At 59.7% G+C, this 51,862-nt stretch carries 43 protein-coding genes and 1 pseudogene; 26 read left to right on the top strand and 18 right to left on the bottom strand.

The annotated features are described in order from the left end of the window. From KBY02_RS26305 to KBY02_RS24990, 4 genes and pseudogenes are all read left to right on the top strand, one after another. Positions 1-582: RHS repeat-associated core domain-containing protein (locus KBY02_RS26305; RefSeq protein WP_318654162.1), on the top strand; the 582-nt coding region annotated here is incomplete at its 5' end. Beyond that, positions 579-983 carry a hypothetical protein gene (locus KBY02_RS24980; protein ID WP_032659119.1) on the top strand — a complete coding sequence of 135 codons (405 nt, stop codon included), beginning with the start codon at positions 579-581 and terminating at the stop codon, positions 981-983. The genes KBY02_RS26305 and KBY02_RS24980, both read left to right, overlap by 4 nt. A gap of 330 nt (positions 984-1,313) precedes the next feature. Beyond that, the gene (locus KBY02_RS24985) at positions 1,314-1,637 is read left to right on the top strand and encodes an Imm8 family immunity protein (protein WP_080435849.1); all 324 of its coding nucleotides are present in this window, start codon (positions 1,314-1,316) and stop codon (positions 1,635-1,637) included. 41 nt (positions 1,638-1,678) lie between these two features. Then, a pseudogene (locus KBY02_RS24990) lies at positions 1,679-2,011 on the top strand (type IV secretion protein Rhs); the annotation flags it as partial. Between the two features lie 80 nt (positions 2,012-2,091). On the opposite strand, the gene KBY02_RS24995 reads toward KBY02_RS24990, so the two are convergent. Then, positions 2,092-3,417, bottom strand: coding sequence for an OprD family porin (locus KBY02_RS24995; protein ID WP_225650838.1), 1,326 nt, complete (start codon positions 3,415-3,417; stop codon positions 2,092-2,094). Positions 3,418-3,888: 471 nt separating this feature from the next. Beyond that, positions 3,889-4,110: a hypothetical protein gene (locus tag KBY02_RS25000; protein ID WP_003343801.1), complete on the bottom strand. Its 222-nt coding sequence runs from the start codon at positions 4,108-4,110 to the stop codon at positions 3,889-3,891. A 218-nt stretch (positions 4,111-4,328) separates the two neighbouring features. Between KBY02_RS25000 and KBY02_RS25005 the strand changes: the two genes are divergently transcribed. Together KBY02_RS25005 and KBY02_RS25010 are read left to right on the top strand one after the other, a co-directional pair. After that, complete coding sequence (locus KBY02_RS25005) at positions 4,329-4,658, top strand: DUF2790 domain-containing protein (protein WP_003343803.1); 330 nt, start codon at positions 4,329-4,331, stop codon at positions 4,656-4,658. Between the two features lie 278 nt (positions 4,659-4,936). After that, positions 4,937-6,196, top strand: coding sequence for a cation:proton antiporter (locus KBY02_RS25010; protein ID WP_003405216.1), 1,260 nt, complete (start codon positions 4,937-4,939; stop codon positions 6,194-6,196). On the opposite strand, the gene KBY02_RS25015 is transcribed toward KBY02_RS25010, so the two are convergent. Beyond that, positions 6,197-7,096: an AraC family transcriptional regulator gene (locus KBY02_RS25015; protein ID WP_024652175.1), complete on the bottom strand. Its 900-nt coding sequence runs from the start codon at positions 7,094-7,096 to the stop codon at positions 6,197-6,199. 282 nt (positions 7,097-7,378) lie between these two features. Between KBY02_RS25015 and KBY02_RS25020 the strand changes: the two genes are divergently transcribed. The 3 genes from KBY02_RS25020 to KBY02_RS25030 all read left to right on the top strand — a co-directional run bounded on the left by KBY02_RS25020 (position 7,379) and on the right by KBY02_RS25030 (position 10,463). Continuing rightward, a complete protein-coding gene (locus KBY02_RS25020) occupies positions 7,379-8,695 on the top strand; it encodes an ABC transporter substrate-binding protein (RefSeq protein ID WP_060409229.1) in 1,317 nt (438 codons plus the stop codon). A gap of 39 nt (positions 8,696-8,734) precedes the next feature. After that, positions 8,735-9,508: an L-iditol 2-dehydrogenase gene (locus KBY02_RS25025; RefSeq protein WP_024641627.1), complete on the top strand. Its 774-nt coding sequence runs from the start codon at positions 8,735-8,737 to the stop codon at positions 9,506-9,508. 130 nt (positions 9,509-9,638) lie between these two features. Beyond that, positions 9,639-10,463, top strand: coding sequence for a DeoR/GlpR family DNA-binding transcription regulator (locus tag KBY02_RS25030; RefSeq protein ID WP_003316379.1), 825 nt, complete (start codon positions 9,639-9,641; stop codon positions 10,461-10,463). Between the two features lie 100 nt (positions 10,464-10,563). On the opposite strand, the gene typA is transcribed toward KBY02_RS25030, so the two are convergent. Together typA and thiI are read right to left on the bottom strand one after the other, a co-directional pair. Then, positions 10,564-12,384, bottom strand: coding sequence for a translational GTPase TypA (gene typA, locus KBY02_RS25035; protein WP_003405222.1), 1,821 nt, complete (start codon positions 12,382-12,384; stop codon positions 10,564-10,566). Positions 12,385-12,526: 142 nt separating this feature from the next. Beyond that, positions 12,527-13,981, bottom strand: a complete 1,455-nt coding sequence (gene thiI, locus KBY02_RS25040) for a tRNA uracil 4-sulfurtransferase ThiI (protein ID WP_003426934.1) — start codon at positions 13,979-13,981, stop codon at positions 12,527-12,529. A 336-nt stretch (positions 13,982-14,317) separates the two neighbouring features. On the opposite strand from thiI, the gene glnA reads away from it, so the two are divergent. From glnA to ntrC, 6 genes are all read left to right on the top strand, one after another. Then, on the top strand, positions 14,318-15,724 hold the full coding sequence (glnA, locus tag KBY02_RS25045; RefSeq protein WP_003343817.1) for a glutamate--ammonia ligase: 1,407 nt from the start codon (positions 14,318-14,320) through the stop codon (positions 15,722-15,724). 165 nt (positions 15,725-15,889) lie between these two features. Further along, positions 15,890-16,447 (top strand): chorismate mutase, encoded by a 558-nt coding sequence (locus KBY02_RS25050; RefSeq protein WP_225650839.1) that lies wholly within the window; start codon positions 15,890-15,892, stop codon positions 16,445-16,447. A 77-nt stretch (positions 16,448-16,524) separates the two neighbouring features. Further along, entirely contained in the window at positions 16,525-17,061 is a 537-nt protein-coding gene (locus tag KBY02_RS25055; protein ID WP_225650840.1) for a DUF4124 domain-containing protein, read from the top strand. Positions 17,062-17,072: 11 nt separating this feature from the next. Beyond that, positions 17,073-17,690, top strand: coding sequence for a DUF4124 domain-containing protein (locus KBY02_RS25060; RefSeq protein ID WP_003405232.1), 618 nt, complete (start codon positions 17,073-17,075; stop codon positions 17,688-17,690). Between the two features lie 282 nt (positions 17,691-17,972). Next, positions 17,973-19,058, top strand: a complete 1,086-nt coding sequence (gene glnL / locus KBY02_RS25065) for a nitrogen regulation protein NR(II) (protein WP_002555720.1) — start codon at positions 17,973-17,975, stop codon at positions 19,056-19,058. Further along, entirely contained in the window at positions 19,055-20,491 is a 1,437-nt protein-coding gene (ntrC, locus tag KBY02_RS25070; RefSeq protein WP_003405235.1) for a nitrogen regulation protein NR(I), read from the top strand. The genes glnL and ntrC overlap by 4 nt, the downstream gene beginning before the upstream one ends. A gap of 288 nt (positions 20,492-20,779) precedes the next feature. On the opposite strand, the gene mgrA is transcribed toward ntrC, so the two are convergent. The 5 genes from mgrA to betT form a co-directional block, all read right to left on the bottom strand. Then, positions 20,780-21,817, bottom strand: coding sequence for an L-glyceraldehyde 3-phosphate reductase (mgrA, locus tag KBY02_RS25075; RefSeq protein WP_003426913.1), 1,038 nt, complete (start codon positions 21,815-21,817; stop codon positions 20,780-20,782). A gap of 81 nt (positions 21,818-21,898) precedes the next feature. Further along, positions 21,899-22,834: a sulfonate ABC transporter substrate-binding protein gene (locus KBY02_RS25080; RefSeq protein WP_011269246.1), complete on the bottom strand. Its 936-nt coding sequence runs from the start codon at positions 22,832-22,834 to the stop codon at positions 21,899-21,901. A gap of 112 nt (positions 22,835-22,946) precedes the next feature. After that, positions 22,947-24,272, bottom strand: coding sequence for an LLM class flavin-dependent oxidoreductase (locus tag KBY02_RS25085; RefSeq protein WP_024660327.1), 1,326 nt, complete (start codon positions 24,270-24,272; stop codon positions 22,947-22,949). 34 nt (positions 24,273-24,306) lie between these two features. Further along, the gene (locus KBY02_RS25090) at positions 24,307-26,622 is read right to left on the bottom strand and encodes a TonB-dependent receptor (RefSeq protein WP_024660328.1); all 2,316 of its coding nucleotides are present in this window, start codon (positions 26,620-26,622) and stop codon (positions 24,307-24,309) included. Positions 26,623-27,373: 751 nt separating this feature from the next. Then, the gene (betT, locus tag KBY02_RS25095) at positions 27,374-29,329 is read right to left on the bottom strand and encodes a choline BCCT transporter BetT (protein ID WP_205902143.1); all 1,956 of its coding nucleotides are present in this window, start codon (positions 29,327-29,329) and stop codon (positions 27,374-27,376) included. 649 nt (positions 29,330-29,978) lie between these two features. Here betT and hutU point away from each other — a divergent pair. The 9 genes from hutU to hutG all read left to right on the top strand — a co-directional run bounded on the left by hutU (position 29,979) and on the right by hutG (position 41,178). Then, positions 29,979-31,676 (top strand): urocanate hydratase, encoded by a 1,698-nt coding sequence (hutU, locus tag KBY02_RS25100; RefSeq protein ID WP_011269249.1) that lies wholly within the window; start codon positions 29,979-29,981, stop codon positions 31,674-31,676. A 113-nt stretch (positions 31,677-31,789) separates the two neighbouring features. Then, the gene (locus tag KBY02_RS25105) at positions 31,790-32,758 is read left to right on the top strand and encodes an ABC transporter substrate-binding protein (RefSeq protein ID WP_003405245.1); all 969 of its coding nucleotides are present in this window, start codon (positions 31,790-31,792) and stop codon (positions 32,756-32,758) included. 73 nt (positions 32,759-32,831) lie between these two features. Continuing rightward, positions 32,832-33,683 carry an ABC transporter permease gene (locus tag KBY02_RS25110; protein WP_003343849.1) on the top strand — a complete coding sequence of 284 codons (852 nt, stop codon included), beginning with the start codon at positions 32,832-32,834 and terminating at the stop codon, positions 33,681-33,683. Beyond that, positions 33,680-34,510 carry a quaternary amine ABC transporter ATP-binding protein gene (locus KBY02_RS25115; RefSeq protein WP_003405246.1) on the top strand — a complete coding sequence of 277 codons (831 nt, stop codon included), beginning with the start codon at positions 33,680-33,682 and terminating at the stop codon, positions 34,508-34,510. The genes KBY02_RS25110 and KBY02_RS25115 overlap by 4 nt, the downstream gene beginning before the upstream one ends. A 12-nt stretch (positions 34,511-34,522) precedes the next feature. Then, the gene (locus KBY02_RS25120) at positions 34,523-36,064 is read left to right on the top strand and encodes an HAL/PAL/TAL family ammonia-lyase (protein ID WP_003405248.1); all 1,542 of its coding nucleotides are present in this window, start codon (positions 34,523-34,525) and stop codon (positions 36,062-36,064) included. 54 nt (positions 36,065-36,118) lie between these two features. Then, positions 36,119-37,666, top strand: a complete 1,548-nt coding sequence (gene hutH, locus KBY02_RS25125) for a histidine ammonia-lyase (RefSeq protein WP_225650841.1) — start codon at positions 36,119-36,121, stop codon at positions 37,664-37,666. Between the two features lie 102 nt (positions 37,667-37,768). Then, positions 37,769-39,145, top strand: a complete 1,377-nt coding sequence (locus KBY02_RS25130; protein WP_104684636.1) for an amino acid permease — start codon at positions 37,769-37,771, stop codon at positions 39,143-39,145. A 15-nt stretch (positions 39,146-39,160) separates the two neighbouring features. Next, the gene (gene hutI / locus KBY02_RS25135; RefSeq protein ID WP_024659402.1) at positions 39,161-40,366 is read left to right on the top strand and encodes an imidazolonepropionase; all 1,206 of its coding nucleotides are present in this window, start codon (positions 39,161-39,163) and stop codon (positions 40,364-40,366) included. 11 nt (positions 40,367-40,377) lie between these two features. After that, positions 40,378-41,178, top strand: a complete 801-nt coding sequence (gene hutG / locus KBY02_RS25140; RefSeq protein WP_003426898.1) for an N-formylglutamate deformylase — start codon at positions 40,378-40,380, stop codon at positions 41,176-41,178. 120 nt (positions 41,179-41,298) lie between these two features. On the opposite strand, the gene KBY02_RS25145 is transcribed toward hutG, so the two are convergent. Then, a complete protein-coding gene (locus tag KBY02_RS25145) occupies positions 41,299-43,557 on the bottom strand; it encodes a heavy metal translocating P-type ATPase (protein ID WP_104684637.1) in 2,259 nt (752 codons plus the stop codon). A gap of 86 nt (positions 43,558-43,643) precedes the next feature. On the opposite strand from KBY02_RS25145, the gene cadR reads away from it, so the two are divergent. Further along, entirely contained in the window at positions 43,644-44,090 is a 447-nt protein-coding gene (cadR, locus tag KBY02_RS25150) for a Cd(II)/Pb(II)-responsive transcriptional regulator (protein WP_003405262.1), read from the top strand. On the opposite strand, the gene KBY02_RS25155 is transcribed toward cadR, so the two are convergent. From KBY02_RS25155 to KBY02_RS25180, 6 genes are all read right to left on the bottom strand, one after another. After that, positions 44,078-45,007 carry a hypothetical protein gene (locus tag KBY02_RS25155; RefSeq protein ID WP_104684638.1) on the bottom strand — a complete coding sequence of 310 codons (930 nt, stop codon included), beginning with the start codon at positions 45,005-45,007 and terminating at the stop codon, positions 44,078-44,080. The two genes, cadR and KBY02_RS25155, sit on opposite strands and share 13 nt — an antisense overlap. Before the next feature lie 3 nt (positions 45,008-45,010). Continuing rightward, positions 45,011-45,208, bottom strand: a complete 198-nt coding sequence (locus KBY02_RS25160) for a hypothetical protein (RefSeq protein ID WP_010434507.1) — start codon at positions 45,206-45,208, stop codon at positions 45,011-45,013. Between the two features lie 74 nt (positions 45,209-45,282). Continuing rightward, entirely contained in the window at positions 45,283-46,254 is a 972-nt protein-coding gene (locus KBY02_RS25165; RefSeq protein WP_003405274.1) for a thymidylate synthase, read from the bottom strand. Between the two features lie 54 nt (positions 46,255-46,308). After that, positions 46,309-47,121, bottom strand: coding sequence for a prolipoprotein diacylglyceryl transferase (gene lgt / locus KBY02_RS25170; protein WP_003405275.1), 813 nt, complete (start codon positions 47,119-47,121; stop codon positions 46,309-46,311). Between the two features lie 525 nt (positions 47,122-47,646). Then, on the bottom strand, positions 47,647-49,926 hold the full coding sequence (ptsP, locus tag KBY02_RS25175) for a phosphoenolpyruvate--protein phosphotransferase (RefSeq protein WP_003420161.1): 2,280 nt from the start codon (positions 49,924-49,926) through the stop codon (positions 47,647-47,649). A gap of 21 nt (positions 49,927-49,947) precedes the next feature. Then, the gene (locus KBY02_RS25180; RefSeq protein ID WP_002555745.1) at positions 49,948-50,427 is read right to left on the bottom strand and encodes an RNA pyrophosphohydrolase; all 480 of its coding nucleotides are present in this window, start codon (positions 50,425-50,427) and stop codon (positions 49,948-49,950) included. A 142-nt stretch (positions 50,428-50,569) separates the two neighbouring features. Between KBY02_RS25180 and KBY02_RS25185 the strand changes: the two genes are divergently transcribed. Next, positions 50,570-51,226: an HAD family hydrolase gene (locus KBY02_RS25185; protein WP_011269258.1), complete on the top strand. Its 657-nt coding sequence runs from the start codon at positions 50,570-50,572 to the stop codon at positions 51,224-51,226. Positions 51,227-51,239: 13 nt separating this feature from the next. Here the strand turns inward: KBY02_RS25185 and KBY02_RS25190 are convergent, their stop codons facing one another. After that, positions 51,240-51,668, bottom strand: a complete 429-nt coding sequence (locus KBY02_RS25190; RefSeq protein WP_011269259.1) for a DUF2269 family protein — start codon at positions 51,666-51,668, stop codon at positions 51,240-51,242. Positions 51,669-51,862: the final 194 nt, after the last annotated feature.

Here is a 51,862-nt window from a genome sequence, read left to right on the forward strand (position 1 = left end):
CTTCACTACAACACGTTTCGGTATTACGATCCGGAGATTGGGCGGTTTATTACGCAGGATCCGATTGGGTTGAGTGGTGGGGATAATCTCTATCTGTATGCGCCTAATCCTTATGGGTGGGTTGATCCGTTCGGTTTATGCAAAAGCTCTTCGGGTGGTGCAAAAGCGACAGGCGAAGTCGGCCCGAATACTGCTAAAGGTGTAGATGTTGTTGCTAGCCAAGGACCTAAAGGACTTCAGTTATTACCTGATTTTTCAAATAGGCGAAAAGCATTTGAGCATTATGCCAAACATTCTCAAGGGGTCATATTGGGCGGAAAGGGTAAAGCAACAGCGAAGCCAGATGGTGCGGATGTACCAGAATTTACTTCGTTAGACTCTTACGTTAGTGCCGCACGATCTTTTTGGTCTCCCGCTGCTCGGGGAGGAGTACTGCAAGGAACTCGAGCAGATGGTTCCATGCTTAGACTTGAACCGTCGACTGGCTACTTTGGTGTTATGAGAGGAGGAAAAATAAATACCTTCTTTAGGCCAAGTGGTGACGCTGCCGCGCAGCTAAAATACTTTAAGGATCAGCTATGAAAAATGAAAGTATATTTGAACTGTGTGCGAGTGTTTTAAAGCGCCTTGGGTTCGGTGATGAAAGCCTGGTATCTTTAATTCAGAAGTGGAGGTTTTTTATTGAGGAGTGCAAGGATGGATATCGTTGGGATTATTCTGAATACCTTAATGATATTAGATTTAGGTCTTTGCTGCAGCGCTTGCTAGAAGAGCCACAAATTGCTAGCGCAGATGAGTTTAAAGAGCTTTTTGATGAGTTGGCTTGCCTTGATGATATGTTTAAAAGTCTGCTGCAGCCCGATATCTTTATAGGTACGAGTGAGAAATGGTGGGAGAGAGGTGTATTGATTAGTGCAGGAGAAGAATATTGCTTTTATATGAAAGCGGCTCACGGAATTGTGGTTGACAATATAGGTTGTTGAACACAAAGGAACGCGGATGCAAAAGGAGCAGACGATTGGGCAAAACTGAGTGGAGAACTCACAGAGGCCACGAAAGGGAAAGGTAATTTTGGCATTGGCTCTGGTGCAAGAGAACAAGCAGATGTTATGGGGAAAGCTTGGGTTGGTGATGGGTATAAAGTAGCTAGTTACGGCAAAACGTTAGTTAGTCAGAATGGCTTGAGGCAGTATAGGCCGCCTACTTACAAACCACATCAGAAGGGAACTCAGGCAAATTTTGAGCAAAGATTTCTAGGTCAAGAGACAAAGAAATGGCAGCCAAATGCTCATTTGGACATCACGGACTAAATCATGAACGCAGAATTAAAGCGAGTTCATAGCCCCGACATCTACAATCTTGAAAGTTACCATCCAGAATGCTCGGATGATTTCAGCCTCCTCCTGCAAGCGATGATTGGCCCTGCAGAGGAGGATGGTGAGGAATCATTTGATATTGAGGTTTGCACTCCAAAGTGGATTGAAAAAAACCTAGGGGCAGATGAGGTTCTTATAGGGATGCATTATCTTATTGTCCGCGAGTACAATTATCAGAAAATTGTTCGTGCTATTGAGAAATTCTTGTTGGATTGTTCAGGTGCGAACTGGAGTGAGGTTTCAAAAAAGTATCAAGACTAGGTTTTTGGGAATTTGAGGCCTACGAAGATGGAGGCCCGTGAGTCACCTACGAGTACGAAGCCAACGGCCGCCTGCTTGAGCACAACCCCGAAAAACGCTTCGACGGTGAAGAATTCCGCTACGACGCTGCCGGCAACCGCCTGAACTTCAACACCAGCCGCTTCGACCGCGTCAAAGACAACCGCCTCAAAAAGTGGAGCAACCACGAATACAAATACGACGCGTGGGGCAACCTGGTCGAGAAAATCGTCGGCATCGTCCGCTGGCAGACCTTCACCTACGACAGCGAAAACCGCCTGGTCAAAACCGAGACAATGGCCAACAGCCTGGGCAGGCGGGTCGCCAAACATTCGGATATCAAGGGACAGAGCGAATGCCCTTGCCATCGGTCGTCCCCTCGCCTGCCCTTCTAATTGTGAAGCGCCCCAAAGGACGCTTCACTCAATCATCCCCCTCAAAGCACACTCAACGGATACTCCACAATCACCCTCACCTCATCCAGATCCGATTCGAACGCCGTGGCCCGGGTCGTCGCCTGGCGCACGCGCAGTGACAGGTCTTTCAGTGATCCGGTCTGCACGATGTATTTGGCTTCGATATTGCGTTCCCAGCGTTTCTGATCGGTCAGCGGGTTGCCTTGTGCGTCGCGGCGCATGTAGGTGCTGTTGGCGTTGGAGTAGTCAGCGTCGGTGCCTTTGCCGTAGCGGGTCATGAACGACAGGCCGGGGACGCCGAAGGTGGACATGTCGAGGTTGTAAGTGAGCATCCATGAACGCTCTTTGGGCGAGTTGAAGTCGCTGTACTGGATGGAGTTGGCCAGGTAGATGGAGTCAGACTGCCTGAGGTAGTCGAAATCATCATCGCCTTCGTTGCGCTGGTGCGAAAGCGACAGGGTGTGTGCGCCGTATTGCAGGGCAACTTTTGCACTCCAGATATCGTTGTCGAATTCACCGAGCAGCTTTTTGCCTTCGTCGGTGGCGTTGTAATAGTTCAGGCTGCTGGTCAGCGACAGGTCATCGGAGAGCGGCAGGACGTAAGACGCCGAGGCGTATTTCTGATCCCAGGCATCTTTGAGGCGGCTGGTGTAGAGGCCAAGGCTCAGTGCGTCGGTGGCCTGGTAATCACCGCCGAAGTAGGCAACCCAGGGAGAGTCGACCGCGCCGCCGTAGAAGGTCACGAAACCGTCGCGCATATTGCTGGAAACCGGCTGGCTCATGGAGTGCAGACGACCGCCTTGCAGGGTCAGACCGCTGATACTGTTGTTGATCGCTGTGATGCCACGGAAGCTTTCCGGTAGCAGGCGCGAGTCACCGAATGCCACCACCGGCGTCGACGGGAAGACATCGCCCACGTTGACGACGGTGTCGAAGGCCCTGGCCTTCAGCGAGCCGCCGACTTTGCTGTACTCGTCGCGGGCATTGCCCTGCCCATCGACGGGCAGCACATCGAATGCGCTGCGCCCGCCGTTGCGTCCATCGCCTGTGTCGAGCTTGATGCCGATCATGGCAAAGGCATCGACCCCGACGCCGAATGTGCCTTGAGTGAAACCTGACTGGAATCGCCCGATGATGCCCTGCGCCCATGCTTCGGAGTAACCATTGCCGGTCGGGCTGGACTCGCCGTTGCGGTGGTCGCGGTTCATGTAGAAGTTACGGTTGAGTACCGTCAGCGTGCTGCCTTCGATGAAGCCTTCTTTCTGTTCTTCGGCGAGTGCGGTAATCGGCGTCACACCTGCCAGTGTCGAGCACAGGGCAAGGGACAATGTTCTGAGTTGGGTCATATGTGCTCCGATGGATCGGCAGATTGTTTTAAACGTGTCGACCTGGCTCTTTTTATAGGTGCGAGAGCTGCCAGCGGGGCACCATCTTGAAGTGGCGAAGATAACGTCGAGGTGACAGCGGGATTACAAATATGAAAGGAAGTGAAGTACCGCCTGCGTTAGTTCAATACGGTGAAACAGGCATTGAACGGATACGTCTGTTTTTATTCTCGCCGAAGGCCGTAGGAGCAGGCCGGGCGACGTTTCGCTGGTTAGCGAAGATGGTGCATTTGCAGCGAGCATACCGGCCTCTTCGCGAACAAGTTCGCTCCTACGCCCTTCGGGCAGATGCATGAAAAACGCTTATCGCCGACGTTTTGCCGGGAATAAAAAAAGCGTCCCGAAGGACGCTTAAAGATTCGCCCCGACCAAAGGAGCAGGGAGCTGCTACAAAGGGCGAATGGGGGTGCAGCGGGTCGGGCAGCAAAGGCATCAGCCTTCGGACTTGGTCGACCGCTCAGCCTCGGCTTTCTCGTCGGCATTGACGTACCGCTCGGCTTTGCTGCTGTTCTGTTCCTTGAAACGCATCTCCTGCGCCAGGCGCATCTTGTCGGCAGCGGGGCTTGCGTACTCGTTACCGTCGTCGGCAAAGGCTGCAGTGGCGGACAAGGCAGCTACGGCGAAGACCATCGATTTGACCAGTTTCATCATCATTACCTTTCTCGGTTGAATGTCGGACCTGCGCAGCGCTCGGCGCTCGTCAGGGATGAAACAAGCTTACGGAGGGGGAGCTAACAGGAAGGTGAGCGAACAATGACAATACTGTTAGGAAGCTGACATCTTCGAGATGACCGATTTGTAATGTTTCAGCAACCTTCCGGTTAGTGCGCATTGGTTAGGGTTAAGCCACATTCAAACGGAGACAAAAGAAAATGCGCACAGCCAAATCGTTGTTACTTGCCCTGGTCATCCTTTCGCCCATCAGTGCTTTCGCCTACACCTCTGATGAGGTCAAAGCCACCACGGTGATCAAGGAGCACCAGGCCAGCGTGCAGAAGTATGCCGCCCTCCATAACAAGCCGATGCCGGAGATCAAGGAGTACACCTACGGCATGAAGCTGGACGTTGCCAAGCTGGTCCGCAAGTCTCCGGATCTGCAAACCTGTAGCGTGATGCCGAAACTGATGACCTACGAAGACTCCAAAGGCAAGCTGAACACGGTTCAGTATCAGGTCCTCAGCGGGTGCAGAAACAGCCAATGATTCTGACCCTGCCAGGACGGCCACTCAGCGTTACATCCCCCGTCAGCCCGGACCGTCATTCGGGCTGACTTTTTTGCGTCTGCAATCCCCTCCTTTTCCCGTCTCAAATCCAGCTTCGTTTGGTAATTCCGGCCTTTTTTGCAACATCACCGCCTCTGCGTGGTCAACGCAAACCCCACTGTGGCGTGTCGAGATGTGTCTGGACGTAGTTCCGGTCCATCAAACACAGGCTCGGTTACGGTGATCGAGACACTGCAATTACGGATTTGGAATGACCGATGCTTGAACTCGCTGCTGGTTTTATCTGCCTCACTGCGCTGCTGACCTACGTGAACTACCGTTTCATCGGCCTGCCGCCCACCATCGGCGTGATGGTCACCGCGCTGATGTTCTCGTTGCTGCTGCAGGGTCTGAGCTTTCTGGGCTATCCCGGCCTGGAAGATCGCGTTCAACAATTGATCGGCCAGATCGACTTCGGCGACCTGCTGATGAACTGGATGCTGTCCTTTCTGCTGTTCGCCGGGGCGCTGCACGTCAACCTGGGCGACTTGAGAAGCTACCGTTGGCCCATTGGCCTGCTGGCAACTTTCGGGGTACTGATCGCCACCACCGTGATCGGCGCACTGGCCTACTGGATCTTTGCCCTGTTCGGCTGGCACGTCAGCCCGTTGTACTGCCTGCTGTTTGGTGCGCTGATCTCGCCTACCGATCCGATTGCGGTGCTTGGTGTGTTGCGTACCGCCAACGCCTCGAAACCGCTGAAGACCACGATCGTCGGCGAAAGCCTGTTCAACGACGGCACCGCGGTGGTGGTGTTCACGGTGCTGTTGGGTATCGCGCAGTTGGGCGAGACGCCGACGGTTGGCGAAACCGCTTTGCTGTTCGTTCACGAAGCGGTGGGCGGGGTGCTGTTCGGCGGCCTGATCGGTTACGCCGTGTACCTGATGATCAAGAGCATCGAGCAGTATCAGATCGAGGTCATGCTCACGCTGGCACTGGTGATCGGCGGCTCGGCGATGGCGTCTGAACTGCATGTGTCCGGTCCTATCGCGATGGTCGTGGCCGGCTTGATCATCGGCAACCTGGGACGCAATCTGGCGATGAACGACATGACCCGTCGCTACATGGACGGTTTCTGGGAGTTGCTGGATGACATGCTCAACGCGCTGCTGTTCGCGCTGATCGGTATGGAGCTGTTGCTGTTGCCGTTCTCATGGCAGCACCTGATTGCAGCCAGCCTGCTGGCGGCGGCGATTCTGCTGTCGCGCTTCGTCACCGTCGCTCCGGCCATCCTGCTCCTGCGTCGCTGGCGCAAGGTGCCGCACGGCACGATCCGCATCCTCACCTGGGGTGGCTTGCGCGGCGGTGTCTCGGTTGCCTTGGCCCTGGCGCTGCCGACCGGGCCGGAACGCGATCTGCTGCTGAGCATCACCTACATCGTGGTGCTGCTGTCGATCCTCTTGCAGGGCCTGACCATCGGCAAGCTGGTGAATGCCGTCACCCGCGCCCCGCAGGCGAAAGACCCGGCAGAGCATTGATCAGGCGGATGCAGCGGCGCGCCGGTATTCACTGGGCGTCTGCTGCATCTCCACGCGGAAGTGTCGGTTGAAGTTGGACAGGTTGGCATAGCCGACTTCAAAGCAGATGTCCGACACCGACATCTCGCTGTGCAGCAGCAACCGGCAGGCCCGCTGGACCCGCAGTTTGCGCATCAGGTCGATAAAACAATGGCCCGTGGTGCGCTTGAAGAAGCGTGAAAAACCCGGATCGCTCATGTCCAGTCGCTGCGCGATGACGGACAGGCGAATATCGCTGGTCAATTCGGTCAACAGATAGTCGAACGCCTTGTTGATCCGTTCGGAACTGCGCGCATCCAGAGTCGGTGCATACCAGGTGCTGGCCAGCAGGCGAACCTCCTGCGCAGGCGCTTTCATCAGCGTGTTGACCAGTTGCAGGAACAGAATCAGCCGCTCCAGCCCCTGAGCCGGGCCAATCTCTTCGAGCAGGCGCGCGGCCTGCACCGCTGTCGCACCGGTGAACTCCAGGCCGCGTCGCGCCTGCTCGAACAGACGCTGCAAGTCACCCATCTCCGGCAGCGTGCCACGCAAGGCGAGCAACGCTGCACCGTCGAACTGCAGCACCACGTCCCGCCCGGGCAGATGCTCACCGGGGGCCAGATCGCCGATCCAGTCATGCGGCAGATCCGGGCCGATCAGGGCCACATGCCCTGCCGCGAACTCACCGATGTAATCACCGGCCACCAGCTTGCCGCTGCCCTGGCGGATCAGATGGATTTCGAATTCCGGATGATGGTTCCAGCGCGCCAGCGCGTAGGGATAGTCATGCTCGTACCAGCGAAAGCAGTGGTCGGGCTGCGGGAGAATAACCTCAAGCTCGGCAGGGCGCTGCTCGAGCAAGGCGGCTCGGCTGTCAGGCACGGGATGCCCCTTTTTATCGTTATGAATGCGCTGTGGACGCTTGAACATACGCCCTCGCGCCTGGCCAACGCTAGCTCGCGATCAAACCGACACTGATACTTTTTTGCTTTCGGACCGCCGGAGCGCGCTCGGTTAAAAAAGTATCAGTCGCTCATCCGCCCTGCGTTTGTTCAGCACCCTGAGGGCTGCTGTAATCGAGCCGTCCACCAGGGTGACTCAACCGTGGCCAACAACAAAAACAATGACTCCCGCCAGACAAGGCGCGGGGTGGAGAGCACTACGATGAACATTCGGAAAACGCTTTTCCTGTCCGCAGGCGTGTCCGCCGCCCTTTTCAACCTGACCGTCCAGGCTGCCGAAACCGTGACCATCGCCACGGTGAACAACGGCGACATGATCCGCATGCAGCGCCTGTCGAAAACCTTTGAACAGCAGCATCCCGACATCAAACTCAACTGGGTGGTGCTCGAAGAAAACGTCCTGCGCCAACGCCTGACCACCGATATCGCCACACAGGGTGGCCAGTTCGACGTATTGACCATCGGCACCTACGAGACCCCGTTATGGGGCGCCAAACAGTGGCTGGAGCCGATCACCGGCCTTGCGCCGGACTACGATCTGGAGGATATCTTTCCCTCGGTGCGCCAAGGCTTGTCAGTCAAGGACACGCTCTATGCCCTGCCCTTTTACGGCGAAAGCACCATTACTTATTACCGCACCGATTTGTTCAAGCAGGCTGGCTTGAGCATGCCCGAACACCCGACCTGGACGCAGCTGGGCGAATTCGCCGCGAAGCTGCATCAGCCCGACAAGGGCGTTTACGGCATGTGCCTGCGCGGCAAGGCCGGTTGGGGTGAGAACATCGCCTTGCTCAGCACCATGGCCAATGCATTCGGCGCGCGCTGGTTCGATGAGCAGTGGAAACCTGAATTGACCAGCCCGGAATGGAGCAAGGCGGCGAATTTCTACGTCAACACTCTGAAAAACTATGGCCCGCCGGGCGTATCGAGCAACGGTTTCAACGAAACACTCGCGCTGTTCAACAGCGGCAAATGCGCGTTGTGGGTGGATGCCAGCGTGGCCGGCTCGTTCACCACCGACAAGGAGCAGAGCAATGTTGTCGACAGCGTCGGCTTTGCACCTGCGCCGGTCGAAGTGACGGACAAGGGCTCGTCATGGCTCTACGCCTGGTCGCTGGCAATACCGACTACCTCGAAGCACAAGGATACAGCCAAGGCGTTCATCACCTGGGCGACGTCCAAGGCGTATATCCAGCTGGTCGCCGAGACAGACGGCATCAGCAACGTGCCACCTGGCACCCGCGCCTCCACCTACAGCGAGGCTTATCTGAAAGCTGCGCCGTTCGCCAAGGTCACACTGCAGATGATGCAACACGCCGACCCGGCGCACCCGTCGGCCAAGCCCGTGCCCTATGTCGGTATCCAGTACGTGACCATTCCCGAGTTTCAGGCCATCGGCACCTCGGTCGGCAAGCTGTTTTCTGCCGCTGTAACCGGGCAAACCACCACTGAACAGGCGCTCACAGCCGCGCAGGCGGTGACCGAACGCGAGATGAAACGTGCCGGCTACCCGAAGTAGAGCGCCAGCCCTCAACTGTATTGAACGGATGATGAACCCATGAAACGACTTGAAGGTAAAAGCGCGCTGATCACCGGATCGGCGCGAGGCATCGGGCGTGCGTTTGCGCAGGCGTACATTCACGAAGGTGCGCGCGTGGCGATTGCCGATATCGATCTGCAGCGCGCACAGGCGACAGCGACCGAACTGGGACCCAACGCTTACGCGGTGCGGATGGACGTCACGGATCAGTCGTCCATCGATCAGGCCATTGCCGCAGCGGTCGCGCAGGCCGGCAAGCTGGATATCCTGATCAACAACGCCGCGCTGTTCGACCTGGCACCGATCGTCGACATCACCCGCGGCAGCTACGAGCGGCTGTTCTCGATCAATGTCGCTGGCACGCTGTTCACCTTGCAGGCCGCAGCGAAGCAAATGATTGCCCAGGGGCACGGCGGCAAAATCATCAACATGGCCAGCCAGGCCGGGCGCCGGGGCGAGGCGCTGGTGGCGGTGTATTGCGCGACCAAGGCGGCGGTGATCAGCCTGACCCAATCGGCCGGGCTGGACCTCATCCGGCACGGCATCAATGTCAACGCCATCGCACCGGGTGTGGTCGATGGCGAACACTGGGACGGCGTCGATGCGTTGTTCGCCCGCCATGAAAACCGGCCATTGGGCGAGAAGAAAAAGCTGGTGGGCGAACAAGTGCCTTACGGGCGCATGGGCACGGCAGACGATTTGACCGGCATGGCCATTTTTCTGGCTTCAGCGGACAGCGAGTACGTGGTCGCCCAGACCTATAACGTCGACGGTGGCAACTGGATGAATTGAAGTGGGACAGAGGTAAAGATGAGCCGAACCGCGCAAAAAAGCCTGCGACCGCTTCCATTGCCGAAGCGATTGGCTAAGATGCGCGGACCGTCTGCTGCCTGAGCCGGCTCATTGATGTACAGGAGTACGAATGTCCACTGAAGAGGAGATCGCCATTTCCGGCGGTACACCTATGATCCCTGATCAGCGTCGAGAGCTGATGCTGCGTCAGTTACGCAAGCATCAGGTGCTCAGCGTGCATCAGTTGATGGAGATGTTCGATTGCTCGCACATGACCATCCGCCGCGACATCGCCCTGCTGGAGCAGGAAGGTCGCGCCTACTCGGTCACCGGCGGCGTGCGTATCGCCAGCCAGGTCCACAGCGAACCCAGCCACCAGTCCAAGGCGGTGGTGGAGTTGCCACACAAGCAGGGCATGGCGCGGCTCGCAGCGGGGCTCTTGCACCCGGACATGACGATCTATCTGGACGCAGGCACCAGCACACTCGAAATCGTCCCGCACATCATCGCGCTGTCGGGCATGACCGTGGTCACCAATGATTTCGGCGTGGTCAACGCGCTGGCCGATGCTGCGCATGTGGATGTGATTCATACCGGCGGGCTGCTCGATCATCCGAATCGTTCCAGCGTCGGCGGCCTGGCAGCGGCAACCTTGCGCCAGCTGGCGACCGATGTGGCCTTCATGTCCACCAGCTCGTGGGACCTGCAACGCGGCACCACCACACCATCGGCGCTGAAGGTCGAGGTCAAGCAGGCCGCCATGCAGTCCGCCTCGCAAACCGTGTTGATCGCCACCAGCTCCAAATACGGCACCTTCGGTATGTACAAGGTCGCCGGGCTCGAGCAGTTCGACACCATCATCACCGACGCAGCCCTGGCCGAAGCGGCTGCCGACGGGATTCGCAAGCAGCGTATCGAGTTGCTGCTGGCGCCAGTGGGCGGCCGTTCGAAGTAGCTTGCCGCCAGGCGAGCTGTGCCACAGGCCACGAATGGCAGGCATAAAAAAACCCGGTCTCGCGACCGGGTTTTTTGTGTCTAGCCGACTAACCGATTACTCAGTTGCCCGACTTCTTGGCAGCACGAGTACGCTCGCTTTCACCAAGGATTTTCTTACGCAGGCGGATCGACTTTGGCGTCACTTCGCAGAGTTCGTCTTCTTGTACGAATTCCAGCGCTTGTTCCAGAGTGAAACGGATAGGCGGAACCAGAGCGATGGTTTCGTCTTTACCGGAAGCACGCATGTTGTCGAGCTTCTTGCCTTTGGTTGGGTTGACACCCAGGTCGTTGTCGCGGCTGTTGATGCCGACGATCTGACCTTCGTACACGTCTTCGCCATGACCCAGGAACAGCTTGCCACGGGCTTGCAGTGTTTCCAGGGAGTAGGTCAGCGCCTTGCCGGTAGCAACCGAAACCAGAACGCCGTTCTGACGGCCGGACATGTCGCCAGACTTCATCACGTCGTAACGGTCGAAGATGCTGGTCAGGATGCCTGCGCCGGAAGTCAGGGTCAGGAACTCGTTACGGAAACCGATCAGGCCACGTGCCGGGATGTTGTACTCAAGGCGCACACGGCCCTTGCCATCCGGAACCATGTTGGTCAGGTCGCCTTTACGGTTACCCATTTGCTCCATGATCGCGCCCTGCGCTTCTTCAGGCAGGTCGATGGTGACGTTTTCGTACGGTTCGTGCTTGACGCCGTCAACCATGCGGATGATCACTTCAGGACGACCAACACCCATTTCGAAGCCTTCGCGACGCATGGTTTCGATCAGTACCGAGAGGTGCAGCTCACCACGGCCGGAGACCTTAAACTTGTCGGCGGTGTCGCCTTCTTCAACGCGCAGGGCAACGTTGTACAGCAGTTCCTTGTCCAGACGTTCCTTGATGTTACGGCTGGTGACGAACTTGCCTTCCTTGCCGCAGAACGGCGAATCGTTAACCTGGAAGGTCATCGAAACGGTAGGTTCGTCAACGGTCAGCGGCTTCATCGCTTCGACGTTCAGTGGGTCGCACAGAGTGTCGGAGATGAACAGCTGGTCGAAGCCGCTGATGCAGACGATGTCGCCGGCAGCTGCTTCTTCAACGTCGATACGGTGCAGACCGTGGTGACCCATCAGCTTCAGGATACGACCGTTACGCTTCTTGCCGTTGACGTCGATGGCAACCACCGGAGTGTTCGGCTTGACGCGACCACGAGCGATACGGCCAACACCGATGACGCCCAGGAAGCTGTTGTAGTCCAGTGCGGAAATCTGCATCTGGAACGGACCGTCACGGTCAACCTTTGGCGCAGGGACGTGATCGACGATCGCCTGGTACAGCGGGGTCATGTCTTCAGCCATGGCGGTGTGTTCCAGACCGGCAATACCGTTCAGGGCCGAGGCGTAGACGACTTTGAAGTCCAGCTGTTCTTCAGTGGCACCCAGGTTGTCGAACAGGTCGAAGATCTGGTCCAGAACCCAGTCCGGACGTGCGCCTGGACGGTCAACCTTGTTGATGACCACGATCGGACGCAGGCCGGCTTCGAAAGCCTTCTTGGTCACGAAACGGGTTTGCGGCATAGGGCCGTCCTGGGCATCGACCAGCAGCAGTACGGAGTCGACCATCGACATCACGCGCTCTACTTCACCACCGAAGTCGGCGTGGCCCGGAGTGTCCACGATGTTGATGTGGTAGCCATTCCAGTTGATCGCGGTGTTCTTCGCGAGAATGGTAATACCGCGCTCTTTCTCCTGGTCGTTGGAGTCCATCACGCGTTCGTCGTTGAGCTCGCCGCGCTCCAGAGTGCCGGATTGACGCAGGAGTTTGTCTACCAGGGTGGTCTTACCATGGTCAACGTGAGCAATGATGGCGATGTTACGTAGATTTTCGATCACTTGTGTATCTCGATCAGAGGATTCGGTCTGCTGACTGGTTAAGGACAGCGATTACTATTTTGAGTCGGCAAAAGCCGTAACGGCATGACGACGGGTGTCGGGGGGCCGGTGACGCAAGCCACAGGCAAACAGCCCCGGGCACTTAGCTCGGTCGATATACGCGCACATTGGCATGTCCCTCACTGAGCAAATGGTGGGCATGCAGGCGACTCATGACGCCTTTGTCGCAATACAGCAGGTACTGGCGCGTGTCATCCAGTGCCTTGAAACGGCTGTTCAATGCGTAGAACGGCAACGTCTGTATCTCCACGCCGGGCACTTGCAGCGGTTGGTCTTCCTGGGCATCCGGGTGACGGATGTCGAGGATCACCTGACCGGCCAGCGCCTGGCTGACTTCTTCTATATCGACATTGCGGCTCAGATCGTCGATCACCCGATCGATCGAAACCAGCTTCGCGCGTTCGAGCGCCTGCTCGAGAATCGCCATGTCGAACTGTTTTTCTTCGTACTCAACGCGATTTCGCTTGGCGTTGGTCTTCGGGTTGACCGAAATCACCCCGCAATACTCTGGCATGTGCCGGGCAAAATCAGCGGTGCCGATTTCAGTCGCCAGGTCCACGATGTCCTGCTTATGGGTGGCAACCAGCGGCCGCAGGACCAGCTTGTCGGTTGCCGCGTCAATCAGCGACAGGTTGGGCAGCGTCTGGCTGGCAACCTGTGAAATCGCTTCGCCGGTGACCAGCACATCGATTTCAAGACGATCAGCCACGGCGGATGCAGCGCGTAACATCATACGCTTCAAAACTACACCCATATGACTGTTATCGACTTTCTGCAGAATTTCTCCGAGAACTTCCTCGAACGGTACGCTGACGAACAGCACCCGCTGTGAACTGCCGTACTTCTTCCAGATGAAGTGCGCGACTTCCATCACGCCCAGTTCATGGGCCCGTCCGCCCAGATTGAAGAAGCAGAAGTGCGCCATCAGGCCGCGGCGCATGATCTGGTAGGCCGCAACGGTTGAATCGAACCCGCCGGACATCAATACCAGGGTCTGCTCCAGCGCGCCCAGCGGGTAACCGCCCATGCCCTGATGCTGGTCGTGAACGACAAACAACCGTTGGTCGCGAATTTCCATGCGCACGACCAGATCGGGCTTTTTCAGCTCGATTCCGGCAGCGCCGCATTGCATGCGCAACTTGCTGCCGACGTATTTCTCGACGTCCATGGAGCTGAAATCGTGGCGACCGGCACGCTTGCAACGCACTGAAAACATCTTGCCAGGCAACAGGTCGGCGTAGTGCAGCTTGCACTTGGCGACGACGTCGTCGAGATCGCCCAGCGGGTACTCGGCGACCTGCAGAAAGTTGGCAATGCCGGGCATGCAGCTCAGCCGCTCCCTGATGCCCTGCAGCACTTTGGGGTCGGTCAGCCGGGTTTCGACCTCAAGATTGTCCCATACGCCACCCACGACAATGTCCGCGTCCAGTTCACGGAGCACGGTACGAATGTTCTTGCCCAGTTGCCGGATGAACTTCTTGCGCACCGGCGGGCTTTTGATGGTGATTTCTGGGAAAACTTTAACGATTAGTTTCATGGAAACGGAGCGTGAGGTGCCGACCAAAAAAGGGGGGCGCGGATTATAGCGGAAATTGCTCAAGGTTTAACCAGTTATCGTACACGCAATCAGCGACGCACCAAAAAGAGTCGGCGCACCAAATTGCAGCGCCATAAAGGTGCGTGTTTTTCACGCGTGGTGCGTTTTCGCCCCCTGAAAACCTGCGTTTGAGGCAAAAAACCCAACACGGGGCACTGGCATGCAAATTGCTCCCTTGTGAGGCAGGTTGCCTTGGCAGAGTATCTGCGCCGGCATCACCCAAATTCAAGGGACCATAACTCTATCAAGACGGTCTCTAGCCACCCGGAGGACACCATGTCGAAGTCGGTTCAACTCATCAAAGATCATGACGTTAAGTGGATTGATCTGCGCTTCACAGACACCAAGGGCAAGCAGCAGCACGTCACCATGCCTGCGCGCGATGCACTGGAAGACGATTTCTTCGAAGTCGGCAAAATGTTCGACGGTTCCTCCATCGCTGGCTGGAAAGGCATCGAAGCGTCCGACATGATTCTTCTGCCAGATGACGAAACCGCCCTGCTCGACCCGTTCACCGAAGAGCCGACCCTGGTTCTGGTCTGCGACGTCATCGAACCTTCGACCATGCAAGGCTACGACCGCGACCCGCGCGCCATTGCCCACCGTGCCGAGGAATACCTGAAGTCGACCGGTATCGGCGACACCGTATTCGTAGGTCCGGAGCCAGAGTTCTTCATCTTCGACGAAGTGAAATTCAAGTCCGACATCTCCGGTTCCATGTTCAAGATCTTCTCCGAACAGGCTTCCTGGATGACCGACGGCGACGTCGATGGCGGCAACAAGGGCCACCGTCCGGGCGTCAAAGGTGGTTACTTCCCGCTGCCACCGGTCGACCACGACCACGAAATCCGTACCGCCATGTGCAACGCTCTGGAAGAAATGGGCCAGACCGTGGAAGTTCACCACCACGAAGTGGCGACTGCCGGCCAGAACGAAATCGGCGTGAAATTCAACACGCTGGTCAAGAAGGCTGACGAAGTTCAGACCCTCAAGTACTGCGTACACAACGTTGCCGACGCTTACGGCCGTACCGCTACTTTCATGCCCAAGCCACTGTACGGCGACAACGGCTCGGGTATGCACGTACACATGTCCATCTCCAAGGATGGCAAGAACACCTTCGCAGGCGAAGGCTATGCCGGTCTGTCCGATACCGCCCTGTACTTCATCGGCGGCATCATCAAGCACGGCAAGGCGCTGAACGGCTTCACCAACCCGTCGACCAACTCCTACAAGCGTCTGGTCCCGGGTTTCGAAGCACCGGTCATGCTGGCCTACTCGGCGCGTAACCGCTCCGCATCGATCCGTATTCCTTACGTCAACAGCCCACGCGGCCGCCGTATCGAAGCACGCTTCCCGGATCCGGCAGCCAACCCGTACCTGGCCTTCGCGGCCCTGTTGATGGCTGGCCTGGACGGCATCCAGAACAAGATCCACCCTGGCGACGCAGCTGACAAAAACCTGTATGACCTGCCGCCTGAAGAGGCCAAAGAGATCCCACAAGTTTGCGGCAGCCTGAAAGAAGCCCTGGAAGAACTGGACAAGGGCCGCGCGTTCCTGACCAAGGGCGGCGTCTTCAGCGACGACTTCATCGATGCCTACATCGAGCTGAAAAGCGAAGAAGAAATCAAGGTTCGCACCTTCGTACACCCACTGGAATACGAGCTGTACTACAGCTGCTGATCCAGCCACGCCAGCGTTGATGGCGTAACAGGAGACCTCCTTCGGGAGGTCTTTTTTTTGCCCGGATTTTTACCGCGTGAACTTTTGTTCACGCCGCAACACTGGCTCTGTCCGGTCGCCTGGAGTTAAATCTGCACCTCCCAACCGAACCGAGATGGAACTGCCATGCGCCTTATTCTGGCCACTTCCCTGCTGACAATGACGTTCATGTCTACCTGTTTCGCCTTCACTGCCGAGCAAAAACCTTCAGCACTTGACCCCCTGCTGCAAGCGATCAGCGAGCGCCTGACCATCGCCGATCAGGTTGCCCTGAGCAAGTGGGACAGCGGCAAGGCTGTCGAGGACCCGCCGCGCGAGCAGCAAGTGATCAGCGCCGCCCAGGCCCGTGCTGCCGAGTTCAAGCTCGATCCCGATGACGTTCAACGCCTGTTCCGCGCGCAGATCGAAGCCAATAAACAGGTGCAGAACGCCCTGCTCGCCCAATGGCACGCGGCAGGCAAGGCGCCCGACACGGTCAGGCTCAGTCTGGTCGATGACATTCGTCCGAAGCTGGATCGCCTGCAAACCCAGTTGCTCCAGGCCTACGCGGACTTCCAGCCACTGCGCAAGGCAGAAACCTGCCGGATACAACTGGATGCGGCACTAAAGCGTTATCAGACCGACCCGATTCACGATCAGGCGCTGGTACTGGCCACAGCCGACCTTTGCCCTGCGAAACTCTGACACATCAGGCGGATAGCGCAGCATAGAGCGATGTGTTCTATGCTGACGGCCAATCTTGCCCTGCTGTCGAGAGTCTCATGCGTCAAAGTCTGATTTGCCTGCTGCTGTTGATCAGCCTGCCTGCGCTGGCGCAGATCTATAAGTACACCGATGCGAACGGCAACACCGCGTTCAGCAATCAGCCGCCCAACGGCACCAAGACCGAAGTGGTCGAGTTACCGCCGCTCAACAGCATCGAAACGCAGACACCTTCCAGGCCAGCCCTCAACCGCGAGCCGCAACCGGCCCCTGTGGCGCCACCCTCGCAGCCGCAAACGACCTACGACGTGCTGGAACTGAAAGACCTGCCCACCGATGAAGCCTTACGCGCCAACAATGGCACGTTCATCATCGGTGTGAAGATCGAGCCACGCCTGCAACCGACTCACAGCCTGCAACTGCTGCTGGACGGCAACCTGTACGGGCAGCCCTCCAACCTGCCGCGCTTTCAGGTGGTCAACGCAGATCGCGGTGAACACAGTTTCGCGGTGGTCGTGAAAGACGGCGAGCGGATCATTCAGCAGAGCGAAACCATCACCCTGACCGTACAGCGCGTACACCTCGGCAAGCCATGAGCAGACACACGATGCGCCGCCTGCTGACCTGCCTGTTGTTGCTCTTGACGCTGCCCGCAGTGGCCGACGTCTACACCTATATCGACGCGCAGGGTAATCGGGTGTTTACCGACCAGCCGCGCAAGAACGCCACCCGCGTCGACATCGCTCCCAGCAACAACATGACCGGCACGCCGCCGACCCGCACCTTGAAGGCCCACCCCGCCAAACCGGCAGTACAACCGATGTTTCATTACCAGTTGCTGAGAATCCTGGTGCCTGAACCGGACGCTACTCTGGTCAATCCCAGTGGCGACCTGATCGTTACCGTCACCAGCGAACCGGTGTTACAGGCGGGGCACAGCTACCGGCTGCTGCTGGATAACGTTGCCGTCGGCCAGGCCGGCCGCAGCCCGGTGTTTCCGTTGAGCAATGTGGATCGCGGCACCCATCAACTGTCGGTAGAGATTTTCGACGAGCTTGGCCGTGTTCTGGAAAAAACCCCGAACCAGCCGTTTCACGTGCAGCGCATTTCCCTGGCGCAAAAGCGCGCGACCCACCCCTGCAAGGATGATGACTACGGCGTGCGTCCGGAGTGTCCGCTCAAGGACAAGCCCGAGCCAAAAAGCAGCATTCTGCCCTTCTTCTGATCTCGGCAAAGCACCAGCACCTTTTTGGTGCGCTCAATGCCTGCCTGCGCAACAATACAGCCCAATCTGGTTCAGGAACCCTGGCCGGGTAGCGCCGTATGCGGGCACTCTTTACAAAAACGGCCCGATTTTGCAGATAAAGCGCTTCTTTTCGGAGCCTTGGTTTGTTTTTTGCAACTTCACTGACAAAGCACCGTATTGGTGGCCTTGCTCCTGCTGGTGCAGACCAACCAGCACCCGCATTGCGCGACTGCAATGTGCCAAAAGAGGTCAACACGATTCATGACTATCAGCGATGCGCTGCACAGACTGTTACTGGATAACCTGACCACTGCCACCATTCTGCTCAATGCCGACCTGCGACTTGAGTACATGAACCCAGCGGCGGAAATGCTGCTGGCCATCAGCGGGCAGCGCAGCCATGGGCAATTCATCAGCGAGCTGTTCACCGAGTCGGCCGAAGCATTGAGTTCGCTGCGTCAGGCAGTCGAACAGGCTCATCCTTTTACCAAGCGCGAAGCGATGCTCACTGCACTGACCGGCCAGACCCTGACGGTCGACTACGCGGTGACGCCTATCCTTAGCAAGGGCGATACCCTGCTGCTGCTTGAAGTGCATCCGCGTGACCGGCTGTTGCGTATCACCAAGGAAGAGGCTCAGCTGTCCAAGCAGGAAACCACCAAGATGCTGGTGCGTGGCCTGGCTCACGAGATCAAGAATCCACTGGGCGGCATTCGCGGGGCCGCACAATTGCTGGCCCGCGAGCTGCCTGAAGAAAGCCTCAAGGACTACACCAACGTCATTATCGAAGAGGCCGACCGCCTGCGTAATCTGGTCGACCGCATGCTCGGCTCCAACAAGCTGCCATCGCTGGCGATGACCAACGTGCACGAAGTGCTGGAGCGCGTGTGCAGCCTGGTCGAGGCCGAAAGCCAGGGTTGCATTACCTTGGTGCGCGACTACGACCCAAGCATCCCGGACGTGTTGATCGACCGCGAGCAAATGATCCAGGCCGTGCTCAATATCGTGCGCAACGCCATGCAGGCCATCAGCGGCCAGAACGAGTTGCGCCTTGGCCGGATCACCCTGCGTACCCGCGCCATGCGCCAGTTCACCATCGGCCACGTTCGCCATCGACTGGTGAGCAAGATCGAAATCATCGACAACGGCCCCGGTATTCCGGCCGAACTTCAGGAAACCATTTTCTATCCGATGGTCAGTGGCCGCCCGGATGGCACGGGACTAGGTCTTGCCATTACCCAGAACATCATCAGCCAGCACCAGGGTCTGATCGAGTGTGACAGCCATCCCGGCCACACCACATTCTCGATCTTCCTGCCGCTGGAACAAGGAGCAGCTTCGACATGAGCCGTAGTGAAACTGTCTGGATCGTAGACGACGATCGTTCTATCCGCTGGGTACTGGAAAAGGCCTTGCAACAGGAAGGCATGACCACGCAGAGCTTCGACAGCGCCGACGGGGTGATGAGCCGTCTGGCCCGTCAGCAACCGGACGTGATCATTTCCGACATCCGCATGCCGGGTGCCAGTGGCCTGGACCTGCTGGCGCGGATTCGCGAGCAGCATCCGCGTCTGCCGGTGATCATCATGACCGCCCACTCGGACCTGGACAGCGCCGTGGCGTCCTATCAGGGCGGTGCGTTCGAGTACCTGCCCAAGCCATTCGACGTCGATGAAGCCGTGTCGCTGGTCAAGCGCGCCAATCAGCACGCTCAGGAACAACAGGGCCTGGACGTCGCCCCGACGCTGACCCGCACTCCCGAGATCATTGGCGAAGCGCCAGCGATGCAAGAAGTGTTTCGCGCCATCGGCCGTCTGAGCCACTCCAACATCACGGTGTTGATCAATGGTGAGTCGGGTACTGGCAAGGAACTGGTCGCTCACGCATTGCATCGCCACAGCCCGCGTTCGGCCTCGCCATTCATTGCGCTGAACATGGCGGCGATCCCCAAGGACCTGATGGAGTCCGAGCTGTTCGGGCATGAAAAAGGCGCGTTCACCGGCGCGGCCAACCTGCGCCGCGGGCGCTTCGAACAGGCCGACGGCGGCACGCTGTTTCTCGATGAAATCGGAGACATGCCTGCCGACACCCAGACCCGTCTGTTGCGTGTCCTGGCGGACGGCGAGTTCTACCGGGTCGGCGGTCACACGCCGGTCAAGGTCGACGTGCGCATCATTGCCGCCACCCACCAGAATCTGGAAACCCTGGTGCAGGCCGGCAAGTTCCGCGAGGACTTGTTCCACCGCCTGAACGTGATCCGAATCCACATTCCGCGCATGTCGGACCGTCGCGAAGACATCCCGACCCTGGCCAAGCACTTCCTCAGCCGCGCGGCCCAGGAACTGGCGGTCGAACCCAAGCTGCTCAAGGCCGAGACCGAGGAATACCTCAAGCATCTGCCGTGGCCTGGCAACGTTCGTCAGCTGGAAAACACCTGCCGCTGGATCACGGTCATGGCTTCGGGTCGTGAAGTGCACGTCAGCGATCTGCCGCCGGAACTGCTGAGCCTGCCGCAGGACGCCGCGCCGGTCACCAACTGGGAACAGGCACTGCGCCAGTGGGCCGATCAGGCCTTGTCTCGCGGTCAGTCCAGCCTGCTGGACAGCGCCGTGCCGACCTTCGAGCGGATCATGATCGAAACCGCCCTCAAGCACACCGCCGGCCGCCGCCGCGACGCCGCCGTATTGCTGGGCTGGGGCCGCAACACCTTGACCCGCAAGATCAAGGAACTGGGCATGAAGATCGATGGCGGGGACGACGACGAGGCCGATGAGGGCTGAGTGGTTATATGATGGTTGTTCATACCTACGCGGAGCGCTCAGCGTTATACAAGTCCGCTTTTGATTCTGGCCGTAGGGCGTAGGAGCGAACTTGTTCGCGAAAGGGCCGGTATGATCGCCGAAAATGCGTCGTCTGAGACACTGTCTTCGCGAACAATGCGGACGCCGCCCCGATCGCTCCTACGCCCTATGGGCAGAAGCCTGAAAGCCCTGTATTACGGGCTTTCAAGGAGTTATGTATAACGATGAGCGCGGAGCGCGGGAATGACGGTCATAGGCCGCAGCGCATCACTCAGCCAGCGACGGCTTTTCCCACAGGTTGATCCCGCCTTCCACCGCAAAGCTGTCGATCTCGGTCAGCTCTTCGGGGCTGAACGCCAGGTTCTTCAGCGCGCCGACGTTTTCGATGATCTGCTCGGGACGGCTCGCACCGATCAACGCTGAAGTCACACGCGGATCGCGCAACGTCCAGGCCAGGGCCATTTGCGCCAGGCTCTGACCGCGACGCTGGGCGATTTCATTGAGCGCGCGCACGTGGGCGATGTTCTGCTCGGACAGGTGCGAAGCCTGCAGTGAACCACCACCCGGACGATTGACCCGCGCATCCTTGGGCACGCCGTTCAGGTACTTGTCCGACAGCAACCCCTGGGCCAAAGCAGTAAAGGCAATCACGCCGGCACCCAACTCTTCAGTAGCATCGAGCAAGTCTTTCTCGACCCAGCGGTTAAGCAGGTTGTAGGCCGGCTGGTGAATCAGCAGCGGCACTTTCCACTCTTTGAGCAACGCGGCGATTTCGCGGGTCTTGGCACCGGAATACGACGAGATACCGATGTACAACGCCTTGCCCTGCTGAACTGCGGTGGCCAGGGCGCTGGCGGTTTCTTCCAGCGGAGTGTCCGGGTCGAAACGGTGGGAATAGAAGATGTCGACGTAATCGAGGCCCATGCGTTGCAGGCTCTGGTCGAGGCTGGCGAGCACGTATTTACGTGAACCGCCGCCCTGCCCGTACGGCCCTGGCCACATGTCCCAGCCGGCCTTGCTGGAGATGATCAGCTCATCACGGTAGTGCTTGAAGTCTTCGCGCAGCAAACGGCCGAAGTTGATCTCGGCGCTGCCGTACGGCGGGCCATAGTTGTTGGCCAGGTCGAAATGGTTGATGCCCAGATCAAACGCCGTGCGCAGCATGGCGCGCTGGGTATCGATCGGCGTGCTGTCACCGAAGTTGTGCCACAAGCCCAAAGACAGTGCCGGAAGCACCAGCCCGCTGCGGCCGGTACGGCGATAAGGCATGTCTTCGTAACGATTTTCGGCAGCGATGTAGGTCATTGAATCCTCTCTTGTCTGGGGGATATTCGAGGCGTCTTGATTGCGTTTGCGAACAGGCGACGCCTGTTCGCAACGCCGGAATCATGGCTTTTGCCAGACAACCTGCTGAATGTCGACCCGCTTGGGTATCAAGTGGTTGTCGTAAAACAGATCAGCGGTCGCCTGCTGCGCGCGTACGATCTCCGGCGTGATCGGCAGGCTGGGTGATACAGGCCGATGGTCAAGATACTGAGTCATGACCGCTTCGGACAAGCCCATGCTGCGCGCCAGTATCTGAATACTCTCGGCACGCTGCGAGCGCGACAGCCCGTCGGCCACCGTCAGTTCGTCGAGCACCTGCTGCACGAGCGCTGCGTTTTCCTCGGCAAACGCCCGCCGTGCGGTATAGAACGGCCCGGACAACCCAAGCCCCTCGCCGTTGGCCAGCAGGCGGCTGTGGCCTTCGCTCATGGCGATGGAGTAGTAAGGGTCCCAGATCGCCCAGGCATCGACACTGCCGTTTTCAAAGGCAGCGCGGGCATCGGCAGGGGTCAGGTAAATCGGCTGAATATCCTTGAAGGTCAGACCGGCCTTGTTCAGCACACGCAGCACCACGTTATGTGAGCTGGAGCCTTTCTGCAGCGCGACCTTGCGGCCTTTCAATTCCGCGACGCTGTGCACCGGGCTTTCGTTGCGCACCAACAGGGTTTCCACCTGCGGCTTGGGTGGCTCGGCACCGATGTAGACCAGGTCGGCACCTGCGACCTGGGCGAAGATCGGCGGGATGTCGCCGGTGGAGGCGATGTCCAGGCTGCCAATGTTCAGCGCCTCCAGCATCTGCGGCCCGGCCGGAAACTCGACCCATTTGATTTTTTTCTCGGGAAACCGCTTTTCCAGCAGGCCGTTTTCCTTGGCCAGCACCAGCGTGATCGAGCCCTTCTGATAGCCGATGCGAAGAGTGTCGGGCTCGTCGGCAGAAGCTGTACCGAAAAGACCGCTGAAGGCCAGAATGGCGGCGATAAACGTGAATGGTTTCATGGGTGATCCTTTCTCGGTCGACTCTCGTGCCAATGCTCCGCGTTGGCATGCATCCCGTGACGCTCCGCGTCACCTCTCTGCAGCCAGGCTTGGTATCTGGTACGGGAAATTATCAAAATCTATAAGCAGGCCGTTGCAAGCCCAGGTTCTCGCGCAAGGTCGTGCCTTCATACTCGGTGCGAAACAGCCCGCGCCGCTGTAACTCCGGCACCAGCAACTGCGCGACATCTTCCAGGCCGCCCGGCAGGTGTGGCACCAGCACGTTGAAGCCATCCGCCGCACCTTGCTCGAACCAGCGTTGCAACTCATCGGCAATCTGCTCTGGCGTACCGATCAGGCTGTAGTGCCCTCGCCCACCGGCAATCCGCCGTCCCAGTTGCGCCAGGGTCAGGTTTTCCTGATCAGCCAGTTCGGTGAGCAGTTTCTGCCGGCTGCGCTGGCCGCTGTCGGTCAATGGCAACTCTGGCAGCGGGCCGTCCAGCGGGTAGCCCGACAGGTCGAAATTGCCCAGCATGCGGCCCAGCAGAGCGACCCCGACCTGAGGCTCGACCAGTTCCTGAAACGACTCGAATTTGGCTTTGGCCAAGGCTTCGGTTTCGGCCACGACGATGAACACGCCGGGCATGATTTTCAGTGAGTCTGCGTCACGCCCAAAGGCGCGTAACCGGCCTTTGATATCCGCATAAAACGCTTGCGCACTGGCCAGCGAGGTCTGCGCGGTGAACACCACTTCCGCCGTCTGCGCCGCCAGATCACGTCCGACTTCCGAGGAGCCGGCCTGCACCACCACTGGCTGCCCCTGCGGCGAACGCGCCACGTTCAGCGGACCCTTGACGCGGAAATGCTCGCCCTGATGATCGAGCACATGCAGCCTGGCCGGGTCGTAATACTCGCCACTGGCCTTGTCGCGGGTGAAGGCATCGTCTGCCCAACTGTCCCACAGGCCGGTCACCACCTGATGAAACTCTCGTGCGCGGCTGTAGCGCTCGGCATGCGCCACATGCTCGGCGCGACCGAAGTTCTGCGCTTCGGCGGCAGCATCCGACGTCACCAGATTCCAGCCCGCTCGCCCACCCGAGAGATGATCCAGCGAGGCGAACTTGCGGGCTACGTGATACGGCTCGTTGTAGGTGGTGGTCGCTGTCGCGATCAGACCAATATGCTCGGTCACCGCGCTGAGTGCCGAGAGCAGGGTCAGCGGCTCGAAATGATCGGAGCGCGCCATGCGGCTGGCGATATCACCGGTCGCGGCAGCCACACTGTCAGCGACGAACAGCGCATCGAATTTTGCCGCCTCCGCGACCCTGGCCACATGCCGGTAATGCTTGAAATCCAGCCCTGCATCCGCAGGCACATCCGGGTGCCGCCAGGCGGCGACATGGTGCCCGGTGGCCATCAGGAAAGCGCCCAGCTTCATCTGTCGGGCAGTGGTGCTCATACCTCACTCCTTACGTGTTGCCTGGGGTCTCGGCTCAAAAATCCTTGCGCAACTGCACGCCGAAATAACGTTCATCATCACGCGGCACTGATCGATAAACGTAGTTGCCCCCGGTCGCCAGCATTGGCGAGTAGGACTTGTCCGCCAGGTTCTTGCCCAGCAATGCAACGCGCCAGCCACTGTTGTAATCGGCCAGTGCCACGCTGGCGTTCCAGATGCCGTAAGCACCCTGTCTGGTGTCCGGGTTCTGGCTGATGTCGTACTGCACTTCGCTCTGCCAGCTGTAATCGGTGCCCAGTTCGATATCCAGGCCGTTGTCCAGCGGGATGGTGTAATCGGCACGAACGTAGCTTTTCCAGTCCGGGCTGTACGGCAGGGTCTTGCCGTCGACATTGCAGGACGCCGCCGCACCGGCCGGGCAGGCGAAGCTGTCGATGCGTGCTTTGGTGTAGGACAGCGCACCGGAGAATTTCAGGTTTCGGGTGGCTTGCAGGGCGTAATCCAGCTCGACGCCTTCCGTGCTGACGCTGCCTGCGTTGATCAGGCGCGTCACGACCTGTCCGGCGACACTGTCGAAGAAATTCGCCTGATAGTTGTCGTACTCGCTGTGGAACACCGCCAGGTTGGTGGTCAGGCGATTGTTCCAGGTGGTGGCCTTGAGGCCGACCTCCCAGGTGTTCGAGGTTTCCGGCTTGAGCGCCTCGGTGTCACGCGGCTGCATGTTGAAGAACACGTTGTAGGCCGGGCCTTTGTAGCCGCGCGAGTAGGTGATGTAGGTCATCACACTGTCGCTCAGGTCGTACTGCAAACCGAGGCGTCCGGACTTGCCGTCTTCATCCACCGACCCGGAGCTGCTGGTTGCTGGCTGAATGCCGCTGACGGTGGTAGCCGATGTCGATACGCGGCGATGATCGTATTCCAGGTCGTCGTGGGTCCAGCGTGCCCCGGCAATCGCACGCAAGTCCGGGGTGAAGTTGAACGTGGTTTCACCGAACACCGAATAACTGTCGGTGGTGGTGCTGTAATCGGCGATGCCGCGATCATGAGTCGTCGGTGTGATCAGCGTGCGCTGATAGGTCTCGTCGCTCTTGCCGTGCATGTAAAACAGCCCGCCGACGTACTCGACAAACCGGCCTTTCGGCGACGCCAGACGCAACTCCTGGGAATACTGGTTGAACGCCAGATCGCCCTTGTCTTCGGTGCCGGGGAACGCCGCGGTGACAGTGCCAAGCCGGTCGCCGTCCTGATACTGGGTGTTGTCCCAACCACGCCAGGCGGTAATCGAGGTCAGGGTGTAGTCGCCCAGTTGCCAGTCGAGCTGGCCGGACAGGCCTTTGTTGACGTCCTCGACATGGCTGCGGTAATCGCTGACGACATTGCGGTTATCGCTGTCGGCACGTACCGGCGCCAGGGCACTGGCGAAGGACGGGGTCAGCGCCTTGGTTACGACACCGTTGGGTGCATCGTCATGGGACTGCATGTAGTCCGCTGCAAGGGTGAAGGTGATGTCGTCATTGGGTGTGAATTCCAGCTCGCCGCGGGCACCCTTGCGGTTGTAACCGTTGACTTCCTGACCATTGAGCTTGTTGTCGACATTGCCGTCATAGCTGCCGAACAACGTCGTGATCGAGCCTTTGAGGGTTTGCGGAATCAGGCTGCCGCCAATGCCGAAACGGGTGCGGCTTTCGTTGCCGCTGTAATAGGACTGATCGATGTAACCGTGAGTCGCTTCGGTCGGTGCCTTGGTGGTGACGTTGAGCACGCCCGCCGAAGCATTCTTGCCAAACAGCGTGCCTTGCGGGCCGCGCAGTACTTCGATGCGTTCCAGGTCGAGCAAGTCCAGCGTGGCCTGACCCGGCCGCGCATACACCACGCCATCGATCACCGTGGCCACGGTCGGTTCGACGCCTGGCGAGGTGGAAATGGTGCCGACACCGCGAACGAACAGCGAGGTGTCCTTGTTGGAAGCCCCGGTGCGGAAATTCAACGACGGCACCTGCTGCACGATGCTGGCCACGCCATTACGGTTATCGCGCTCCAGTTGTTCGCCCTCGATCACGGACACGGCGACCGGTACTTTTTGCAGCGATTCCTCGCGGCGTGTGGCGGTCACGGTCACCGATTCCAGCGCTACCGTTTCCGTGTTCTGCCCTGCCGCTGTCTCTGCCATGGCCGGAACACACGGCAATGCCGTCAGCCCCATCAGCAACCACCCACAACGACGCCCCCGCGCGGTATGAGCCTGATCGATCGCCTGCGCCAGAAGCGTGTGTCTGACGCTATCCCCACCTGTTGTGTGCATCTGCGTGCCTACCTGAAATATGCCCTGATCCGACAGTGCGATGCGCACTGTCGCCTGTGCGTGCTGACTAAACCGGGTCCGGGCATTCGCGGTGGCGAGTAGCAGAAAAACCATCTTTGTTAGCGCTAACATCACCAGTATCGGAAAACGACTGATAGATCGTCCAATACTGAAAAATTAGTTTTATATTCCTTTTACTTTTATGCGAAGGGATCGAGCATGGCCGACGAAAAGCCTCTGACACGCAAACGCCGCGGCGCAGATGTGTGACGCGGAGCGTCACGAAGGGCATTCCCACGCCGGAGCGTGAGGAACGATAGTCGTCAGGAAGATCGCGGAACGGGTAGCGCGCGAGGTGTCCGGGCAAACACCATCGTACCCATGCTCCGCGTGGGTATGCCGTTCTGGACGCTCCGCGTCCTCTCCTGAACATGCGGCGAGGCGCAGATGTGTGACGCGGAGCGTCACGAAGGGCATTCCCACGCTGGAGCGTGAGGAACGATAGTCGTCAGGGAGATCACGGAACGGGTAGCGCGCGAGGTGTCCGGGCAAACACCATCGTACCCATGCTCCGCGTGGGTATGCCGTTCTGGACGCTCCGCGTCCTGGCCTGAACATGCGGCGCGGCGCAGATGTGTGACGCGGAGCGTCACGAAGGGCATTCCCACGCTGGAGCGTGAGGAACGATAGCCGTCAGGAAGATCGCGGAACGGGTAGCGCGCGAGGTGTCCGGGCAAACACCATCGTACCCATGCTGGAGCGTGAGGAACGATAGTCGTAACCGCCCCCCACCCCTCGATCAACGCACCAGGTGCAGGAACTGCATATGCCGTTCGTACTGATCGAGCACGTCGTTGATGACTTGTTCCTTGGTGTAACCCACCAGGTCGTAGTCCTGACTGCCCTCGCTCAAGTGAACCTCGGCGCGGTAGTAGCGGCGGTTGTTCAATTGCTTGGAGCCCATGCCGCCACGGGCGAACGACGGGGTGAAGAAGCCTTTCATCTGCACCTGGTAGATGAACGGACGCTCTTCGCCGTGACCGATTTCCAGGGTCACCGAGTCGTTGGACGGATCGGGGACGTTGACCACGTTCAAGCCCTTCTCGACGAACACCGCTGTCACTTCTTCAATCGCCGGACGCACGGTCTGATCAAGGAAGCGGTACACCTCGTCTCGCGACGGGTAATGCACCGCCTGGCTCAGACGCTGACGCCAGCCGCCGCGTCGTGAACCGGATACCGGCGCCAGCGAGTACAACTGCGCGATCTTGCGCTGCGACTCCATGACGAACGCCTTGTGCAAGCCCCACATCATCAGCAACAGAATCAGCGAGAACGGCAACGACGTCAGCACTACAGCCGATTTCAGTGCATCGATGCTGCCCGAGAACAACAGGCCACTGGTGATCAGCGCCGTGGCCACACCCCAGAACACCCGCAGCCATTTCGGACCGTCTTCGTCAGGGTTGCCGCCTTTGGCTGACAGTGTCGACAGCACCACCGTGCCCGAGTCGGCCGAGGTGACGAAGAACACGAAGCTGATGAACACCGTGACGGCAATCACCGTCTTGCTCCACGGATAGGTTTCCAGCAGCAGGTACAGGGTCATCGACGGATCGTCGATAGCCGACTGACCCAGCGCCGTCATGCCATGGTTGAGCACTTGATCGATCGCGCTGTTACCGAAGATCGACATCCACGCCAGGGTGAAGCCCAGCGGGATCAGCAAGACACCGAAGACAAACTCACGGATGGTCCGGCCACGGGAAATACGCGCAATGAACAGGCCCACAAACGGCGCCCAGGCAATCCACCAGGCCCAATAGAACACCGTCCAGCCGCCCAGCCAGTCACTCGGCTCGTTATAGGCATACACGTCGAAACTCTTGCTCGGCAGTGCGCCCAGGTAGTCACCGATGTTCTGCACCAGCGTGTTGAGCAAGTGCTGAGTCGGGCCGGCAAACAGCACGAACAGCAGCAGCGCGCAGGCCAGCAACATATTGATGTCGGACATGACGCGCACGCCCTTGTCGACACCGGCGATCGCCACCAGAATCGCCGCGCCCATCATCAGGGTAATCAGACCGACCTGAATCCAGTGGGTGTGCGCCACGCCGAACAGGTAATCCAGACCGGAGTTGAGGTGCAGCACCCCGAAGCCCATGTCTGCGCCGAGACCGAAGATGGTCGCAATGATGCCGAAGCCATCGACGGCATAACCGATAGGACCATTGATGCGTTTACCAATCAGCGGATACAGCGCCGAACGCAGGGCCAGCGGCAGGTTGTGGCGATAAGCGAAATAGGCCAGCGCCATACCGACGAAGGCAAACACGCCCCAGCCATGCAGGCCCCAGTGCAGAAACAGCAACTGCATGCCCTGGCGCGCAGCTTCTGCGGTGCCACCCTCGCCCTGCGGCGGCTGCAGCAGGTGCGTCAGGGGCTCTGAAACGCAGAAAAAGAACAGCGTGATGCTGATGCCGGCGGCAAACAGCATCCCGGCCCATGACAGGTAACTGAACTCGGGTTCGTCGTGGTCGGCACCGAGCTTGATCTTGCCGAAGCCCGACAAGGCGGTGACCACCACGAAGACCAGGTACAGGGTCATGACCATCATGTAGTACCAGCCGACCGTGTTGGCCGCCCAGTTTTGAGCCGCCAGCAGCCATTCGCCGCTGGCTTGCGGGAACGCGATCACGACGATGCCGAAAATCAGAATAAAACTCGCAGCGAAATAGAACACTGGAGCATTCATGCGAACCATGCCGCTTGAAGAGGAACTCGCAGAACTCATCGGTTGAGTGCCTCCGGACTGATAAAACCAACTGCAAAAAGCGGATACGGCAAGGGTAAGCCTCCTGTTGTGAGCGGGCAGCGAACCACCGGTTTAACTTGAACGAGCGTTCAATTTAAACATGAAAACCCCCGCGAGACCTAATCGCGGGCCGGTGAATGCAGGCTCAGGCGTGGGTATGACGCATGCTTGAGCGGGTTCGTTCCCACGCCAAAGAGGCCATTTGCAGCCTGTCAAATGCGCGCTCTGTGAACGCTCATGGCGCTTCAATCCCGGCCCGAACGCTGCACACATCGTCACCGCACCAACCTGTTACCGACTGCCCCAAAACTGCGCAAAAAGTCATTCAGGTAACAGCACCGCGCTCTTCTCGGAAAAATGCTTTCGTGCTGACCAAAACCGCAAGACCCCGTAAATAAAGCCCTTCAGGCCAATTCGATGAGTAAAAAACAGCAAAGGCGCAAAGTTGGTCTTTTGATTGCATATGCTTGTATGTACAAGTAGAGACAGGCTAAACATTCCGCCTTCTACCCAACTGAATCGGCCTGCTTCGCCAGGCTTTGCTCGCCCTCCATCGGGCTGGTTCGAATTGATCGCCGAGGATTTTTTTGTGACCGAGAATAATCAACACCTGAAGCAGGACTGGACCCGCCATCGCGAAGGCGTCGTGCGGGCTGCACGCGGTACTCAATTGACTGCCAAGAGCTGGCTGACCGAAGCGCCGCTACGCATGTTGATGAACAATCTCGACCCGGAAGTCGCCGAAAACCCCAATGAGCTGGTGGTTTACGGCGGCATCGGCCGCGCCGCGCGCAACTGGGAGTGCTACGACAAGATCGTCGAGAGCCTCACTCAGCTCAACGATGATGAAACCCTGCTGGTACAGTCCGGCAAGCCGGTCGGCGTGTTCAAGACCCACAGCAACGCCCCTCGCGTATTGATCGCCAACTCCAACCTGGTACCGCACTGGGCCAGTTGGGAGCACTTCAACGAACTGGATGCCAAGGGCCTGGCCATGTATGGCCAGATGACCGCCGGCAGCTGGATCTACATCGGCAGCCAGGGCATCGTGCAAGGCACTTACGAAACCTTCGTCGAAGCCGGTCGCCAGCACTATGACGGCAACCTCAAGGGCCGCTGGGTGCTCACCGCAGGTCTGGGCGGCATGGGTGGCGCGCAGCCGCTGGCCGCGACATTGGCCGGGGCCTGCTCGCTGAACATAGAATGCCAGCAGAGCCGCATCGATTTCCGCATCAAGACCCGCTACGTTGACGAACAGGCCGCAGATCTCGATGACGCACTGGCGCGTATCGCCAAATACACGGCCGAAGGCAAAGCCATCTCCATCGCGCTGTGTGGCAACGCGGCGGAAATCCTGCCGGAAATGGTCCGTCGCGGTGTGCGCCCGGACATGGTCACCGACCAGACCAGCGCCCACGACCCGCTCAATGGTTACCTGCCCAAAGGCTGGACCTGGGACGAGTACCGTGCCCGTTCGGTGAGCGAACCGGCCAGTGTGGTCAAGGCCGCCAAGCAGTCGATGGCCGAGCACGTCGAAGCCATGCTCGCCTTCCAGCAAGCCGGCATTCCGACCTTCGACTACGGCAACAATATTCGTCAGATGGCCAAGGAAGTCGGCGTCACCAATGCCTTCGATTTTCCGGGCTTCGTGCCGGCCTATATCCGTCCGCTGTTCTGCCGTGGCATCGGGCCGTTCCGCTGGGCCGCGCTGTCGGGCGACCCGCAGGACATCTACAAGACCGACGCCAAAGTCAAAGAGCTGATCCCGGACGACGAGCACCTGCACAACTGGCTGGACATGGCCCGCGAGCGCATCAGCTTCCAGGGCCTGCCGGCGCGTATCTGCTGGGTCGGCCTGGGTCAACGCGCCAGACTGGGTCTGGCGTTCAATGAGATGGTCCGCAGTGGCGAGTTGTCGGCACCGGTGGTGATCGGTCGCGACCACCTGGACTCCGGCTCGGTCGCCAGCCCCAACCGCGAAACCGAATCCATGCGTGACGGCTCCGACGCTGTTTCCGACTGGCCGCTGCTCAATGCTTTGCTCAACACCGCCAGCGGTGCGACCTGGGTCTCGCTGCACCATGGTGGCGGCGTCGGCATGGGCTTCTCGCAGCATTCCGGGATGGTAATCGTCTGCGACGGCACGGACGAAGCCGCCGAGCGTATTGCCCGCGTGCTGCATAACGACCCGGCCACCGGGGTGATGCGCCATGCCGATGCCGGTTACGACATCGCTATCGACTGTGCCAGAGAGCAGGGCTTGAACCTGCCAATGATCGGACGTTGACAACGTTGTCGGCCATCAGGCCGGCACACGTCGGGGACGGGCATGAGCATGCCCACGGGCCGGATGCCTACTTGAAGCTGCCGTCATCCATTTAAGGCTTAGGAGCATCGACAATGAATATGAAAAAGGCCCTGTTGACCACATTGGTATCCGCTGGCCTGCTCGCCAGCGCAGGCGCAAGTCAGGCTGCCGGCTGGTGCGAATCAGGCAAGCCGGTGAAATTCGCCGGTCTTAACTGGGAAAGCGCGATGCTGCTGACCGATGTACTGCAGGTCATTCTGGACAAGGGTTACGGCTGCACCGTTGACGCCCTGCCCGGCAATTCCATCGCCATGGAAAATGCCCTGGGCACCAACGATATCCAGATCTTTGCCGAAGAATGGGTAGGTCGCAGCGAGGTCTGGAACAAGGCCGCCGCTGCCGGCAAGGTGGTCGGTGTCGGCGCACCGATCGTCGGCGCTGTGGAAGGCTGGTACGTGCCACGCTACGTGATCGAAGGCGATGCCAAACGCAAGCTGGAAGCCAAGGCACCCAACCTGAAATCCATCAGCGATCTGGCCCAGTATTCAGCCGTGTTCAAGGATCAGGAAGAGCCTGGCAAGGGCCGCTTCTATAACTGTCCGGCCGGCTGGACCTGTGAGCTGGAAAACAGCGAAATGCTCAAGAGCTACGGCCTGGAAAGCAAATACACCAACTTCCGCCCGGGCACCGGCCCCGCGCTGGATGCGGCGATTCTCTCCAGTTACAAACGTGGCGAGCCGATCCTGACCTACTATTGGTCACCCACGCCGCTCATGGGTCAGGTAGACCTGGTGCGTCTGGAGGAGAAAGCCGGGGTCAACAAGACGATCGATATCAAGGTCGGCGTGTCCAAAGTGTTCCACGATGAGGCCCCTGAACTGGTCGCAATCCTGGAAAAGGTCAACCTGCCGATCGACCTGCTCAACCAGAACCTGGGGCGCATGGCCAAGGAACGCATCGAATCGCCGAAGCTGGCGAAGATTTTCCTGAAAGAGCACCCCGAAGTCTGGCACAAATGGGTCAGCGAAGACGCCGCGAAGAAGGTGGACGCTTCGTTGTAAACGACCGGGCTGTCGGACTGTACGGTTCGACAGCCCCGTCGTTGACCCGACACACCTCATTTGAGAGCCGCTTATGTTTCCTGAAAGCTTCACTTTCTCGATCGCCAACTGGGTCAACGATGGCGTCGACTCACTGGTCACGCAGTACGGCGATGTGTTCCGGCACATCTCCGACACCCTGCTATGGGCCATCGTCAACCTCGAAGGCCTGCTGCGCATGGCGCCGTGGTGGCTGATGCTGATGATCGTCGGCGGCATTGCCTGGCACGCGACACGCAAGATCGTCACGACGCTGGTCATCGTCGGCCTGCTGTTTCTGGTCGGTGCGGTCGGGTTGTGGGACAAGCTGATGCAGACCCTGGCGCTGATGCTGGTCGCCACGATCATCGCGGTGCTGATCGGCATTCCGCTGGGCATTCTTTCGGCACGCAGCAATCGTCTGCGCTCGGTGCTGATGCCGCTGCTCGACATCATGCAGACCATGCCCAGCTTCGTTTACCTGATCCCGGTGCTGATGCTGTTCGGTCTGGGCAAGGTTCCGGCGATCTTCGCCACGGTGATTTACGCCGCGCCGCCGCTGATTCGTCTGACCGATCTGGGCATTCGTCAGGTGGACGGTGAAGTGATGGAAGCCATCAACGCGTTCGGCGCCAACCGCTGGCAGCAACTTTTCGGTGTGCAACTGCCGCTGGCGATGCCGAGCATCATGGCCGGGATCAACCAGACCACCATGATGGCGCTGTCGATGGTGGTGATTGCCTCGATGATCGGCGCACGCGGGCTTGGCGAAGACGTGCTGGTGGGCATTCAGACCCTCAACGTCGGGCGCGGGCTGGAAGCGGGCCTGGCCATTGTCATTCTGGCGGTCGTCATCGACCGTATCACGCAGGCCTATGGCCGCCCACGGCATGAGGCGCACAAATGAGCAGCGTGGAACCGAACAAAATCGTCGTCAAAAACGTGTTCAAGATCTTCGGCAACCGCTCCAAGGAAGCACTGCAGTTGATCCAGCAAAACCACAGCAAGGACCAGGTGCTGGCCCAGACCGGCTGCGTGGTCGGGGTCAACGACCTGTCGCTGTCGATCGGCAGCGGCGAAATCTTCGTCATCATGGGCCTGTCCGGCTCGGGAAAATCAACGCTGGTGCGCCACTTCAACCGGCTGATCGACCCTACCAGCGGCGAGATTCTGGTCGATGGCGAAGACATCCTGCGTTACGACATGGAGGCCTTGCGCCAATTCCGCCGGCACAAGATCAGTATGGTGTTCCAGAGCTTCGGCCTGCTGCCGCACAAGACCGTGCTGGCCAACGTGGCCTACGGCCTGACCGTGCGTGGCGAGAGCAAGGCGCTGTGTCAGGAACGCGCGCAGCACTGGATCACCACCGTAGGCCTCAAGGGCTACGAAAACAAATACCCGCACCAGCTTTCCGGCGGCATGCGTCAGCGTGTAGGTCTGGCCCGCGCACTGGCGGCCGACACCGACATCATTCTGATGGACGAAGCATTCAGCGCCCTCGACCCGCTGATCCGCGCCGAGATGCAGGACCAGTTGCTGGAGCTGCAAGCCAGTCTGCACAAGACCATCGTGTTCATTACCCACGACCTGGACGAGGCCGTGCGCATCGGCAATCGCATCGCGATCCTCAAGGACGGGCGATTGATTCAGGTCGGTACGCCGAAAGAAATCCTTCATTCGCCCGCCGACGATTACGTGGATCGTTTCGTTCAGCGCCGCGTAGCCACCCTTTAAGGACCGTTGCAGATGTCGCGAGCAGAACAGATCGTCATCGGTGAAGCACCTGCGGGCTGGCAGGACGTGGTCGCCGTGGCTCGACATGGCGCAAGACTGGTCCTGTCGGACGCCGCTTGGGCACGGATCGACAACGCTCAGGCCATCGTGCAGCGCATCGTCGTCAGCGGCGAGCGCGCCTATGGCGTGAACACCGGGCTCGGCGCGCTGTGCAATGTGTCACTGCAAGGCGAACAGCTCAGTCGCCTGTCGCGCAATACCCTGCTCAGCCATGCCTGCGGCGTCGGTACGCCACTGGCCGACGAGCAGACCCGCGCAATCATCTGCGCCGCGATTCTCAACTACAGCCAGGGCAAGTCCGGCATTCACCGGCAAGTGGTCGAAGCGCTGCTGGCCCTGCTCAACCGCGGCATCACGCCGCAAGTACCGGCGCAGGGTTCGGTGGGTTATCTGACGCACATGGCGCACGTCGGTATCGCGTTACTGGGCATCGGTCAGGTCAGCTATCGCGGGCAGATCGTCCCGGCTGAGCAGGCCTTGAACGAAGAAGGTCTGGTTCCGGTCATCCTTGGTGCCAAGGACGGTTTGTGTCTGGTCAACGGCACACCGTGCATGACCGGCCTGAGCTGTCTGGCCATCGCTGATGCCGAGCGCCTGAGCCAATGGGCCGACGTGATCGGCGCGATGAGCTTCGAAGCCCTGCGCGGCCAGCTGGACGCATTCGATGCAAGCATTCTCGCCCTCAAGCCGCATCCGGGCATGCAGCAGGTGGGCAAGAACCTGCGCATGTTGTTGGCAGGCAGCGACGTGCTCGCCAGCAGTGAAGGCATTCGTACTCAGGATGCGCTGAGTATCCGTTCGATTCCCCAGGTGCATGGTGCCACCCGCGACCAGTTGGCTCACGCCACTCGCCAGGTCGAGATCGAGCTCAATTCAGTCACCGATAACCCGCTGCTGCTCGGCACGCCCGAGGCTTTCCGCGTGGTGTCTCAGGCCAATCCACACGGCCAGTCGGTGGCCATGGCGGCAGACCTGCTGTGCATGGCGATGGCAGAGCTGGGCTCGATCGCCGAACGACGCCTCGACCGCCTGATCAACCCGATGGTCAGCGGCCTGCCGGCGTTTCTGGTCACCCAGCCGGGCGTCAACTCGGGAATGATGATCGTCCAGTACGTCGCCGCTTCGCTGTGCGCGGAAAACCGCCAGATGGCGCAACCGGCCGTGGTCGACAACTACGTGACCTCCGGTCTGCAGGAGGATCACCTGAGCCTGGGCACCAGCGCCGCGCTCAAGCTGCACAAGGTGCTGGGCAATACCACGCAGATTCTGGCCATCGAGTATCTGCTCGCGGCCCAGGCGTTCGAATTTCTCAAGACACAGGGTTTTGGCGTGGGCACCGGTGCCGCGTGGCGACTGCTGCGCGAGCGCATTCCGGCCTACGACGAAGACCGCTGGCTGGCCCCGGACATCGCCAGCAGCGCGGCCCTGCTCAAAGACGAAACGTCGCTGGAAAGGGTTTTCCAGCACTGCCGTGACAACGCGGCAGGCCTATAAAAGCAGCGTACGGCCACACGCCGTCGCTGACATCCATCAAGGAGTAGCAGCATCGTGACCACCTTATCTGCCAAGACGCTGAACCTGATCCCCGGCCAACTGACCCTGGCGCAACTGCGCGGCATTTATCTGCAGCCGGTCAGCCTGACGCTGGACAGCAGCGCGAACCAGCAGATCGACGACAGCGTCGCCTGTGTCGAGCGCATTCTGGCCGAGAACCGCACCGCCTACGGCATCAACACCGGCTTCGGCCTGCTCGCTTCGACGCGGATTGCCAGCGAAGACCTGGAAAACCTGCAGCGTTCGCTGGTGCTGTCGCATGCGGCCGGTGTCGGTCAGCCGATCAGCGATGAGCTGGTGCGACTGATCATGGTGCTCAAGGTCAACAGCCTGAGCCGCGGCTTCTCGGGCATTCGGCGCGTGGTCATCGACGCCCTGATTGCGCTGATCAATGCCCAGGTCTACCCGCATATTCCGCTCAAGGGCTCGGTCGGTGCTTCCGGTGACCTGGCGCCGCTGGCGCACATGTCGCTGGTGCTGCTGGGCGAAGGCAAGGCGCGCTACAAGGGCGAATGGCTGAACGGCGTCGATGCGCTGGCGGCTGCCGGGCTGCAACCGCTGACCCTGGCGGCCAAGGAAGGATTGGCGCTGCTCAACGGCACGCAAGTGTCTAGCGCCTACGCATTGCGCGGCCTGTTCGAAGGCGAAGACCTGTTCGCTGCGGCTCTGACTTGCGGCTCGTTGACTGTGGAAGCAGTACTCGGTTCGCGCTCGCCCTTCGACGCGCGCATTCATGCCGCACGCGGGCAGCGCGGGCAGATCGACGCGGCGGCCTGCTACCGCGACCTGCTGGGCGAAAGCAGCGGCGTGTCCGAGTCGCACCGCAATTGCGACAAGGTTCAGGACCCCTACTCGTTGCGCTGCCAGCCACAGGTCATGGGCGCATGCCTGACCCAGCTGCGTCAGGCCGCCGAGGTGCTGGAAATCGAAGCCAACGCGGTGTCCGACAACCCGCTGGTGTTCGCCGCCGAGAACGACGTCATATCCGGTGGCAATTTTCACGCCGAGCCGGTCGCCATGGCAGCGGACAATCTCGCGCTGGCAATCGCCGAGATCGGCTCGCTCAGCGAACGACGCATTTCGCTGATGATGGACAAGCACATGTCGCAGTTGCCGCCCTTCCTGGTGGCCAACGGCGGCGTCAATTCCGGGTTCATGATCGCGCAGGTGACCGCCGCCGCACTGGCCAGTGAAAACAAGGCATTGGCCCATCCACACAGTGTCGACAGCCTGCCAACCTCGGCCAATCAGGAAGACCATGTGTCGATGGCCCCGGCCGCCGGCAAGCGCTTATGGGAAATGGCAGAAAACGTTCGCGGGATTCTTGCCGTAGAATGGTTGGCTGCCTGCCAGGGTCTGGACTTGCGTGAAGGTCTGAAAACCTCTCCGAAGCTGGAGCAAGCCCGCAGCCTGTTGCGCAGCAAGGTCCCGTTCTATGAAAAGGACCGCTTTTTTGCACCGGACATCGAAGCTGCCAGTCAGTTGCTGTCCTCCACTTGCCTGAACCCGCTGGTTCCTGCACGTCTGCTACCGAGTCTGTGATGCACCGCGAGCCTGGCAGGGCTCGCTTTGGTCATCGCTGCGGGAGGCCGGATGCAGACGTTCTCGCGGCTTTTGCCATACCTGTAATGAAATGGACCTGAAATGACGTCACAAGATGGTTTGAAACGCGGGTTATCCGCCCGCCACATCCGCTTCATGGCCCTGGGCTCTGCCATCGGTACAGGGTTGTTCTACGGCTCGGCCTCGGCGATTCAACAGGCCGGGCCTGCCGTACTGCTGGCTTACCTGATCGGCGGCGCGGCGGTGTACATGGTGATGCGCGCGCTCGGCGAAATGGCGGTCCACGACCCGGTGTCCGGTTCGTTCAGCCATTACGCCACGCGCTACATGGGCCCGCTGGCCGGCTTCGTGCTCGGCTGGACCTATGCGTTCGAGATGATCATCGTCTGCCTCGCCGACGTGACCGCATTCGGCATCTACATGGGCTTCTGGTTTCCGGAAGTGCCGCGCTGGATCTGGGTGCTGGGCATCGTCTTTCTGATCGGCGCGCTCAACCTGTGCAACGTGAAAGTCTTTGGTGAAACCGAGTTCTGGCTGTCGATCCTCAAGGTCAGCGCCATCGTGGCGATGATCGTCGCAGGCTTCGGCATCATGATCTTCGGTATCGGCAGCTCGGCCAGCGGCAGCGAAATCGGCATCAGCAACCTGTGGGCGCATGGCGGCTTCATGCCCAACGGTGTCACCGGCCTGATCGCCTCGTTCGCGGTGGTGATGTTTGCCTTCGGCGGCATCGAAATCATCGGCATTACCGCAGGCGAAGCGAAGGACCCGCGACGCAGCCTGCCGCAAGCGATCAATGCCGTGCCGCTGCGCATTCTGCTGTTCTACGTGCTGACTCTGTTCGTGCTGATGTGCATCTACCCGTGGCCGCAGATCGGCACGCAGGGCAGCCCGTTCGTGCAGATTTTCGACAACCTGGGTATCGCCTCGGCGGCGACCATCCTCAACATCGTGGTGATCTCGGCTGCCGTCTCGGCGATCAACAGCGACATCTTCGGCGCAGGCCGCATGATGTATGGCCTGGCCCGTGAAGGTCAGGCGCCCGCCAGTTTTGCCCGCGTGTCGCGCCATGGCGTGCCGTGGATGACCGTGCTGGTCATGGGCATCGCGCTGCTGGGCGGCGTGCTGCTCAACTACCTGATCCCCAAGAACGTGTTCCTGCTGATCGCTTCGCTGGCCACCTTCGCCACCGTGTGGGTCTGGCTGATGATTCTGCTGACGCAGGTCGCCATGCGCCGCTCGATGAGCCGCGAGGAAGCGGCACAGCTGAAATTCGCCGTGCCGTTCTGGCCTTACGGGCCGGCGGCTGCCATCGCCTTCATGCTGTTCATCTTCGGCGTGCTGGGTTACTTCCCGGACAACCGTGCAGCCTTGATCGTCGGCGCAATCTGGATCGTGCTGCTGCTCATTGCCTACGCTGTGTGGGTCAAGCCCAAGGCGCTCAACACCACTCATTGATCAACGAGGCCTCGAATGAAAACGCTCTGGAAAAACTGTCACATCGCAAGCATGGCGCACGGTAAATACTCGATCATCGAGGATGCCGCCATCGTGACCTCCGGAGCGCTCATCGAGTGGATCGGGCCTCAGGCCGAGCTGGCCGAGCCGGAACATGACAACTGCATCGATCTGGACGGGGCATGGGTCACGCCCGGCCTGATCGACTGCCACACCCATACGGTGTTCGGCGGCAACCGCAGCGGCGAGTTCGAACAGCGTTTGCAGGGTGTGAGCTACGCCGAGATCGCCGCAGCGGGCGGCGGTATTGCCAGCACGGTGCGTGCCACTCGCGCCGCCAGTGAGGATGAGCTGTACGCCAGTGCCGAGCGCCGTCTGCGGCATCTGCTGAAAGACGGCGTCACGACCGTCGAGATGAAGTCGGGTTACGGGCTGGACCTGGAAAACGAGCGCAAGATCCTGCGGGTGATTCGGCGTCTGGGCAACACCCAGCCCGTCACCGTGCGCGCCACCTGCCTGGCCGCCCACGCGCTGCCACCGGAATACGCCGATCGCGCCGACGATTACATCAACCACATCTGCAACGACATGCTCCCGGCGCTGGCAGCCGAAGGACTGGTCGATGCAGTGGATGCCTTCTGTGAATACCTGGCGTTTTCGCCCGCCCAGGTCGAGCAGGTGTTCATCACCGCAGGGCAGTTGGCACTGCCGGTCAAACTGCATGCCGAGCAGCTGTCGTCATTGGGCGGATCGAGCCTGGCCGCGCGCTACAAGGCGCTGTCGGCGGATCACCTGGAGTTCATGACCGAAGACGACGCCATCGCCATGGCCGCTGCCGGAACCGTCGCGGTGCTGCTGCCGGGAGCGTTTTACTTCCTGCGGGAAACCCAATTGCCGCCGATGGACGCGCTGCGCAAGCACGGCGTGCCGATTGCGATTGCCACCGACCTCAACCCTGGCACCTCGCCGGGCCTGTCATTGCGCCTGATGCTGAACATGGCCTGCACGCTGTTTCGCATGACGCCCGAAGAAGCACTGGCGGGGGTGACGTTCAATGCCGCCAGGGCGTTGGGCATGAGCGCGACCCACGGCTCGCTGGAGGTCGGCAAGGTCGCGGATTTCGTCGCCTGGAACATCGAACGACCGGCTGATCTGGCCTATTGGCTGGGCGGTGATCTGGACAAACGCATCGTGCGCCACGGCGTCGAATCATCGATCTGAAGGAGAGCCCTGTGGATAACGTTCTGACATTCAAACGTGGCCGCATTCCGCTGCTGATCAGCATGCCGCATGCCGGTCTGAAACTGACCCCGGTGGTCGAAGCCGCGCTGGTGGACGAAGCCTTGAGCCTGCCGGACACCGACTGGCACATCCCGCGCCTGTATGACTTCGCCGCCGAATTGGGCGCCAGCACCCTGGCCGCCGAGTACTCGCGTTTTGTCATCGACCTGAACCGGCCCGCTGACGACAAGCCCATGTACGCAGGTGCGACCACCGGCCTGTTTCCGTCGATCCTGTTCGATGGTGTACCCCTGTTCAAGGACGGCCAGACGCCCAGCGCCGAGGAGCGGGCGCGCTATCTGCAGCAGATCTGGACACCGTATCACCAGACGCTGGAGCAGGAACTGCAGCGCATGCGTGACGAGTTCGGTTATGCGCTGCTGTTCGACGCCCACTCGATTCGCGGCCACATTCCGCACCTGTTCGACGGTCGCCTGCCGGACTTCAACCTGGGCACCTTCAATGGCGCCAGCTGCGACCCGGAGCTGGCCAGCCGAATGGAGCAGGTCTGCGCAGCGGCCAAGGACTACAGCCATGTGCTGAACGGACGCTTCAAGGGCGGCCACATCACCCGACACTACGGCAACCCGGCCAACAACATCCACGCCGTACAGCTGGAGCTGGCGCAAAGCACCTACATGGACGAATTCGTGCCCTTCCACTACCGCCCGGACCTGGCTGAGCCTACTCGCGCCGTACTCAAGCCACTGCTGGAAACCTTCATCGCCTGGGGGCAAGAGCGGTTCGGCTGACAACGTCGGACGCAGAGCGTGGGAGCGATAGCCGATAGCAACACCGATTATCGTTCCCGCGCTCCGCGTGGGAATGCCGTTCCGGACGCTCCGCGTCCGCCCTTCAAGGTTCCCGCCTGATCACTTCTTGAGCAAGCGCAAGCCGTTGAACACCACCAGCAAGCTCACGCCCATGTCGGCAAACACCGCCATCCACATGGTCGCCAGACCCGCGAAGGTGATGCCGATGAACAGCACCTTGGTCACAATGGCCAACACAATGTTCTGCTTGAGCACTGCCGAGGTTCGACGGGACAGCTTGATAAACGTCGGTATCTTGCGCAGATCATCGTCCATCAGGGCGACATCTGCCGTTTCGATAGCCGTATCGGTGCCTGCCGCAGCCATGGCGAAACCAATCTCCGCACGGGCCAGCGCAGGGGCATCATTGATACCGTCACCGACCATGCCCACCCGGTGATTGCGGCTGTAAAGCGCCTCGATCGCACTGAGCTTGTCGGCAGGCAGCAGATTGCCCTGCGCTTCGTCGATGCCGACCTGATCGGCAATCGCCTTGGCCGTGTGCGGGTTATCACCGGTCAGCATGACCGTCTTGATGCCCAGCTCGTGCAACTGAGCAATGGCTTCGCGGCTGGTCTCCTTCACCGTATCGGCGACAGCAAACAGCGCAATCGGGCCAGAGGCATCGAGCAACAGCACCACGGTCTTGCCCTGCATTTCCAGCGCATCGAGCCTGGCTTCCAGCTCTGGCGAGCACAGGCCAAGTTCTTCCACCAGACGATGGTTGCCCAGGTGATACATCTGGCCGTTGATCTCGCCTTTCACACCGCGCCCACCCAACGCCTCGAACGCACTGACTTCATGCAGCGTCAGGCTGCCATCGGCGGCCTTGGCAATGGCTTGGGAAACCGGGTGATCTGAACGACCCGCGAGGCTCGCGGCGATGGCAGGCGCGCTGTTGGCGACTGCGGGGTTCAACGGCACATAGTCGGTCTGCACCGGCTTGCCGTGGGTCAGCGTGCCGGTCTTGTCGAGGGCCAGGTAATCAAGCTTCTCGCCCATTTCCAGATAAACGCCACCCTTGATCAAAATCCCCTTGCGCGCCGCCGCTGCCAGACCGCTGACGATGGTTACCGGCGTGGAAATCACCAGCGCACACGGGCAGGCCACTACCAGCAGCACCAGCGCCCGGTAGATCCAGTCATACCATTCGCCGCCGAAGAACAGCGGTGCGACCAACGCCAGCGCCAACGCGACGACGAATACCACCGGCGTGTAGATACGCGAGAAGCTGTCGACAAAGCGCTGGGTCGGCGCACGCGAACCCTGAGCCGCTTCCACCGCATGAATGATGCGCGCCAGCGTCGAGTTGTTTGCCGCCGCAGTAACACGGTATTCCAGGGAGCCCGCCTGGTTGATGGTGCCCGCGAAAACCTTATCGCCGACGGTCTTTTCCACCGGCAGGCTTTCACCGGTAATCGACGCCTGATCGATGGTCGAACTACCAGATACCACTTCACCATCAAGGCCGACACGCTCGCCGGGCTTGATCCGGACGATAGCCTCCAGTTCAACGTTTTTGGCCTCGACTTCCTGCCAACTGCCATCCGCCTGCTTGACGGTGGCAAGCTCTGGCGTCAACTGCATCAGGCCGCTGATTGCATTGCGCGCGCGGTCCAGCGACTTGGCTTCGATCAACTCGGCAATGGTAAACAGGAACATCACCATCGCCGCTTCCGGCCACTGACCGATCACAATCGCGCCGGTCACCGCGATGCTCATCAGCGCATTGATATTCAGGTTGAAGTTCTTGAGCGCGATCCAGCCTTTCTTGTAGGTCGTCAGGCCGCAACTGAAGATCGACACCAGTGCCAGCAGCGCCACAACCCAGGTCGGGCCGAGCGAGGCAAAATGGACCACCTCTGCGCCAAGCGCCGCAACGCCGGACAACGCCAGCGGCCACCAGTGTTTCTTCACCACCGGCGCCGGTTCGGCAGACGCTGCACCGTCCTCGACCGGCTCGGCCTGCATGCCCAGCGAGCTGATGGCCTCACGAATCGGATCGGTGGACGGCAGATCGTGCCAGACGCCCAGCATGCGGTTGATCAGGTTGAATTCCAGCTTCTGCACACCGGCCAGCTTGCCCAGTTTGTTCTGGATCAGCGTCTGCTCGGTGGGGCAATCCATCGCCTCGATACGGAAGCTGCTCAGACGACCGCCCGCTGCTGGTGCTTCGCCAAAGGCCACTACGGCAGGCTGTGCCTCGCTGGAGCAGCACGAATGCGCATGCTCCACGGTTTTTTGCTCGTGCGCGTGCTCGCCGTGATCATGATCGTGGTCATGGTCATGTCCGGGGGAATTCTTGATCGTCGTGCCCATTCGTTGTGGCTCCAGGATTCTGCTTGTTGCCAAGTGAACACCCTGTAGCCACTATAGGGTCAAGCACTCAAACGAGATGAGTCCAAATGAAAATCGGCGAACTGGCAAAACTGACCGACACCCAGGTCGAAACCATCCGTTATTACGAACGCGAAGGCCTGCTGCCCGCGCCCGCCCGCAGCGATGGCAACTACCGGCTGTACACCCAGGCACACACGGAGCGCCTGTCGTTCATCCGCAATTGCCGCAGCCTGGACATGACCCTTGGAGAAATCCGCAGCCTGCTCAACCTGCGCGACAGCCCACAGGACCAGTGCGAAAACGTCAACGCCCTGATCGACGAACACATCGAACACGTCAACGCCCGCGTCGCAAGCCTGCAAGCGCTCCAGGAACAACTGCTCGACCTGCGCCGCCGCTGCAGCGACGGCACGACAGAACATTGCGCGATACTGGAAAGGCTGGAAGTGACGGGCGCTGTGGCAGCGCCAGAGGGCGAGCCTTCACATGTGGGGAGGAGTCATGGGCATTGAGACGGGTTTGAGACCTCTGGTGCAAGCTGCGCAGCTTGCACCACCGCCACAAGCTCAGTGATCGCCTTGACGAGCTGATCCTTGGCAGCTTTCTCTTTCGCTGCCTCTTCACCCGCCCGCTCAGAATCTGCGCGCTTGAACGCTTCACGCACCTCATCGCTGAAGATGCTGATGGAGACAATATTTTCCTGCCGAAAACCAATAGGCCTGAGCGGTGTATCACTCGGATAATCGGTCGTGTACACGACTTTAAGGGTGTCTTTATCCCGATAGCCACTGACGGTGGGTATGAGCAGAATCTCCTGATTCACACCCGTCACTTCGGTGGGGGCTCCGACGTCCATGATGTAACCGACGTAGACCTTTCGATCCACCATCGTGATCATCACTTCTTCCTTGTCGACAAATGCATCAAAAAGCGTCGAGCAGATAGGGCTGTGTTCTACAGACTCGCCCAACAGATAGGCCGCAATTTCTTCTTCTTTACTGGCCTTCAGTTGCCACTTGAGAATCTTGACAGTAAGAAAAGCGCCCAGGCTTGGCATCGCCAGGGTTAATAATCCTGAAAGGGCAAGGAACACACCGACCTGGCTGAAATTTTTGCCAGTGATGTCGAAATCCTGCCCCATTTGACCTAAAGCGCCCATGAAATCGGTGTTCACGGCAAAACAGAGTGGGGAGGCCGCGTTCGCCGTTTGGAGCCATTCGGGACACAACACACCCCAGTCATGCGAGAACAGTCCTGCAAGGACTGCGGTGACAGACATGGCCGCTACAAAGCAGTAAATGCCATAACGGCCCACCTGCAGATAAAGCATCTGGCCCTCATAGCGATGCAACCTGCAGTAAATGGTGGGATCTTTCAGGCACACCAAAAAGCCGCTGACGAGTAGTGGCAGCAGAAGTAAAAAAGCCATTTATCAGGATTCGGCTTGCGGAGTGACCAGTTTTTTAGCCTTGTCGCGGGAGGAGCGAACCAAACCTTCGATTTCTTTGGCGTCCATGGACATGCGGCCGCCCCTCACCACAAGAGTGTCGATGTTCTTGATTGCCTGCATGAAGGCTTCATCTTCAGCCTTCTTCGTATCACTACGATGTCCAATCCGATTGAAAAACATAGTCGATTCCATTGAACAGGGTCAGGGGAGTTACGCCAAAACTATAGCACAACGCTCAATTCGCTCTTACGGACTCAAACAGCCATCGGCGCCGTCATTGCCGGGTGATGCTGATAGCCTTCCAGTGAGAAGTCCGAAGGCTCGATCAGCTCTAGCCATTCAGGCTGGTACACACCGGTCTTGGCGAATTCCGGCACGCGGTCGGAGATCACCAGTTTCGGCATCGGGTACGGCTCGCGGGTCATCTGTTCGTTGAGCATGTCCAGGTGGTTTTCGTACACGTGGGCGTCACCGATGAAGTAGGTGAACCAGCGCGGCGTGTAGCCGGTCAGGCGGCCGATCAGGCTGAGCAGCGCGGCGCCTTCGGTCAGGTTGAACGGCGTACCGAGGCCCAGATCGTTGGAGCGGATGTACAGCGTCAGCGAGATTTCGCGGGTCTGCGGGTTCGGGTGCAGCTGGTACAGCAGGTGGCACGGCGGCAGGGCCATTTCATCGAGCTGTGCGCAGTTCCAGCCGTGGAACAGGATCCGCCGGCTGCCCGGGTCGTTGATGATGGTGTCGACGCACTGGCGAATCTGGTCGATGGCCTTGTACAGGACCACGAAAGACTGGCCGTCTTCTTCGGACTCGGCAATCTGACGATACCCCTGGCCCAGCGCCAGTTCGATGGCCGCGACATTGCCAGCATCGATACGCTTGTAGGCAGGCCACTTGCGCCATTGCACGCCATAGATTTCGCCCAGATCGTCCTCGCCCTTGCGGAACGGGTTGTTCAGCCACTGAGCGTTTTCGTTGGCGTTCTGATCCCAGACCTTGCAGCCCAGTTCGCGGAATTCGGCGGCGTTGTTTACGCCACGCAGAAAGCCGACCATCTCGCCGATGGCCGACTTGAAGGCCATGCGCCGTGTGGTGATCGCCGGAAAACCTTCCTGCAAGTCATAACGCAGCATCGCCCCCGGAAAGCTGATGGTGTTCACGCCGGTACGGTTGGCTTGCAAGGTCCCGTGCTTGATCACATGAGCGACCAGTTCCAGATATTGCTTCATAAATCACCTGCATTGTTGAACGCGCCGGGCGTTGTCTCACCCGGCGTTTCGGTATTAGGCCGCTGCTTTGCTGGCGGACGGGTCGCGCTTGTAGGCCAGCCAGATCAGCAACAGGCCGGCGATGATCATCGGCAGGCTGAGGATCTGACCCATGGTCACCCAGCCCCACGCCAGGTAACCCAACTGGGCGTCAGGGACCCGGACGAACTCGACCACAAAGCGGAAGATCCCGTAGAACAGCGCAAACATGCCGGAAACGGCCATGGTCGGACGCGGCTTGCGGGCGTACAGATTGAGGATGATGAACAGCGCAACGCCTTCCAGCGCGAACTGATACAGCTGCGAGGGATGACGCGCCAGTTGCGCAGGGTCGCTGAACGGCGGGAAGACCATGGCCCACGGCACATCGGTCGGCTTGCCCCACAGCTCGGCATTGATGAAGTTGCCGATACGCCCGGCACCCAGGCCGATCGGCACCAGCGGGGCAACGAAGTCCATCAGCTGGAAGAAGCTTTTGCCGTTGCGCTTGCCAAACCACCAGGCCGCGATCATCACGCCGACAAAGCCGCCGTGGAACGCCATGCCGCCCTTCCAGACCTCGAAGATCAGCAGCGGATTGGCGATGTAGGCCGACAGGTCATAGAACAGCACGTAGCCCAGCCGCCCACCGACAATCACGCCCATGGCCAGCCAGAAAATCAGGTCGGAAAGTTTTTCCTTGGTCCAGGTCGGGTCGAACTTGTTCAGGCGACGCGACGCGAGCAGCCAGGCGCCGCCGATACCGACCAGGTACATCAAACCGTACCAGTGAATTTGCAGCGGGCCGATAGCGACGGCTACCGGGTCAATCTGCGGGTAAGGCAGCATTGCGACTCCTCAATTGGAACGCCCTTGCGAGCGACTGAATCAGGCGCGCATGTTACCGGAGCCCGGCAGGATGCTCTAGCGGCGACCGATGGAAGCCGCCTGAACGAAGTGAAAAAAGATGTGCCTGGTGTGTCCAGCCGTATGGTTATCGCTTCCACGCGCAGCGTTATATACAGGTCTTGGAGAGCACTGAATACGTGCCTTTCAGGCTTCTGCCCGCAGGACGTAGGAGCGCACCGGGCGACGCCTGGCTTATTCGCGAAGACGGTGTTTCAGACGGTACGTTTTCGGCGATCATGCCGGCCTCTTCGCGAACAAGTTCGCTCCTACGAGGGCAATGTGTACTCCCTGTGGGAATGAGAGGGCGTTGGAGCGCACCGGGCGACGCTTCGCTTGTTCGCGAAGACGGTGTCTTCAGACGATACGTTTTCGGCGATCATGCCGACCTCTTCGCGAACAAGTTCGCTCCTACAGGGGCGATGTGCACTCCCTGTGGGAGTGAGCTCACGAAAGCATTAGTAGCGCTTAGTGCCCTTTGACCGAGCTCGGGTTGATCATCCGCGACAGGCCGAGGTTTTTCAGCGCCAGTTGCAGGGAGCTGCTGATGACTTGCGGGTTGTCGTTGGTCATCAGTTGCGCCAGCAGTTCCTTGGCCTTGCTGAGGTTGATCTGGCGCAGCATCCATTTCACTTTCGGCAGGTTGGTGGCGTTCATCGACAGGCTGTCGAAACCCATCGCCATCAACAGTACCGCTGCTGCCGGGTCACCCGCCATTTCGCCGCAGATGCTCACCGGTTTGCCCTCGGCGTGAGCATCACGCACCACGCTTTGCAGCGCCTGAAGCACCGCCGGGTGCAGGTAATCGTAGAGATCGGCCACACGCGGGTTGTTGCGGTCGACCGCCAGCAGGTACTGGGTCAGGTCGTTCGAACCCACCGAGAGGAAGTCTACCTGCCGCGCCAGGTCGCGAGTCTGATAGACCGCAGCCGGCACTTCGATCATTACGCCCACGGGCGGCATCGGCACGTCGGTGCCTTCGTCGCGCACCTCGCCCCAGGCGCGGTGGATCAGGTGCAGCGCTTCTTCCACTTCGTGGGTGCTGGAGATCATCGGCAACAGAATGCGCAGGTTGTTCAGGCCCTCGCTGGCCTTGAGCATCGCGCGGGTCTGGACCAGGAAGATTTCCGGGTGGTCGAGGGTGACGCGAATACCGCGCCAGCCGAGAAACGGGTTGTCTTCCTTGATCGGGAAGTAGGACAGCGACTTGTCGCCACCGATGTCCAGGCTGCGCATGGTCACCGGCAGTGGATGGAAGGCGGCCAGTTGCTCGCGGTAGATCGCCAGCTGTTCTTTTTCGCTCGGGAAGCGCTGGTTGATCATGAACGGCACTTCGGTGCGGTACAGGCCCACCCCTTCGGCGCCTCGCTGTTGCGCACGCGCCACGTCGGCCAGCAGGCCGGTGTTGACCCATAGCGGCATGCGATGCCCGTCGAGGGTCACGCAAGGCAGTTCGCGCAGTGCATCCAGGCCCTGGGAGAGCTGACGCTCCTCCTCCACCACCTTGCCGAACTGCTTGCGCATGATTTCGCTGGGGTTGGTGAAGACTTCGCCGTGATAGCCGTCGACCACCAGATCGATGCCATCGACCTTGGAGTAAGGGAAGTCCACCAGGCCCATGACCGTGGGAATGCCCATGGCCCGTGCCAGAATCGCAACGTGGGAGTTGCCGGAACCCTGAACCGACACCAGGCCGACCAGTTTGCCTTCTGGCACCTCGCCGAGCATCGCCGGGGTCAGCTCTTCACTCACCAGAATCGTGTTGTCGGGATAGACCAGCGCCTGTTGCCGCGCTTCCTGGAGATAGGCCAGCAGGCGGCGGCCCAGGTCCTTGACGTCCGACGCCCGCTCGCGCAGGTAGGCATCGTCCATCAGCTCGAAACGTTTGACGTGCTCACTGACCACCGAGCGCAAGGCACCCTGCGCCCATTGGCCGGTCTTGATCACGTCGGTCACTTCGCTGCCTAGCGAGGCGTCGTCGAGCATCATCAGGTAGACATCGAACAGCGCCCGCTCTTCGGGGCGCAACTGGGTGGCCAGCTTGGCTGACAGGGTGCGCATATCACCGCGTACGCCTTCCAGCGCGTTCTGGAACAACGCCAGTTCGGCGGCGATGTCAGTGACGGTCTTGTCGGGGACCACTTCCAGATCGGCTGGCGGCAGCATGACCACAGCGACACCGACCGCAGCACCCGGCGAACCGGCGACACCGACGAACTTGGCTTCCTGAATGCCCTTGCCCTGACGTCCCAGACCGCGGATCGAGCCGGTCGCTTCGGCATGCGCGATAACGCCCGCCAGTTGCGCGCTCATGGTGACCAGGAAGGCTTCTTCGCCCTCGTCGAACTGCCGGCGCTCCTTTTGCTGGATGACCAATACGCCGACCACACGCCGGTGGTGGATGATCGGCGCGCCCAGGAACGAGGCATAGCGTTCTTCACCGGTTTCGGCGAAATAGCGATAACGAGGGTGATCTGCGGCGTTTTCGAGATTCAGCGGTTCTTCGCGCGTACCGACCAGACCGACCAGGCCTTCATTCGGTGCCATGCTGACTTTGCCGATAGAGCGCTTGTTGAGGCCTTCGGAAGCCATCAGGACAAAGCGGTTGACCTCGGCATCGAGCAGGTAGACCGAGCAGACCTGGCTGCCCATGGCCTCCTTGACGCGCAACACAATAATGCCCAACGCCGCCTTGAGATCCTTGGCGGAGTTAACTTCCTGGACGATCTTGCGCAGCGTATTGAGCATGGCTCGGGGTCGAACTCCGTGTCAGTCGCGCGATAAGAGGCGCGGGGCAAGCTCTTTGAGTGCGCGTCGATACACCTCGCGCTTGAATGTCACCACCTGGCCTAACGGATACCAATAACTGACCCAGCGCCAGCCATCGAACTCCGGTTTACCGGTCAAATCCATCCGCACCCGCTGCTCGTTGGAGATCAGGCGCAGGAGAAACCATTTTTGCTTCTGGCCGATACACAGCGGCTGGCTGTGGGTACGGACCAGTCTTTGCGGCAGACGATAGCGCAACCAGCCCCGAGTGCAGGCAAGTATTTGCACATCATGTCGTTCCAGACCGACTTCTTCATTCAATTCGCGATAAAGCGCGTCTTCCGGCGTCTCCTGCGGGTTGATACCCCCTTGAGGAAACTGCCAGGCATCCTGGTTAATACGCCGAGCCCATAGGACCTGACCAGCATCGTTTGTCAGAATAATCCCGACATTAGGACGGAAACCATCGGGGTCGATCACGGCAACAACCTCGCAAACGCATGTCGCCGCATTGTTCCACAAAGGCGATCAAACCAGCAACGAGGCTTATCACCTTATGTGAAGACTTGTGAAAACCTCGTATTCTGGGGCTCTTTTTTCAACTATTTCAGCGAGTAACCCTATGCGTCTGGCTTTATTCGACCTCGACAACACCCTTCTGGGCGGCGACAGCGATCACGCCTGGGGCGATTACCTGTGCCGGCGCGGGATCCTTGATGCCGCGACCTACAAAACCCGCAACGACGAGTTCTATCAGGATTACCTGGCCGGCACGCTGAACATGACCGACTACCTGAATTTTACCCTGGAGATTCTGGGCAACACTGACATGGCGCAGCTCGAGCAGTGGCATCGCGAGTTCATGCGCGACTGCATCGAACCGATGATGCTGCCCAAGGCGCTGGAATTGATCGCCAAACACCGCGAGGCCGGCGACAAGCTGGTGGTGATTACCGCCACCAACCGCTTTGTGACGGCACCTATCGTGGCGCGACTGGGGATCGATACCCTGCTGGCGACCGAATGCGAGATGGCTGACGGCCGCTATACCGGCCGCACCACAGGTGTGCCCTGCTTCCGTGAAGGCAAGGTGACACGCCTCAATCAGTGGCTGCAAGACAACGCGTTCAGCCTTGAGGACAGCTATTTCTACAGTGATTCGATGAACGACCTGCCTCTGCTGGAGCAGGTGGCCAACCCGGTTGCGGTCGATCCGGACGATAAATTGCGTGCCGAAGCCGAGCGACGCGGCTGGCCGGTAATTACCCTGCGTCACTGAGTGCTGGCAATACTCAGGCCGGTTTGAAGCCCGTCAGACCGGCCATCGCCACGAAGCACACGAGGCTGATCACCGTCAGCGCCAGGGTAAAGCCGCGCTTGCCGCCTTGGGCACCGAGACGCAACCGGTTGAGCCTGGCCACCAGCCAGACCCAACTGCACAGCCCCAGGGTGTAAAGCACGCTGCTGCCCAGCACCCAGGTCTGGCCCAGTGACAGGCCTTTCAAATGCACCAGCCACCAGCCACTGAACGGCAGCGTCGCCAGGCACACGGCCATCAACACCCAGAAAAACAGCAGTGGCCGCTTGAGCAGGCGATTCTGCACGGTCGTGTCGCCTTCAAGACGCACCTTGATCACCCCGCTGGCCAACACCAGCGCGCTGATCAGCAACAACGCGATGGCGACGATGTGCAAGGTATTAAGGGTGGTGATGGGTTCCATGACGCGGTGTTCCTCTGGAATCGGGCTTGGGTGAGTTTAGCAGTGTGGACACTAGAATCGCGCTTTAAGCGCCATCGCGCCCATGCTCCGCGTGGGTATACCGGTCTGGACGCTCTGCGTCCTCTTGCGACGCAGAGCGTCACGAACTGCATTCCCACGCTGGAGCGTGAGGAACGATAGTCGTCAGGGATAAC

It is taken from the genome of Pseudomonas sp. P129, from assembly GCF_020312195.1.
Taxonomy (GTDB): Bacteria; Pseudomonadota; Gammaproteobacteria; order Pseudomonadales; family Pseudomonadaceae; genus Aquipseudomonas; species Aquipseudomonas fragariae.

Coding starts and splice junctions, on each gene's coding strand:
- KBY02_RS24980 (WP_032659119.1), top strand. CDS start 579: ATGAAAAATGAAAGTATATTTGAACTGTGTGCGAGTGTTTTAAAGCGC.
- KBY02_RS24985 (WP_080435849.1), top strand. CDS start 1,314: ATGAACGCAGAATTAAAGCGAGTTCATAGCCCCGACATCTACAATCTT.
- KBY02_RS24995 (WP_225650838.1), bottom strand. CDS start 3,417: ATGACCCAACTCAGAACATTGTCCCTTGCCCTGTGCTCGACACTGGCA.
- KBY02_RS25000 (WP_003343801.1), bottom strand. CDS start 4,110: ATGATGATGAAACTGGTCAAATCGATGGTCTTCGCCGTAGCTGCCTTG.
- KBY02_RS25005 (WP_003343803.1), top strand. CDS start 4,329: ATGCGCACAGCCAAATCGTTGTTACTTGCCCTGGTCATCCTTTCGCCC.
- KBY02_RS25010 (WP_003405216.1), top strand. CDS start 4,937: ATGCTTGAACTCGCTGCTGGTTTTATCTGCCTCACTGCGCTGCTGACC.
- KBY02_RS25020 (WP_060409229.1), top strand. CDS start 7,379: ATGAACATTCGGAAAACGCTTTTCCTGTCCGCAGGCGTGTCCGCCGCC.
- KBY02_RS25025 (WP_024641627.1), top strand. CDS start 8,735: ATGAAACGACTTGAAGGTAAAAGCGCGCTGATCACCGGATCGGCGCGA.
- KBY02_RS25030 (WP_003316379.1), top strand. CDS start 9,639: ATGTCCACTGAAGAGGAGATCGCCATTTCCGGCGGTACACCTATGATC.
- thiI (WP_003426934.1), bottom strand. CDS start 13,981: ATGAAACTAATCGTTAAAGTTTTCCCAGAAATCACCATCAAAAGCCCG.
- glnA (WP_003343817.1), top strand. CDS start 14,318: ATGTCGAAGTCGGTTCAACTCATCAAAGATCATGACGTTAAGTGGATT.
- KBY02_RS25050 (WP_225650839.1), top strand. CDS start 15,890: ATGCGCCTTATTCTGGCCACTTCCCTGCTGACAATGACGTTCATGTCT.
- KBY02_RS25055 (WP_225650840.1), top strand. CDS start 16,525: ATGCGTCAAAGTCTGATTTGCCTGCTGCTGTTGATCAGCCTGCCTGCG.
- KBY02_RS25060 (WP_003405232.1), top strand. CDS start 17,073: ATGCGCCGCCTGCTGACCTGCCTGTTGTTGCTCTTGACGCTGCCCGCA.
- glnL (WP_002555720.1), top strand. CDS start 17,973: ATGACTATCAGCGATGCGCTGCACAGACTGTTACTGGATAACCTGACC.
- ntrC (WP_003405235.1), top strand. CDS start 19,055: ATGAGCCGTAGTGAAACTGTCTGGATCGTAGACGACGATCGTTCTATC.
- mgrA (WP_003426913.1), bottom strand. CDS start 21,817: ATGACCTACATCGCTGCCGAAAATCGTTACGAAGACATGCCTTATCGC.
- KBY02_RS25080 (WP_011269246.1), bottom strand. CDS start 22,834: ATGAAACCATTCACGTTTATCGCCGCCATTCTGGCCTTCAGCGGTCTT.
- KBY02_RS25085 (WP_024660327.1), bottom strand. CDS start 24,272: ATGAGCACCACTGCCCGACAGATGAAGCTGGGCGCTTTCCTGATGGCC.
- betT (WP_205902143.1), bottom strand. CDS start 29,329: ATGAATGCTCCAGTGTTCTATTTCGCTGCGAGTTTTATTCTGATTTTC.
- KBY02_RS25105 (WP_003405245.1), top strand. CDS start 31,790: ATGAATATGAAAAAGGCCCTGTTGACCACATTGGTATCCGCTGGCCTG.
- KBY02_RS25110 (WP_003343849.1), top strand. CDS start 32,832: ATGTTTCCTGAAAGCTTCACTTTCTCGATCGCCAACTGGGTCAACGAT.
- KBY02_RS25115 (WP_003405246.1), top strand. CDS start 33,680: ATGAGCAGCGTGGAACCGAACAAAATCGTCGTCAAAAACGTGTTCAAG.
- KBY02_RS25120 (WP_003405248.1), top strand. CDS start 34,523: ATGTCGCGAGCAGAACAGATCGTCATCGGTGAAGCACCTGCGGGCTGG.
- KBY02_RS25130 (WP_104684636.1), top strand. CDS start 37,769: ATGACGTCACAAGATGGTTTGAAACGCGGGTTATCCGCCCGCCACATC.
- hutI (WP_024659402.1), top strand. CDS start 39,161: ATGAAAACGCTCTGGAAAAACTGTCACATCGCAAGCATGGCGCACGGT.
- KBY02_RS25145 (WP_104684637.1), bottom strand. CDS start 43,557: ATGGGCACGACGATCAAGAATTCCCCCGGACATGACCATGACCACGAT.
- cadR (WP_003405262.1), top strand. CDS start 43,644: ATGAAAATCGGCGAACTGGCAAAACTGACCGACACCCAGGTCGAAACC.
- KBY02_RS25155 (WP_104684638.1), bottom strand. CDS start 45,007: ATGGCTTTTTTACTTCTGCTGCCACTACTCGTCAGCGGCTTTTTGGTG.
- KBY02_RS25160 (WP_010434507.1), bottom strand. CDS start 45,208: ATGTTTTTCAATCGGATTGGACATCGTAGTGATACGAAGAAGGCTGAA.
- KBY02_RS25165 (WP_003405274.1), bottom strand. CDS start 46,254: ATGAAGCAATATCTGGAACTGGTCGCTCATGTGATCAAGCACGGGACC.
- lgt (WP_003405275.1), bottom strand. CDS start 47,121: ATGCTGCCTTACCCGCAGATTGACCCGGTAGCCGTCGCTATCGGCCCG.
- ptsP (WP_003420161.1), bottom strand. CDS start 49,926: ATGCTCAATACGCTGCGCAAGATCGTCCAGGAAGTTAACTCCGCCAAG.
- KBY02_RS25185 (WP_011269258.1), top strand. CDS start 50,570: ATGCGTCTGGCTTTATTCGACCTCGACAACACCCTTCTGGGCGGCGAC.
- KBY02_RS25190 (WP_011269259.1), bottom strand. CDS start 51,668: ATGGAACCCATCACCACCCTTAATACCTTGCACATCGTCGCCATCGCG.